This is a genomic window from Marinobacter mobilis (assembly GCF_900106945.1).
Taxonomy (GTDB): domain Bacteria; phylum Pseudomonadota; class Gammaproteobacteria; order Pseudomonadales; family Oleiphilaceae; genus Marinobacter; species Marinobacter mobilis.
Genome location: NZ_FNNE01000007.1, coordinates 57672 through 115342 on the forward strand (window position 1 = coordinate 57672; position 57671 = coordinate 115342).

General features: G+C 59.4%; 46 protein-coding genes and 1 pseudogene (2 of these 47 cut by a window edge). 30 read left to right on the top strand and 17 right to left on the bottom strand.

Annotation, left to right across the window (positions count from 1 at the left end):
* The 4 genes from BLV11_RS11840 to BLV11_RS11855 all read right to left on the bottom strand — a co-directional run.
* Positions 1 to 856, bottom strand: partial view of a DegV family protein gene (locus BLV11_RS11840; RefSeq protein WP_091814289.1) — the 5' portion only. Its footprint begins 95 nt before the window's first position; the window shows 856 of its 951 coding nt (coding positions 1-856); its start codon is at positions 854 to 856; its stop codon lies off the left edge, out of view.
* 151 nt (positions 857 to 1007) lie between these two features.
* On the bottom strand, positions 1008 to 1844 hold the full coding sequence (locus BLV11_RS11845) for a metal-dependent hydrolase (RefSeq protein ID WP_091814290.1): 837 nt from the start codon (positions 1842 to 1844) through the stop codon (positions 1008 to 1010).
* A gap of 219 nt (positions 1845 to 2063) precedes the next feature.
* On the bottom strand, positions 2064 to 3440 hold the full coding sequence (locus tag BLV11_RS11850) for a solute carrier family 23 protein (protein ID WP_091814293.1): 1377 nt from the start codon (positions 3438 to 3440) through the stop codon (positions 2064 to 2066).
* Between the two features lie 107 nt (positions 3441 to 3547).
* Positions 3548 to 5188 (bottom strand): acyl-CoA synthetase, encoded by a 1641-nt coding sequence (locus tag BLV11_RS11855; RefSeq protein ID WP_091814296.1) that lies wholly within the window; start codon positions 5186 to 5188, stop codon positions 3548 to 3550.
* A 158-nt stretch (positions 5189 to 5346) separates the two neighbouring features.
* Here BLV11_RS11855 and BLV11_RS11860 point away from each other — a divergent pair, with 158 nt between their 5' ends.
* Both BLV11_RS11860 and BLV11_RS11865 read left to right on the top strand, forming a co-directional pair.
* Positions 5347 to 7188: a PAS domain-containing sensor histidine kinase gene (locus BLV11_RS11860; protein ID WP_091814299.1), complete on the top strand. Its 1842-nt coding sequence runs from the start codon at positions 5347 to 5349 to the stop codon at positions 7186 to 7188.
* A gap of 9 nt (positions 7189 to 7197) precedes the next feature.
* Positions 7198 to 7851, top strand: a complete 654-nt coding sequence (locus tag BLV11_RS11865) for a response regulator transcription factor (RefSeq protein WP_091814302.1) — start codon at positions 7198 to 7200, stop codon at positions 7849 to 7851.
* Between the two features lie 3 nt (positions 7852 to 7854).
* On the opposite strand, the gene BLV11_RS11870 is transcribed toward BLV11_RS11865, so the two are convergent.
* Positions 7855 to 9285 (bottom strand): aminotransferase-like domain-containing protein, encoded by a 1431-nt coding sequence (locus BLV11_RS11870; RefSeq protein WP_091814304.1) that lies wholly within the window; start codon positions 9283 to 9285, stop codon positions 7855 to 7857.
* A gap of 213 nt (positions 9286 to 9498) precedes the next feature.
* On the opposite strand from BLV11_RS11870, the gene BLV11_RS11875 reads away from it, so the two are divergent.
* From BLV11_RS11875 to BLV11_RS11895, 5 genes are all read left to right on the top strand, one after another.
* Positions 9499 to 9816 carry a hypothetical protein gene (locus tag BLV11_RS11875; protein ID WP_091814307.1) on the top strand — a complete coding sequence of 106 codons (318 nt, stop codon included), beginning with the start codon at positions 9499 to 9501 and terminating at the stop codon, positions 9814 to 9816.
* 29 nt (positions 9817 to 9845) lie between these two features.
* Complete coding sequence (locus BLV11_RS11880; protein WP_091814310.1) at positions 9846 to 10655, top strand: PhzF family phenazine biosynthesis protein; 810 nt, start codon at positions 9846 to 9848, stop codon at positions 10653 to 10655.
* Positions 10656 to 10698: 43 nt separating this feature from the next.
* Positions 10699 to 11892 carry a BaiN/RdsA family NAD(P)/FAD-dependent oxidoreductase gene (locus BLV11_RS11885; RefSeq protein ID WP_091814313.1) on the top strand — a complete coding sequence of 398 codons (1194 nt, stop codon included), beginning with the start codon at positions 10699 to 10701 and terminating at the stop codon, positions 11890 to 11892.
* A 98-nt stretch (positions 11893 to 11990) separates the two neighbouring features.
* Positions 11991 to 13274, top strand: coding sequence for an MgtC/SapB family protein (locus BLV11_RS11890; RefSeq protein ID WP_091814316.1), 1284 nt, complete (start codon positions 11991 to 11993; stop codon positions 13272 to 13274).
* 277 nt (positions 13275 to 13551) lie between these two features.
* Positions 13552 to 14394: a DUF6160 family protein gene (locus BLV11_RS11895; protein WP_091814319.1), complete on the top strand. Its 843-nt coding sequence runs from the start codon at positions 13552 to 13554 to the stop codon at positions 14392 to 14394.
* An 11-nt stretch (positions 14395 to 14405) separates the two neighbouring features.
* Here the strand turns inward: BLV11_RS11895 and alkB are convergent, their stop codons facing one another.
* On the bottom strand, positions 14406 to 15050 hold the full coding sequence (gene alkB / locus BLV11_RS11900) for a DNA oxidative demethylase AlkB (protein ID WP_091814322.1): 645 nt from the start codon (positions 15048 to 15050) through the stop codon (positions 14406 to 14408).
* Between the two features lie 151 nt (positions 15051 to 15201).
* Between alkB and BLV11_RS11905 the strand changes: the two genes are divergently transcribed.
* From BLV11_RS11905 to BLV11_RS11915, 3 genes are read left to right on the top strand one after another with little or no spacing between them, the layout of a single operon-like run.
* Positions 15202 to 18072 (top strand): HD domain-containing phosphohydrolase, encoded by a 2871-nt coding sequence (locus BLV11_RS11905; RefSeq protein WP_245726013.1) that lies wholly within the window; start codon positions 15202 to 15204, stop codon positions 18070 to 18072.
* Between the two features lie 60 nt (positions 18073 to 18132).
* Entirely contained in the window at positions 18133 to 18915 is a 783-nt protein-coding gene (gene djlA, locus BLV11_RS11910) for a co-chaperone DjlA (RefSeq protein ID WP_091814325.1), read from the top strand.
* A gap of 24 nt (positions 18916 to 18939) precedes the next feature.
* Entirely contained in the window at positions 18940 to 20355 is a 1416-nt protein-coding gene (locus tag BLV11_RS11915; RefSeq protein ID WP_091814329.1) for an amidase, read from the top strand.
* A gap of 6 nt (positions 20356 to 20361) precedes the next feature.
* On the opposite strand, the gene BLV11_RS11920 is transcribed toward BLV11_RS11915, so the two are convergent.
* On the bottom strand, positions 20362 to 22209 hold the full coding sequence (locus BLV11_RS11920) for a sensor domain-containing diguanylate cyclase (protein WP_091814864.1): 1848 nt from the start codon (positions 22207 to 22209) through the stop codon (positions 20362 to 20364).
* A gap of 419 nt (positions 22210 to 22628) precedes the next feature.
* Between BLV11_RS11920 and BLV11_RS11925 the strand changes: the two genes are divergently transcribed.
* On the top strand, positions 22629 to 24494 hold the full coding sequence (locus BLV11_RS11925; RefSeq protein WP_091814332.1) for a sensor domain-containing phosphodiesterase: 1866 nt from the start codon (positions 22629 to 22631) through the stop codon (positions 24492 to 24494).
* 38 nt (positions 24495 to 24532) lie between these two features.
* Here BLV11_RS11925 and BLV11_RS11930 read toward each other — a convergent pair.
* Positions 24533 to 25294 (bottom strand): annotated as a pseudogene (locus BLV11_RS11930) (pseudouridine synthase).
* Between the two features lie 223 nt (positions 25295 to 25517).
* On the opposite strand from BLV11_RS11930, the gene BLV11_RS11935 reads away from it, so the two are divergent.
* From BLV11_RS11935 to BLV11_RS11970, 9 genes are all read left to right on the top strand, one after another.
* Positions 25518 to 26291 (top strand): ABC transporter ATP-binding protein, encoded by a 774-nt coding sequence (locus BLV11_RS11935; protein WP_091814335.1) that lies wholly within the window; start codon positions 25518 to 25520, stop codon positions 26289 to 26291.
* Positions 26281 to 27237, top strand: coding sequence for an iron-siderophore ABC transporter substrate-binding protein (locus tag BLV11_RS11940; protein ID WP_245726014.1), 957 nt, complete (start codon positions 26281 to 26283; stop codon positions 27235 to 27237). The genes BLV11_RS11935 and BLV11_RS11940 overlap by 11 nt, the downstream gene beginning before the upstream one ends.
* On the top strand, positions 27227 to 29236 hold the full coding sequence (fhuB, locus tag BLV11_RS11945) for a Fe(3+)-hydroxamate ABC transporter permease FhuB (RefSeq protein WP_091814338.1): 2010 nt from the start codon (positions 27227 to 27229) through the stop codon (positions 29234 to 29236). Before BLV11_RS11940 ends, fhuB begins: the two co-directional genes overlap by 11 nt.
* The gene (locus BLV11_RS11950; RefSeq protein ID WP_091814341.1) at positions 29223 to 29972 is read left to right on the top strand and encodes a (2Fe-2S)-binding protein; all 750 of its coding nucleotides are present in this window, start codon (positions 29223 to 29225) and stop codon (positions 29970 to 29972) included. Before fhuB ends, BLV11_RS11950 begins: the two co-directional genes overlap by 14 nt.
* Positions 29973 to 30070: 98 nt before the next feature.
* On the top strand, positions 30071 to 31174 hold the full coding sequence (locus BLV11_RS18675) for a methyl-accepting chemotaxis protein (protein ID WP_245726015.1): 1104 nt from the start codon (positions 30071 to 30073) through the stop codon (positions 31172 to 31174).
* Between the two features lie 7 nt (positions 31175 to 31181).
* Positions 31182 to 31628 carry a methyl-accepting chemotaxis protein gene (locus BLV11_RS18530; RefSeq protein WP_245726025.1) on the top strand — a complete coding sequence of 149 codons (447 nt, stop codon included), beginning with the start codon at positions 31182 to 31184 and terminating at the stop codon, positions 31626 to 31628.
* Between the two features lie 201 nt (positions 31629 to 31829).
* Positions 31830 to 33548 carry a neutral/alkaline non-lysosomal ceramidase N-terminal domain-containing protein gene (locus tag BLV11_RS11960; RefSeq protein ID WP_091814345.1) on the top strand — a complete coding sequence of 573 codons (1719 nt, stop codon included), beginning with the start codon at positions 31830 to 31832 and terminating at the stop codon, positions 33546 to 33548.
* Between the two features lie 326 nt (positions 33549 to 33874).
* On the top strand, positions 33875 to 35611 hold the full coding sequence (ilvG, locus tag BLV11_RS11965) for an acetolactate synthase 2 catalytic subunit (RefSeq protein WP_091814348.1): 1737 nt from the start codon (positions 33875 to 33877) through the stop codon (positions 35609 to 35611).
* Complete coding sequence (locus BLV11_RS11970; protein ID WP_217634568.1) at positions 35608 to 35877, top strand: ACT domain-containing protein; 270 nt, start codon at positions 35608 to 35610, stop codon at positions 35875 to 35877. Before ilvG ends, BLV11_RS11970 begins: the two co-directional genes overlap by 4 nt.
* Before the next feature lie 48 nt (positions 35878 to 35925).
* Here BLV11_RS11970 and BLV11_RS11975 read toward each other — a convergent pair whose 3' ends face one another.
* From BLV11_RS11975 to BLV11_RS12000, 6 genes are all read right to left on the bottom strand, one after another.
* A complete protein-coding gene (locus tag BLV11_RS11975; RefSeq protein ID WP_091814351.1) occupies positions 35926 to 38058 on the bottom strand; it encodes a TonB-dependent siderophore receptor in 2133 nt (710 codons plus the stop codon).
* Positions 38059 to 38238: 180 nt separating this feature from the next.
* Positions 38239 to 39132, bottom strand: a complete 894-nt coding sequence (mmsB, locus tag BLV11_RS11980) for a 3-hydroxyisobutyrate dehydrogenase (RefSeq protein ID WP_091814354.1) — start codon at positions 39130 to 39132, stop codon at positions 38239 to 38241.
* Between the two features lie 58 nt (positions 39133 to 39190).
* Complete coding sequence (locus tag BLV11_RS11985; RefSeq protein ID WP_091814357.1) at positions 39191 to 40270, bottom strand: enoyl-CoA hydratase/isomerase family protein; 1080 nt, start codon at positions 40268 to 40270, stop codon at positions 39191 to 39193.
* A gap of 30 nt (positions 40271 to 40300) precedes the next feature.
* Positions 40301 to 41080: an enoyl-CoA hydratase gene (locus BLV11_RS11990; protein ID WP_091814360.1), complete on the bottom strand. Its 780-nt coding sequence runs from the start codon at positions 41078 to 41080 to the stop codon at positions 40301 to 40303.
* 41 nt (positions 41081 to 41121) lie between these two features.
* Positions 41122 to 42288, bottom strand: coding sequence for an acyl-CoA dehydrogenase family protein (locus BLV11_RS11995; protein WP_091814363.1), 1167 nt, complete (start codon positions 42286 to 42288; stop codon positions 41122 to 41124).
* A gap of 24 nt (positions 42289 to 42312) precedes the next feature.
* Positions 42313 to 43803, bottom strand: coding sequence for a CoA-acylating methylmalonate-semialdehyde dehydrogenase (locus tag BLV11_RS12000; protein WP_091814366.1), 1491 nt, complete (start codon positions 43801 to 43803; stop codon positions 42313 to 42315).
* A 171-nt stretch (positions 43804 to 43974) separates the two neighbouring features.
* Here BLV11_RS12000 and BLV11_RS12005 point away from each other — a divergent pair, with 171 nt between their 5' ends.
* Positions 43975 to 44850, top strand: coding sequence for an AraC family transcriptional regulator (locus BLV11_RS12005; RefSeq protein ID WP_091814369.1), 876 nt, complete (start codon positions 43975 to 43977; stop codon positions 44848 to 44850).
* A 607-nt stretch (positions 44851 to 45457) separates the two neighbouring features.
* Here the strand turns inward: BLV11_RS12005 and BLV11_RS12010 are convergent.
* On the bottom strand, positions 45458 to 45847 hold the full coding sequence (locus BLV11_RS12010) for a DUF4345 domain-containing protein (RefSeq protein ID WP_175528346.1): 390 nt from the start codon (positions 45845 to 45847) through the stop codon (positions 45458 to 45460).
* A gap of 8 nt (positions 45848 to 45855) precedes the next feature.
* Complete coding sequence (locus tag BLV11_RS12015; protein WP_139173235.1) at positions 45856 to 46137, bottom strand: hypothetical protein; 282 nt, start codon at positions 46135 to 46137, stop codon at positions 45856 to 45858.
* 189 nt (positions 46138 to 46326) lie between these two features.
* Between BLV11_RS12015 and BLV11_RS12020 the strand changes: the two genes are divergently transcribed.
* The 9 genes from BLV11_RS12020 to BLV11_RS12060 all read left to right on the top strand — a co-directional run bounded on the left by BLV11_RS12020 (position 46327) and on the right by BLV11_RS12060 (position 55739).
* Complete coding sequence (locus BLV11_RS12020; protein ID WP_091814378.1) at positions 46327 to 46749, top strand: SRPBCC family protein; 423 nt, start codon at positions 46327 to 46329, stop codon at positions 46747 to 46749.
* Positions 46750 to 46968: 219 nt separating this feature from the next.
* Positions 46969 to 47769, top strand: coding sequence for an oxygen-binding di-iron domain-containing protein (locus tag BLV11_RS12025; protein WP_091814382.1), 801 nt, complete (start codon positions 46969 to 46971; stop codon positions 47767 to 47769).
* 223 nt (positions 47770 to 47992) lie between these two features.
* A complete protein-coding gene (locus BLV11_RS12030) occupies positions 47993 to 48301 on the top strand; it encodes a hypothetical protein (protein WP_091814385.1) in 309 nt (102 codons plus the stop codon).
* Positions 48302 to 48532: 231 nt separating this feature from the next.
* The gene (locus tag BLV11_RS12035; protein ID WP_091814388.1) at positions 48533 to 49603 is read left to right on the top strand and encodes an efflux RND transporter periplasmic adaptor subunit; all 1071 of its coding nucleotides are present in this window, start codon (positions 48533 to 48535) and stop codon (positions 49601 to 49603) included.
* A gap of 6 nt (positions 49604 to 49609) precedes the next feature.
* Complete coding sequence (locus tag BLV11_RS12040) at positions 49610 to 52747, top strand: efflux RND transporter permease subunit (protein WP_091814392.1); 3138 nt, start codon at positions 49610 to 49612, stop codon at positions 52745 to 52747.
* A gap of 30 nt (positions 52748 to 52777) precedes the next feature.
* A complete protein-coding gene (locus tag BLV11_RS12045) occupies positions 52778 to 53419 on the top strand; it encodes a hypothetical protein (protein ID WP_091814395.1) in 642 nt (213 codons plus the stop codon).
* 134 nt (positions 53420 to 53553) lie between these two features.
* The gene (locus BLV11_RS12050) at positions 53554 to 54270 is read left to right on the top strand and encodes a YebC/PmpR family DNA-binding transcriptional regulator (RefSeq protein WP_091814398.1); all 717 of its coding nucleotides are present in this window, start codon (positions 53554 to 53556) and stop codon (positions 54268 to 54270) included.
* A 150-nt stretch (positions 54271 to 54420) separates the two neighbouring features.
* Positions 54421 to 54996: an NnrU family protein gene (locus BLV11_RS12055; protein WP_091814401.1), complete on the top strand. Its 576-nt coding sequence runs from the start codon at positions 54421 to 54423 to the stop codon at positions 54994 to 54996.
* A 14-nt stretch (positions 54997 to 55010) separates the two neighbouring features.
* A complete protein-coding gene (locus BLV11_RS12060; RefSeq protein WP_091814403.1) occupies positions 55011 to 55739 on the top strand; it encodes a glutamine amidotransferase in 729 nt (242 codons plus the stop codon).
* A 61-nt stretch (positions 55740 to 55800) separates the two neighbouring features.
* On the opposite strand, the gene BLV11_RS12065 is transcribed toward BLV11_RS12060, so the two are convergent.
* On the bottom strand, positions 55801 to 57671 hold the 3' portion of the coding sequence (locus BLV11_RS12065) for a metallophosphoesterase family protein (RefSeq protein ID WP_217634569.1). Its footprint extends 343 nt past the window's final position; 1871 of the gene's 2214 nt are visible here — the last part of the coding sequence; its start codon lies off the right edge, out of view; it ends in the stop codon at positions 55801 to 55803.

Here is a 57671-nt window from a genome sequence, read left to right on the forward strand (position 1 = left end):
ACAACAGCAACTCAACCCCGTGCTGTTCACAGGCGTCTCGCAGCCGGTTGAGGCCGGGCAACTCTTCGATCTCGGTCCAGCTCATGCCGCAGGACAGACTGACGTAGGGTGTCAGCAGGCCAGCCTGAATGCGCCCGATGGCATAGTTCATGACCTTTTCAACCGCTACATCGAAGCTGCGGGTTTTGGCAACCGGCTGGCCTTCAGATCCCTGACCAAAGATCACCGGGGTGATGTTCAGGGCCTTACCGAGGAAAGCCACCAAAGCCGATACACTGTTGTCACCTCGACGGCGGGCCCGTTCGCGGATGTAGTGCAGATCTCTGGGAATTACGCAGGTGTAGATATTGCCGGTAAAACGTTCTATTTCATTGCGAAGGGCGTTCTTGGACAGTTTCTTCGCGATCAGTGTCAGGGTGTGAGCCGCGAGTAACCCCTGCCCCGCAAAAATCTGCTTGCTGTCCACCACCCGCATGGAAAAGTTCCCGGGTACGCCAGCGGCACTGCGGACGCTGCGATAATTGGCCATGACGGTATTCATGGCCTGGGTGGCATGATCGAAGATCAAACTCCTGGAACGGGTAACGGTTTCACAGATTGCTACGTCAAACTCGGTTACTATCTTTTCCATGAACAGGTCATGGATCTGGCTGGCAGAAAAGGCTTCAGTCTCGGCGTGGTGGCCTTTTTGCAGCAGACCGCTCTGGTAAAACTCCTGGGTACGAACCGGGTCGTGCTCGTCAATGTAGGTTTGTTGATCAATTCGGGCGGTTACCGGTAATACAAAGAGATCGTGCTCGCGGCGGAATTCGTAAGGTAAGTCACAGGCTGAGTCTACAATCAGACCAACTCGCATCGGGTGCCTCCGGGATGATGACCCTTGGGGTCGCTATTATTATCATTGTTATGCCGGTTGCCAGTTCTACCATAACCAGTTCACAAAATCAGCATTTCGCCCTTCCTCGCTTCATCGCATCCCAGAACAGTGTTCCCCTGTCAGATACGGCTCAACGGGCCGTCGGTGAATTCATTTCCAGGTCCTTCAGGCTACGCTCCAGCAATGGCCGGTTATCCTGTTGCCAGGGCTGAAACCCTTTGCGCAGGTAGGCCATAAAGTCCGGCAGGCAATGCCGCAGCACCCCGGGACGGCCCCAGAGGAAATTCAGCCCGCCAAGCCAGGTGCGCAGGCTCCAGAGTTTGCCATCGGCCTTGAGCAGACTGCAGGTATTGAGAAACGTAAAGCGGAAGAAATGGAATGTGACAAACAGGAACACAACACGCCGCAGCCGTTCATTACCGATGCAATGACGATAGACATCGAAGGCCACGGATTTGTGTTCGGTTTCCTCGATGGCATGCCAGCGCCATAACTGCTGCATTTTCGGGGTTGCGCCGGCCATCCACTCGGGGTGGCTGAGAATCGCATTGGCCAGCACCGCGGTGTAGTGTTCCGCGCCACAGGTTCCAGCCAGCTGCCGGCTGGCGGGCAAGCGGTTGACCCACTCCATATGCTTCATGAAGCGCCGGTCGATGGCGTCGATGTCGTAGCCTCGAGCCTTCAGCCCTTCGTTGTAGGCCCGGTGTTCGCGGCTATGCAGCGCTTCCTGGCCGATAAAACCCCGGATTTCCTGAGTCAGTTTGGGGTCATCAATCCGATCCCGATACTTGCGCACGGCGTTGATGAACTGCTGCTCGCCTTCGGGAAACTGCAGGGAAAGCGCATTGAAAAAAGCCGTCCGGAATGCATCGTTACCGTGCCAGTCGGTTTTCAGGTCCTGGGAGACATCAAAATCAAGATGACGGGGAGCCACCGAGACTCCTGACGGCGTTGTGCTGATAGCCATACCTGCCTCCTGTTGCTTGTTGTTCTGCTGTTGTACAGGTCGCCCTAGAAATGCGCGTGCAGAACTTCAAGTTAAAACAGCGGCTTTCGTTTGTACATCATTTAACCAGCCTCGCCAGCAATTTGGCCTGCCGGGCAAAGCGGACGGGTCAGGTCATCATGTGGACAAAAAAAGGGGGAGCCGGGCCAGGCCCGGACTCCCCCAAAACACACAAGGGGATCAGTGTTCTTCAGCGGCCCGTATACCGGGAGCTTCCGGGTCCGGAGTAAAGCCCAGCACCTTGCTGCGCTCGATCAACAGGTATAGCACCGCGCCGGTAGCCAGCCCCCAGCCAGCACCATACACCGCAAGGACAACCCCCATGGTGCCGGCAATACCGCGCTCGGTGTTATTCTCAAGCTGCTCCAGCCCCACCATCAGACAGATGTAGCCGGTCAGCAGCAGAGTCAGCGACAGCGCAATCGGCAGTACTGGCTGGAAAAAGCTCACCAGCGGCAGGATGAACAGGGCAATGAAACCCGTGATCCAGAAGGTACCGCCGCCGCTGTAGATGGAGTCCATGGCATTGCGGCCGTACTTGTAACGCTCCGCCATGGTGGCCGTCACCGCCGTCCAGATCGGACCGGCAAGTCCGGGGTACGGTGCGAAGAAGGCATGCATGCCGTTACGGATCGCGGTTACCAGGTGAACCCGGTCAATACTGCTATCGATGTCTTCATCCTTACGCAGGTGATCGACACGATCCATCAGTGACTTGCCCACGATGATATCGCCGAAAGCAATGATGTAGGCGATGACTGCCGTAGGAACCGCCAGCAGGAACACGTCGGCCGAGGGGAAGCCCACAGTGAACGGCAGGTAATTCCAGAGCTCACCAAAGGCCGGCTGGGTAATGCCCCACTGGACGTCAGGCACGTTGTACTCACCGGTGGCAAAGCCCACCAGAATAGCCACCACCATTCCCGGAACCATGCCGTAGTTGGCGATTTTGCGCGCAATTGGGTTGCTTTCCACAAAGCCCTTGAAGGACAGGGAGAACATCAGATACAGACACACCAGCCCTCCCAGGATCAGAGAGATCGGGGTTTCTGCCAGACGTCCGCCAGCCTCGATCTCACCCATCAGGGCCGCGATACCGGCGCCAATGATGATGCCCCCTTTCATGGAGCGGGGAATCCATTGCACCAGTTTGTTACCCATGCCCGTCAGGCCCAGCACCAGGAAGATCAGGAACACCAGGAACTGGAGCGCAAACAACGCCTGAATCGACTCGGGGCCGGGCTCGAAGTCACTCAGGAACAGCAGCACCACCGGAATGCCCGGCGTGATCCAACCCGGCACCAGGGGCACCCCGAGCAGCGCAGGCAACATAAAGCCGATACCACACACCACCACGTATGCCAGAGCGACGTCGTATGGCACGCCCAGGTATTTCTCCAGCAGCGGAATCATCGCCAGACTGACCACAAACATGATCAGGGCCTGCACCATTTCGGCGACTTCCCAGCGGTAGTGAACAAACGGCAACCGAACCTTGAACGGGCCGGCGGCCCAATACGGCTGTTCAGCGCCGTTTTTACGATGGAACATTTGCATAACAGAACCTCCTGGCACTGCCGCTAGGGCACGCCCGATGTTGTTTTTGTGTTGATTGGGGGTACAGCAGAGAGACGGGCCAGGTCAGTCCCTGACCCGTCCGGGATTCAGCCCGAGGCGTTGTCCAGATCCCGCGCCTGGTCACGCAGGACAAACTTCTGGATCTTGCCTGTGGATGTTTTCGGCAACGCCGTGAATACGACAGTCTTCGGCACCTTGAAGCGGGCCAGACGTTCACGACAGAAGTTGATCAGATCCTCTTCGGTCACATTGCCGGCTTCGGGCTTGAGGGTAATGAACGCACAGGGCGTCTCGCCCCACTTCTCGTCCGGGCGGGCAACCACAGCCGCCTCCAGCACAGCGGGGTGCCGATAGAGGGCATCTTCCACCTCGATGGTGGAGATATTCTCACCGCCGGAAATGATGATGTCCTTGAGACGGTCCTTGATTTCCATGTAGCCGTCTTCATGCCACACCGCAAGATCACCGGTGTGGAACCAGCCACCCCGGAAGGCTTCTTCAGTGGCGCTCGGATTCTTCAGGTAGCCTTTCATCACGGTGTTACCGCGGAGGAAAATCTCACCGATGGTCTTGCCATCTTTGGGTACCGGATCCATGGTGTTGGGGTCACCCACCATCATGCCTGCCAGGGTCGGATAACGAACACCCTGACGGGCCTTGATGACCGCGCGCTCATCCAGCGAGAGCTCGTCCCACTTTGACTTCCAGGCGCACACTGTCACCGGGCCGTAAACTTCGGTCAGGCCGTACACATGAGTGATGCGAATGCCCATCTCCTCAATCGCCCCGATAACCTGCGCAGGGGGAGCCGCACCGGCGGTCATCGCGCTGACCACGTGGTCGATACCACCCTTGGCCGCTTCGGGCACATTCAACAGCGCGTTCAGTACAATCGGGGCACCGCACATGTGGGTGACCTGATGCTCACGGATCAACCGCAGGATCCGTTCCGGGTCTACCCGACGCAAGCAAACATGGGTACCTGCCAGGGCAGTCACCGCCCAGGGGTAACACCAGCCATTGCAATGGAACATAGGCAGGGTCCACAGGTACACCGGGTGCTGGCCCATGGACCAGACCGCCTGGTTGCCCATGGCGTTAAGGAAGGCGCCACGGTGGTGATAAACCACGCCTTTCGGATTGCCGGTAGTGCCAGAGGTGTAGTTGAGGGAAATCGCATCCCATTCATCCGCCGGTAGCTGCCACTCGAAATCAGGGTCACCTTCCTGCAGGAACGCCTCGTAATCCAGATCGCTGACCGCGCTGCCTTCGCCGTACTCCGGATCGTCCACATCAATCACCAGCGGCTGGTGTTCCAGGTGCTTGACGGCTTCCCGGACGACGTCACCAAACTCCCGGTCAGCGATGACTGCCTTGGCCTCGCCATGCTCGAGCATGAAGGCGATGGCCTCAGCGTCCAGACGCACGTTCAGGGTGTTGAGTACCGCTCCGATCATGGGTACACCAAAGTGGCATTCCACCATCGCCGGAATGTTAGGCAACATGACCGCCACCGTGTCGCCTTTGCCGATGCCACGGCCTGCCAGCGCCGATCCCAGACGCCGGCAACGGTCGTAGGTTTCACTCCAGCTGTAACGGATCGCGCCGTGAATTACCGACGGATAGTCCGGGTATACGCTGGCGGTACGGGCAATGAAGTCCACCGGGGACAGCACACTGTGGTTGGCATGGACCTGCTCGAGGCCGGTATCAAAAATCGCGGTCATGGGGGGTCACCTTTTTCGAACACTTTTGTTCTTGTGGTATTTCCAGAGCACTTACGAATACAGCTATACTCCTTGAGGCCATCAATAGTATTTACAAGAAATACATATAGCAATAAACCCATAGTATTATAGTATATTTACTATATAGAGATTCGCTCATGCCCCTGGTGCCCGAGACCACCGACCCACTGCTCTTGCCCAACGATCCGGAAGCCTGCCTGCTTGCCGACGCCAACGGCGCCATTCTGGCCTGCAACCAGACCGCTCAGCGCTGGCTGGAAGACGCCGGACTGAGCAGTCCGGAAGCCCTGTTGCCGGCTAACCAGCGCGCGCTGGTCCAGGCCTGCCAGAGCCAGGACCGGACCATCTCCGGCGTTGAGAGCAGAGTTGGCGAGCGTGCGATTTCGTGGACACTCATTCCCCGTACCCAGCCGCAGGGCGTGGTCATTCGCGGGCGGGATGCCAGCAGCACCCTGTCTGAACTGGCCGAGGCGACTCGTTCCAACCGGCTGTACCGGTTAATTATAGAGAACACCACCGACCTCATTTCCCGCCACGCCCCTGACGGCCATTTCGTCGACGCCTCACCCGCCTCCTGGCGCCTTCTGGGCTACTGGCCGGAGGAGCTCCGCGGCAAGGGACTGGACGAGGTGCTGGTTCCGGAAACCATGGAAAAGCAGCTCGAGCAGGCCCGCACCAGCCTGAGGGATTCCGGCTATGCCACCCTGACCCTGCAGCTTCGCCACCGGGATGGCCGCCTGCGCTGGTTTGAAATCGCCAGCCGGGCCATTCGTGAGACTTACACCGGAGCGGTTATCGAAGTAATCAGCGTATCCCGGGACATTACCGCCCGGGTCGATTCGGAAGAGAACAACCGGCGCCTGGCCCAGGTGGTGGAAGCCAATACAGACCTGGTGTTGTTTGCCAGCCGCCATGGCGAGATCAGCTATATGAACCCTGCCGCCAGACGGGCGTTGGGTATTGGCAACGCCAGCCCGTTGCCACCCGTTTCCGCGATCTTCGAGGGGGACGAATTTGCGCGACTGCTCTCCATCGGCCTGCCCCAGGCGGACCAACAGGGCGTCTGGGAAACCGAAACCCGGCTGCGGGCGCTGAGCCAGGACAACACCTTGCCCGTGTCCCTGGTACTGCTGTCGCACCAGGCCGCTCAGGGCACCACCTATTATTCACTGGTGGCCCGTGACATGACCGAACGGGAACTGCGGGAAAGTGAGCAGCGCCGCCACCAGGAAGAACTGGCCCATACCGCGCGCCTGGCCACCCTGGGGGAGCTCGCCTCGGGCATCGCCCATGAGATGAACCAGCCGCTGGCGACCATCGTCAACTACGCCAATGCCAGTAAACGCTATCTAGGCCAGCTCGATGAAAACCCGGACGCCATCACCCGGGTTCAGGACGGACTGCAACGGATTACCCAGCACGCCGATCACGCCGCGGAAGTGATTAAGCGGCTACGGGCCTTCCTGCGCAAAGGCAAGAAACGCAGCGCCTGTGTTGCTCTCAACGACACCATCGATAGCGCCGTGCGGCTGTGCCAGTGGGAAGCGGCCAAACACCACATCAACATTGAGCTGACTCTGGCGGACTCCAACCCCACCCTCACCGCCGACCCGGTGCTGCTGCAACAGGTGCTGATCAACCTGATCCGCAACGCGATTGACGCCAATCGGGAGCGCCATCAGGATGCGCCCTCCCGGATCACCCTGACCACCCGCTGCTCCGGTTGCAATGAGGTACGGATTGAGGTGGAGGACCAAGGCCCCGGCCTGGACGACGAAGGCCTGCGGCAGATGTTCACGCCATTTTTTACCCGCAAATCCGAGGGGCTGGGGCTGGGGCTCTCCATGAGCCGCTCAATTGTCGAAAGCTTCGGCGGATATCTTGATGCCGAACGCAGCCCCGCAGGTGGGCTGCGGCTGATATGCCGGTTCCCATCCAAAGGCGCCCTCGGCGCCGCCAACGCGACTCACAACCTGTAAGAGAATGCCATGACCAAAGCGGACGAAGCGATTGTCTATGTTGTCGATGATGATACCGGCATGCTGGACTCCACCCAGTGGCTGCTGGAATCGGTGGGCCTGCGCGTAAAAGGCTACGCGGATGGCCGCCAGTTCCTCGATGCCATCCCCGAGTCGGCCACCGGTTGTGTCGTTCTGGACGTGCGCATGCCTGGCCTGGGCGGGCTGAATGTGCAGGAGGAATTGCAGAAGCGGCAACTGGGTCTGCCGGTGATCTTTGTTTCCGGCCATGCCGATGTGCCGATTGCGGTCAGGGCATTCAAGTCCGGCGCCTTCGACTTTATCGAAAAACCGTTCAATGAACAGCTACTGCTGGACAGCATCCAGCAGGCCCTGCAAGACAGCCGCCGCCCGGCCACCACCGGCAGCCGTTCACCGGACGCCGAAGCCCGGATCGCCACCCTGACGCCGCGGGAGCGGGATGTGTTCCTGCCACTGGCACAGGGTTACGCCAGCCGCGAAATCGCCGAACAGCTCGGGGTGAGCGTGAAGACCATCGATCTGTACCGCTCCCGGGTGATGAAACGCCTGGGGGTCGACCGCCTTCCCGATGTTACCGGGCTGGCCATCGCCGCCGGCCTGCTCGACCCGCTGGACCTGCGGGCCGGCCAGGCATCCACCTGAACCTCACCCGGCGGAGGACGACTCCGCCACCACTTGGCTGGCAATGGCCCCGAGACGATGGATTGCGGTCTCGATGCGCTCGTTCCAGGGGTTGGCACAGTTCAGTCGCAGGCAGTTTTCGTACTTATCGGCAATGGTCGAAAACATCCGCCCCGGTGCCACGTTGATACCTTCTTCCCGGGCCAGCTGATACACCCGGGTGCCCGATGCATTGCCCGGCAGCTGTACCCACAGCACAAAGCCACCCTGGGGTTTGCTGACTGCGGTACCCTCTGGGAACGAGCGCCCCACCGCAGCCCGCATCCGCTCCGTGGCGTCCCGGTACAGTGGCCGCGCTGTACGCAGATAACGGTCGTAGCCGCCCTGTTCGAGAAAGCGCGCCACCGCCAGTTGTGGCAGGCTGGCCGTGGCCAGGTTGCTGAAGTATTTCTGCTGACGGGCCTCGGTCCGGTAGCGGCCCGGCACCATCCAGCCCAACCGCAGCCCCGGTGAAAGCGTCTTGGAGAACGAGCTGCAATAAATCACATTGCCGGTGCGGTCAAACGTCTTGGCCGGTCTGGGCCGTTCACCATCGTGGTAAAGATCACCATAGATGTCATCTTCAATCAGCGGCACCCCGGCGGCGTCGAGCCGCTCGACCAGCAGGCGCTTGCCCTCATCGCTGGGGCGGGCGCCGAGTGGATTACTGTGGTTGCTCACCACCACGCAGGCCTTGACCGGCCACTGTTCCAGAGCCAGCTCCAGCCCTTCCAGGCTGATGCCGTCGGTGGGATGGGAAGGAATCTCAATCACTCTCAGGCCCACTACGTCCAGCGCCTGCAGAATCCCCGGAAACGAGGGCGACTCCACTGCCACAATATCGCCGGGTTCAGTGACCGCCCGCAGCGCCAGCATGATGGCTTCCTGGGCACCATTAGTTGCCACAATGTCGTCCGGCGACACCATGCAGCCGAGACTGGTCATGCGCTGGGCAATCTGACGCCGGAACGCCGATTTGCCGGGAAACGCATAGTCCAGTGTGTCGAGACCGTGCCGGGCCGCCCAGAGCAAGGCCTGCTGCATCTGCCGCACCGGCAGGAAATCGGGATGAGGAATCGCCGCCGACAACGGCACCATGCGATTGCCTTCGTCATTACAGAGCTCCAGCGCCATTTCCCGGGCACTGACCACCGCCACCGGCTCGGCACTGGCCACATGCATCGAGGGTTCCGGCATGTCCAGCCTCGGCAAGCGGACAAAGTAGCCACTGCGCTCCCGCGCCTGCAGATAGCCACGCCCTTCGAGGGTCTGGTGGGCCTGCAGAATGGTCGACACGCTGACCCCGAACTGCTTGCTCAGCACCCGCACGCCGGGCAACCGCTCGCCTTCACGGTAGACCCCTTCGAGAATCAGGGTCTGTAACTGGTCTGCAACGCGATTGTAGAGAATACCCATGAGTCTCTCCTTTGGGTGAGACGATCCGTGTTGGTAGGACCATCCTGCCAGAGATGCGTTTGACGGGAGCAGTACAGATACCCGTAAAACCTTGCAGTACAGACCCATCGATTCAGAAACTGTACCGGTTCAAATAAGGATAACTGATTCTGTTACGCTGGGGCCAAACGCAGTCACAATAATCGGGCAATCCACGGAAAAGGAGCTCGACCGATGACCAGCTTTGAACCCAGACTATCGCCCCCTGATCTGCCAGCGCCCAGCGCAGACCGCAAAGATGTTTTGGGCGTCAGCCGCGGTGCCTTGTCAGGTGCCGCGTTCGCTGCTGCCAATGGCTGCGTTGAGCAAGACCTGCAACAGCTCCATACTCTGGGGTTCCAGGTTAGCCAACCCGGCCCGCGGCACTGGGTACTGACGCCATCGGGAGCGCCAACCGTGATTCACCTGTATGGCGCAACTGAGTTGGCCCGGTTCGTTGAAACCAGGGCACAGCAGTACACGACGCTGTATTCAGCCAGACACTCAGTCTGACACGAGCACTCATACAACGCGGAGACATCATGGCTACCTTTCCAATCTATCAGGTCGACGCCTTCAGCAGCCGGCCCTTCGGCGGTAACCCCGCCGCTGTCATGCCTCTTGAACAGTGGCTGCCCGACGAGCGGTTACAGAACATCGCGTTGGAAAACCACCTGTCCGAGACGGCGTTCATCGTTGCGGAACGGGCAGGCAGCAGCGCCGATTTCCATATCCGCTGGTTTACCCCCGGGGCCGAAGTTCCCCTGTGCGGCCACGCCACCCTCGCCTCCGCCTGGGTGCTGTTCAACCGGCTGGGATTTGATGCAGATACCGTGACCTTCCGCTCCCAGAGCGGCTCCCTGGGTGTCACTCGCCGGGATGATGGCTGGCTGGAACTGGATTTCCCCAATCTAAGCTATGAGCCAACACCAACACCGCCACTGTTGCGTGACGCCCTGGAAGGTTGCGGGGACAGCGTCTTTTTTGTCCCCAACGACACCAACTACCTGGTGGTCCTGGACGACGAAGCCGCGGTGCGCAACGCCAGCCCGGATATGACCCTGCTCAGGCAGCTCGGCAATCAGGGCGTGATGATCACCGCCCCGGGGGAAAGCTGCGATTTTGTCAGCCGCTACTTCGCACCAGGGGTCGGTATCGACGAAGATCCGGTCACCGGCTCCATCCACAGTGTACTGGTACCCTACTGGGCTGAGCGTCTGGACAAAACCCGGCTGTCGGCACAGCAACTGTCGGCGCGGGGCGGTGTCCTGAACTGTGAACTTGTGGGCGACCGGGTGCGCATTGCCGGCCAGGCGGCGTTTTACATGGAAGGCACCGTACACCTCGATTGAGGCTGGTATACTGCCCGCCGGATCACACAAGCGGCGGGCAGGCATGACGGCAATCTCCAGTAACCACTACGACGTAATCATTATCGGTGCCGGTGCCGCCGGGCTGATGTGCGCTGCCACCGCGGGCTACCGGGGCCGCAAGGTGCTGGTGCTGGATCATGCCAACAAGCCCGGCAAGAAAATCCTGATGTCCGGTGGTGGCCGCTGCAACTTCACCAACCTCAACAGCACCCCGGCCAATTTCCTGTCGGACAACCCCCACTTCTGCATTTCCGCCCTGAAACGCTATACCCCGCACCACTTTCTGGAGCTGGTGGAACGTCATGGTGTGGAGCATGTGGAAAAAGCGGCGGGCCAGCTGTTCTGTGCCGACAGCAGCAAGGACATCCTTCAGATTCTGCTCACCGAATGCGACTGGTCCGGTGCCGAAATCCGCATGGAAACCGAGATCCGCGGGATCAGCGAGGCCAACAACGGTTACCGTTTAACCACCAGTGTCGGGACGTTTGCCTGCGAATCCCTCGTGGTCGCCTGTGGCGGTCTGTCCATTCCCACCATGGGCGCCACGGGCTTTGGCTACGACATCGCCCGCCAGTTCGGGCTGAAGGTCCTGCCCACGCGCGCGGGCCTGGTACCCTTCACCTTGCAGCCCGCCCTCAAAGAGCAACTGGCCCCCCTGTCCGGCGTCAGCTGCCCGGTGGAAGTGAGCTGTAACGGCATGAGCTTCCGTGAGCCGATGCTGGTCACCCACCGGGGGCTCAGCGGCCCGGCCATGCTGCAGATTTCCAGCTTCTGGCAGCCAGGTGACGAGCTTTCGATCGACCTCTTGCCTGGCGAATCCGCCAGCGAAAACTTGCAAACACTGCGCAAGGATGCTCCACAAAGCACTGTCGCCAAATACCTCAACCAGCACCTGCCCAAACGCTTTGCCCAGGCCCTCAACGACCTGAACCACTGGCAGGGGCCCCTGCAGGGCTACAAAAACACTGATATCGAGCAGGTCGCAGACGCCCTCAACCGCTGGCACATCAAGCCCTCCGGCACCGAGGGCTACCGCACCGCCGAAGTCACCCTTGGCGGCGTCGACACCCACCAACTGTCGTCCAAAACCATGGCCGTCAACGACCGCTCCAACCTGTATTTCATCGGTGAAGTGGTGGACGTCACCGGCCATCTCGGCGGGCACAACTTCCAATGGGCGTGGGCGTCGGGGGTGGCAGCGGGGAGTGACGCGTGAATACCTCATTGCCATGCCCGCAAGTCTTTGCCTATGCTAGAAAAAAGCAGCTCTGTCACTAGAGCCACGATCCGTCCCGGATACTGACAGGAATACCCATGGATGAAGTCGCCAACCAGTTCGTTGTCCAACACAGCACAACCCTGAAGCTTGCCGTGGCGTTGCTGCTGGGTGCCCTGATCGGGTTGCAGCGGGGCTGGTCGGCACGGGAACGCAAGTCTGGTGAGCGGATCGCCGGTATTCGCACTTACGCTCTGGCGGGGTTGCTGGGCGGGATCGCGGCGCTGCTGGAGGAAACCCTGACGATCTGGGCTTTTCCCGTCATTCTTCTCAGCCTGGTCGCGGTTACGCTGGTGTCCTACCACCAGCATCTGAAGGATTCCCACGACTTAAGCATCACAGGCATCCTGGGGCTGATCCTTACTTTCTGCTTCGGTGCCGTAGCGGTGGCCGTCGATCCGGTACCGGCTGCGGCGGCGGCCGTGGTAACCGCGATCATTCTGGACAACAAGAACGAGATCCATGGCTGGGTGCAGAAACTGCAGGCTCGGGAGCTGGATGCCGGCCTGAAGTTGTTGCTGATTTCGGTGGTCATGCTGCCGCTGCTGCCAAACACCAATATGGGGCCGGGAGGCGTTCTCAACCCCTATGAGATCTGGTGGATGGTGGTGCTGATCGCCATGGTGTCGTTTGTCGGCTATTCCGCCATGCGGGTCGCCGGCACCGAGAAGGGCATTATGTTCACCAGCCTGTTCGCCGGGCTGTCGTCCTCAACCGCCCTGACCCTGCACTTTTCCCGGCTGTCTCGGGAGGCCCCGGGCCTCAGCCCCCAGCTGGCATCCGGCATCCTGATCGCGTGCGGCACTATGTTCCCGCGCATCCTGGTGTTCTGCGCCCTGATCAACCGCGCGTTACTGCCCGAATTGATGTGGCCGGTGGTGACCATGACCCTGGTACTCTATCTCCCTGCCCTGGCCATCTGGTACATGAACCGGGACAGCCTGGCGGTGGAACAGCCCCAACTGAACCAGAACCCTCTTGAACTCAATGCCGCGCTGGTCTTTGGTGTACTGCTGACGGCCATCCTGTTCTTTGGTGAGCTGCTGAAGACCTGGCTCGGCGACCTTGGCATCTACGCCCTCGCGGCCACCTCAGGCATTGCCGATGTTGATGCCATCACCCTGTCCCTGACCCGGATGTCGAACGGCTCCATTGACATGGAAACCGCCGTTCTGGGTATTGTCATCGCCGCCACGGTGAACAACATGATGAAAAGCATCTTCGCGGCGACAATCGGCACCAGAGGCCTGGGATGGCGGGTTGCGGTACCGATGGTCCTGTCCTCCCTCGCCGGCCTTGCGGTGTTCTGGCTACTGGCCTGACACACCGTCGGGAACTGCACCGATCAGCCTCTTGTTGTCTCACCTCATTATTGTATTCCTGACAAAATAACGATCAGTTCACGAACAGGCGACATGCAGCTGCAATGGGCACAAGAACCGTGACGCTGATCATCTTTTGGCTTACAGGAAGTTAATACGATGCAAAATCGTACAACCCGATTTTGTTCCAGCCCTAAAAACAAAAAGCAAACTAAAGCGTCATAACAAGAAGAGCCAAAGCTCCATTCAATAACGGATAAAACAAAAGGGACATGTAATGACAGGCCTGAAAACAAGGATTTACCCGCTGGTGGTCACATCAGCACTGTGTCTGCCGCTGGCAGCCCAAGCGCAGTTCCAGTCGCTGTCTGACGAATCACTGAGCAGTGTCACTGGCCAGAGCGGTATTACCATCGAACTCAGCGCAGACCTCTCCATCGGTGAGCTACGCTATCAGGATGAAGGTAGCCTCGCCATTCGCAACATCCGCGTGGGTGGTGCCAACAAGAGCTCCTACTTCGATTCCAACAGCTGGGGCCCCGGCACCCAGTCCGGCACTCAGCTCGACAACCTCAAGCTCAACATCGATGTGATGGCCGATGGTGACCTGGTGGTGTTCGCCCAGCCAACTGTCGGTAATGCGGTGGACTTCGCCATCAGCACCGACGAATGGGTGTTGCAGAAGTCGATCGGCGGGGACGGTACCCGGCTCTTGAACTATCTCGACATGACGGGTCTGGCTTTGGACCTGCGGATGAAAGTGGACAATGACACCGGGCACCTGCTGATTGAGAGCACCTTTGGCATTGACGATCTGGATACCGAGATCGATTTCCTGGGCATCGGCATCCAGGATATGAAAGTGGCAGGGATGAGCTATTTTGAATCCCTCGGTAACTGGGGTTACGTCGGTATCAATGACATTGGAGCCAAGCTCGCCGTCGATATTCACACCGTGGATACGGCCGCTTACAGCAATGTGCTGGGCATTGACATTGTCCGTTTTGAAACCGACATCGACATGCCAATCATCACCCTCGGCAGCGGACCCTCCATTGGCCGGGTCACCCTCAACGATCTGCAACTCAACAACACCTCACTGGTGGTGTACGGTCACTGACCTTTCGCCGGTCAACCTGCCCGGCGAAAGGTCAGGTTGTACCGGCAACCGCCCGCTTGCGGATGGTAACCGGGCTTGAGCGGTAACACCCCGTGGTAGCGAAGGCGGGACGGCCCGCCCCAGACCACCACGTCGCCATGGCTCAGGATCACCTTCTCTGGCGTATCAGCTCGGCGCAGTCCGCCGAACTGGAACGTCACCGTCAGGCCCAGTGACACGGAGACAATGGGCTGGCTGAAGTCCTGTTCGTTGCGGTCCTGATGAAGAGACATGCGGGCTCCGGGCTGGTAACGGTTCACCAGACAGGCGTCAGCTGCAAAACCGGAAAACCCCGCCTGCGCGGCGGCTCGTTGCGCGAACTCTGACCACTGAGACGGCAGCACCGGCCAGGGTTCCCCGGTTAGCGGGTCGTCGGGCTGATAACGATATCCGCTGCGATCGCTTACCCAACCTAACGGCCCACAGTTGGTCATGGCCGCTGACATGGCGAAGCCTCCCGGGGTTTCCATGTGCCGGAACGGCGCCCGGGACGCGATTCGATCGATTGCAGCGAGCAACGCAGAGGCCTCCGCCAGCGCAAAACGCGGCAGCACCATAGCCCCGGGCGCAAGGCAAACGGGCTGAACATCATCACTTCCGAATAAATCCGCGGTCATCAATCCTGTCCGGCAGAAAAAAATCGCTGTGGTCACAAAAAGTGAGCAATACCAGCTATTTTAAAGTGAGTGGCGCTGAATCAGCCAGACGCTGTCGCCAACGGCCCCTGCAAAGCCGCCATTGATGAATCCACCCGGCAAGGAAAACGATTTGAACGACCAACGTCGGCAAAGCGCACAGATTTCACTGGCCCTGCTCATCGCCACCACCATAACCCTGGGTATGCTTGTGCTGGCCATGGTACTCATTACCCAGAGTTTCCGCGGGCTTGAAGTGGCGAAACTGAGCGCAGCCCGCGATACAGCGCAGCAGCTGGCCACCGCGATCAACGACCGCCTTGAAGCGATCACCAGGCCTCAGGCGATCGCCCTGCGGATACTCGCCGATGATCCGATGCAGTACTCCACTGATCTGGACGACCGGTTGGAGCGACTGCCGGTGTACGCCAGCATCCTGGAGGAAAACCCCTTGGTCACCTCCATCTACTCCGGCTTTGCCAACGGCGAATTTTTCCTGCTGCGCCGGCTTCGCGATTCAGACAGTCATTTTTTTCCGGATATCCCGGCAGGCTCACGTTACCTGCTGCGAACCATCACCTGGTTGCCACCAGGCATCATGGCCGTGGAGCTTCATTTCTACGATGACACATTGCAGCGCCTGCAGCGCCGGCCATTGCGGGATTACGATTATGATCCCCGCAGTCGCAACTGGTTTCGGCTGGCCATGGAGTCCGGAGAAACCATCCTGACCCCGCCCTATGTGTTTTTCTCGACACCGGAGGTCGGACTGACCCTGGCCCGGCGTTCGATGAACGGCACCATCGTGAACGGTATCGACGTCACCGTAACCGACCTGAGTCACAAGCTTGCGGAGCTTCGGCTCACCCCCGGCACCCAACTGGCAGTGGTCAATGACAACAATGAGCTGATCGCCTATAGCAATCCGGATGACCTCATCAGCAACGTGACGGATCCAAAGGCGCTGTCGAACCTGACCCTGCTCCGCGACCCAACCCTGTCGCTCATCGGGCATCTCTCGGACAAAGCCGACGTCATCTCGTTTGAAAGCCTGGGCCAAACTTATTACGGCTTATCGGTTGGGCTCAATGCCCTGAGCACTGACAACCTTCGGATCGTCATTGCCATTCCTGCCGATGAGCTGCTCGCCGATGCCTGGGCATCGCTGGCACTGCAGACCCGTATTGCGGTGGGTATTGCGGTTCTGCTGCTGATGCTTGGCTGGTTCCTCGGTAATCAGGTCGGAAAGCCGCTGGAAAACCTCACCGACCGGGTCGGTGCCCTGTCACGCTTCCGCTTTGACACCTCCGTCAAGGTTAAGTCCCGCATCCGCGAAGCCTCCAAACTGGGCGCGGCGCTGGATGACATGGCCCGAACCATACGCAGCTTCCAGAACATCGCCCTGACCCTGAACCGGGGCAAAAACCTGGATGAGCTGCTGAAAGATGTGCTGGCCCACATCATTCACATCGTAGGTGAGCGGCGGGGGGCGATCTATCTCTACGCCCGCAATGCCGAGCAGCTGAACATTGCCGTCAATGAAGGCCTGGACATCGCCAACCGAATTGAACACATCGCTCGCAATACCGACGACAACGACATCATCCACCAACTCCGCTCCGAAGTACCCGGTCACCCGATCTTTGCAATCCTGCGCAATCGTCAGAAAGACCTGGTGGGTGTGCTGGTCATTGAAATGGAGTCCGGAGACCAGGCGCACCTCAACGACGATCTGATCGTCTTCGTGGATGAAATCGCCGGGTCAGCCGCCGTTGCCATCGAAACCCGGGAACTGATCGAAAACCAGCAGGCGCTTCTGGATGGCATCATTCGCCTGGTAGCGAACGCCATCGACACCAAATCTCCATACACCAGTGGTCACTGTGAGCGGGTACCAAAGCTGGCGCAGATGCTGGTGGATGCCGCTTCAGCAAGCCAGGAACCGGCCTTCCAGGATTTCCACATGAGCGAGGACGAAGCCTATGAGTTCCACCTCGCCAGCTGGCTGCACGATTGCGGCAAGATCACCAGCCCTGAGTATGTCGTGGACAAGTCCACCAAGCTGGAAACGATCTACAACCGGATTCACGAGATCCGTACCCGCTTTGAGGTGCTGCACCGAGACGCCGAAATCCGCTACCTCAAAGACCGGATCAACGGCGTCGACAGCGACGAAGCCCGTAGCCGCAGGGATCAGCGCCAGCAGGAGCTGCAACAGCAGTTCGACGAGGTTGCCAGGGCGAATATTGGCGGCGAGTTCATGTCGGAGAATCACATCGCGCACATCCGGGTGATCGGCGAGCAGACCTGGCAGCGTCACTTCGACGACCGTCTGGGCTTGTCTCGGGACGAACTGCACCTGCTGGACAACATCCCTGCCACCTCACTGCCGGCGGAGGAGAAACTGCTGGACGACAAACCCCAGCACCTGGAGCACTGGGGCGACCGGATTCCACCGGTGACCCGTGGCGACCCCCGAAACAAATGGGGCTTCGATATGGACCTGCCCACCTACGCCTACAATCGCGGCGAGGTTTACAACCTGACCATCCAGCGGGGGACGCTGACCGCGGAAGAGCGCTTCAAGATCAACGAACACATCGTGCAGACCATTTGTATGCTCGACGCCCTGCCCCTGCCCGACAGACTGGCCAATGTACCAAGGCTGGCCGGCACCCACCATGAACGTATGGATGGCAAGGGCTATCCCTGCGGACTGCGCGCCAAGGATATGGGCGTGCCGGAAAAAGTGATGGCGGTGGCTGATATTTTCGAGGCCCTGACCGCGACCGACCGCCCCTACAAGGACGGTAAGACATTGACCGAGGCGCTGGGCATCATGGTCCGGATGGTAGCGGAACGGCACATCGACGGTGACGTATTCCGGCTATTCGTGCTGTCCGGGGTCTACCAGCAGTATGCCGAAACCTTTCTGGCGCCGTCACAGATCGACAAGGTGGACGAGGACGCCCTGCTTGAACCGCTTTACCAGATGTCGCGGTAACGGCACCCTTGACCCGGTATACTCAGGCAGCTATCTGTCTGAAACAATAAGGAACATACCATGTTTTTCCCGATGATCATCGGCGGCCTGCTCGGCTACCAGCTGGCACGATTTCCCGGACTGCTGGTTGGCGCCCTTGCCGGTGTCCTGATCACCCAATACTTGCGCAACCGCCTGCGAGCCCGTCTGACCGACCTTCAGTCTGCGTTTATAGAACCGATGTTTTCGGTGATGGGCGCTCTGTGCAAGGCCGATGGCGTAGTCACCCGTGACGAAATCCAGGTGGCCGAGACGTTCTTTGCGCGCTTCCGCCTGTCTGAGCAACAACAGGCCATGGCAAAAGCCGCCTTTAACCGCGGCAAATCTGCCGACTTCGACCTCGACGCTGAAGTGGCACGCTTTCTCCGTATCAGTAATGGCCAGCACCTGCTGCTGCAGCTGTTCCTGCAGGTGCAGGTATCGGCCGTCGCTGCTGACGGGGTTGTGCACCCCCAGGAACACGCCATGCTGGTGCGTGTAGCCCGGGGCCTTGGGTTACCCGAGGCACAGGTGGAACAGCTCGAAGCCATGTTACGTGGCGCCCACGGCAGCGGCCATGCCGGCACCTCACGCGCATCCTCTGGTCAACAGCTCGACGACGCATACAAGGTACTGGGAGTATCGCCATCCGTCAGTGATGCCGAACTGAAGAAGGCCTACCGCAAACTGATGAGTGAAAACCATCCTGACAAACTGGCGGGACGCGGTATGCCGGAGAGCATGCGGGAACTGGCAGAAGAGAAAACCCGGGAAATCACCCATGCCTATGACATTGTCACCGAAGCCCGAAAACAGGCCTCCTGATGAGCCATCCACGGAGACTGCACAATGACCGTAATTGAGACGCCGAAAGCCATCCATGCATTCACAGATGATGCCCTCGGTGATTACGACGCCACCGCACTGGCCAATGCCCTGAAAGCCCGCAAGGTCGGCCGCCAGGAGGTACTGCAGGCCTGCCAGCAACGCGCCGAACGGATGGCGCCGCACCTGAATGCCGTGGTGTCCCTGGCTACGCCGGTACAACCGGTAAGCCTGACCAATGACGGAGCCTTCGCCGGGGTGCCCACCTACATCAAGGACAACACCGATGTTGGCGGCTACCCGACCGGTCACGGCAGCGCCGCCCTGAGCCCTTCGCCCTGCCGCAAACACAGCCCCTTTACCCGCCAGTATCTCGATCAGGGGATGGTGTGTATGGGCAAGAGTACGCTGCCCGAGTTCGGATTCAATGCCACCACCGAACCTGCCCACAGCGACCCCACCCGTAACCCCTGGAACCTGGCTTACTCCTCAGGAGCGTCGTCGGGAGGTTCGGCAGCACTGGTGGCTGCCGGGGTGGTCCCGATTGCCCACGCCAACGATGGCGGTGGTTCCATTCGCATTCCGGCCGCCTGTTGCGGGCTGGTCGGTCTCAAGCCCAGCCGCGGACGCCTGGTAGATAACCCCGCCGCCCGATCATTACCGATCAATATCGTCGGTGAAGGCGTGGTCACCCGCAGTGTCCGCGATACCGCCAATTTCTACACGGAAGCAGAAAAACACTTCCGCAACCGCAAACTGCCCCCAATTGGCAAGGTTATAGGGCCTGGCACCAAACGGTTGCGTATTGGCGTGGTGGTGGATTCCATCAACGGTCAGCCGAGTGATGCCGCCACTCGCGCCACCGTGGAGCATACCGCTTCCCTGCTGGCAGATCTCGGTCACCGTCTGGAGCCCATGCCGGTGCCCATTGGGGACCGTTTTCCGGAGGATTTTGCATTGTACTGGGGGTTCCTGGCTTCACTGGTCCGCGGTACCGGGCGCTGGGTGGTGGACAACAGCTTTAACCACCAGCAACTCGACGGGCTGACGCTGGGGCTGCACCGGATGTTTCTGGCCAACCTGCAACGACTGCCCGCGGCCCTGTGGCGACTGCGCCAGAGTATCGGCCAGTACGAGCGCGCCATGGCCAGCTATGACGCTGTGTTGATGCCGGTGGTCAGCCACACCACCCCTGAACTGGGTCACCTGAGCCCGGATCAGCCATTCGACACGCTCTTTGAACGGCTGAACCGCTACGTCGGCTTCACCCCTCTGGCCAATGTGACCGGCGCACCCGCGATCGCCCTGCCGATGGGGATGACCACGGACCATCTGCCCGTTGCGGTTCAACTAATGGCCGCGACCGGTCAGGACCGAACCCTGCTGGAGCTTGCCTTCGCCCTGGAGGAAGCCGCGCCGTTCCGGACATTAGCCGGGTAGACCGTTTCAGGACTCCTGTTCACTGGTTGCTGCATGGGGCTGATAACCGACCACCCGGTTACGCCCCTGGCCCTTGGCCTGATACAGCGCCGTGTCCGCTCGCTCAAACAGCTCCTTGGTCTGGTCCGCATGCTCCGGAATCTGCGTGGCAACACCGACGCTGACGGTCAGACTGATCACTTCCTCGGAGATGCGGAATTCCATCCGTTCGATTTCCTGACGGATTTTCTCCGCCACCCGCATCGCGCCGCCATCCGGCGTGTCCGGAAGCACAACCACAAACTCTTCGCCACCGAACCTGGCCGCCAGATCCTGGGGGCGGGTCACCACCTGGCGGATCATGTCGGCGACCATCTGCAGGCAGTCGTCTCCCACCAGATGACCGTAGGAATCGTTGAACTGCTTGAAGTGATCGATATCTACCAGCAATAGCGACAGCGGCTGGCCAAAGCGATAGGCTCGGACACACGCGGACTGGAAGCTGGCATCGAAATGTGCCCGGTTCTTCAACCCGGTCAGCGCATCGGTGGCGCTGAGTTCCAACAACTGGGTATTCAGCTTCTCGAGGTCCCGGGTTCGCTCCAGTACCCGTTCTTCCAACCGGGCATTGGCCTCCCGCTGGACCTCCAGGGATTTTTCCTGGGCCGCACGTACTTTGCGTTCTTCCGTCAACAGCCGCCGCTGCGCCAGAAACGAGAGTTGCTTTTCCCTGTTCAACCGGTTCGCCAGAGCCATCGACAAGAGGATGACCCCCAGCGCCGAGCCGATCTGGGTGGCGTTCTCGGTGATCAGGTTTCGAGGCAGCACCGTGAATTTACTCAGCGCCAGCACAATACCGCCAAACAGCATCAACACCCAGGCGACCGTATAGTAGCGGGCGGCCGGATCTTTCAGTACCCAGCGGTAGACACTCAGCGCCAGCAGCACCAGGCAGCCAACGGTCGCCAGGGCGATGGTGGGCATGATCATCAGCTGGTATGGCAACACCAGCCCGGCTATGGCCATAATCAGGGCCAGCGCCACGCCGAATATCACCATTGCGCTGAGTTTCGGGTGATTGCTGGGAAGCACGCTGAGGAAGCGCATACTGAAAATGCCCCCGAACACCACCACCAGATTCAGGAACACCACAATGGACTGATCGTTCCACCAGGTTGCCTCTGGCCAGAGGTACTGGAACGACAGGCCTGTCAGGCTGCCGAGGAACAGGGGCATGGCGGTGATGTAGCCAACGTAGTAGAGAAAACTCCTCTCGCCCATAGCCAGATACACAAACAGGTTGTACAGGATCATCACCAGGATGATGCCAAAATAGATACCCTCAAACAGATTCGCAGACTGGTCGCTGATGTGGAAAGCCGCCTGATCCCAGAGTGTCAGCGGCACCTGTATGGAACTGGTGGAGGCCACTCTCAGATAGACGGTAACCGGTGCCCCGGCCTTCAGCTCTAAGGGAATCACGAAATTCCGGTGCAGTATCGGCCGTTCATAGAACGGCTGCTTGTCGCCCAACTGAAGTGTCTGCACCAGTTCACCGGAGGTCTGTACGTAGACCTCAACGTGATCCAGCACCGGGTAGGCAAGCTCCAGTAGCACCGATGCCGTGCTGCTGGCCTGAGGGTTGATGACAAAGCGGAACCAGTAGGCCCCGGTGCTGTAACCAAAGCTGAGATTGCCGGCAGGGTTCGGTGTCCATGACGAAGGCGGCAGCTGCGCGAGCTGCTCGTAACTCAGTCCGGTCTCCGGCTCTCTGAGGTAGTCAACATAGGGGGCGACATCCACCCGCTGACTGTGAACCTGCCACAACAGTGGAGCGGACTGGGCACTGATCGCCGACAGCAGGGCAACCAACATGAAAAGCAGTCTCTGAATATAGCTCACGCTTACTTAACCTGAATTGTTCTTTTTTTGGGCTACCAGGGGAGTATGAAGCATGTTGCGGCAACACGCTGCCATGGGAGACAAAAATCTGAACGCCGAAACAAAAAGCAACATATGACACTTTCTGACATTTCAGATCGCCCTCCCGACCGGCTGCGCTTACAGCACCTGCCATACAGGAGAAGAGGTTACGCGTCAGCCTTCCCTGCACCCGACACTCTGGAACAAAAGTACCAGTCTGATCAAACGCTTCAGCAACCGGGACAATACCTCAGCCCGGTAAGTGGACAGTTTTTTATGTCGTTGCCATTATGAACAAGGACCGGGTTTGTCAGCCCGGCCCGGGACGGCGTATGGGCAGGTCCCGATACTATGGAGCTTTCGTTAACTACATGACTGATAGCCACCTGTTTACCAGCTTCCACGAAAAACTGATGAAGCTCAGTCATAGTCCCGAGTTCATCAACGAGCCTCGGGAACTGAAGTTGGCTGCACTGACCACTCTGTGTGCCAAGGCTCTCGGAATCGAGCGGGTCAGCGTATGGATCCTGAGTCATGGCGCCGATCGCATGACCTGCGAATACCTGCATGACAAACACCGGGATCCGTCCGGACAGGACAGCAGCAACCATTCCCCCCTCGTTCTGTACCGCAACGACCACCCGAACTATTTTGACTCGTTAAGCCTTGCCCGGGTCATCGACGCCACCGATGCCCGCAACGACTCGCGTACAAGCTCTTTTACCGAAAACTACCTCACCCCACTTGGTATCCATTCCATGCTGGACGCGCCTATTTACGACGGCGCCCGCCCCAGTGGCGTGCTTTGTCTGGAGACGCTATCCAAGAGAGTCTGGACGATACCGGAACTGTCGTTTGTGGTGGCCATCGCCGATACCGTCAGCCTGATCAATACCCATGAGGCCTGGCTGGAATCCAAACGCAAGCTGGATTACCTGACCCACTTCGACAGTCTGACCGGATTGGCTAACCTGTATTCACTGCGCGAGCGGCTGGGCTACCGGATCAGCCAGGCAGCGCGCATGAACAACGGAGAATTCCTGTTGCTGTGGATCGACCTTGACCGGCTCAAGGTGATTAATGACGGCCTTGGGCCCGATGTTGGCGATCAGGTAATCGCCGAGACCGGCCGCCGGCTGGCCAACATACCTATCGCCCAGTCAGACCTGCTTGCCAGAATCGGTGGTGATGAGTTTGCCCTGCTGATCGACGATCAGGGCGGCAGACAGCGGCTGGACGAACTGATCGGGAAGATCCAGGCACAGACCTGCCTGCCCATCAGCATCAACGGCCAGCAACTGTGTGTCACAGCCAGCATCGGTATCTGCCGCTTTCCTGACGACGGCCATGATGCCGAAACCCTGTTGCGCAGTGCAGAAGCCGCCATGTACTACGCAAAAAAGCACGGCCAGGGGCAAAGTTACCGTTTCAACACCTCCATCCAGACGACGGCCCGCTCGCTGTTCGCCCTTGAGCGGGAGCTGCGGGATGCCATTCATCAGGATCAGCTGAGCGTCTACTACCAGCCGATCTTCAGCACTGCCGACAAGTCGCTCGACAGTGCCGAAGCGCTGGTTCGCTGGCAGCACCCGAAACGGGGCATGCTACCGCCCATTGAGTTTCTTGAGATCGCCCGCGGAGCCGGGCTGATGTATGAGCTGGGGGAATGTGTCCTGCGCCAGGTTTGTCGCGACGTCCAGCAAGCCCGCCAGCGCGGTATCGAGCTGCCGCATATTACCGTTAACCTGGCATCGGAACAGGTGCTCAATCCGGAACTTCCAGATTTCATTGCGAGAACCTGCGCCGCGTTTTTCATTCCCCCCAGTGCGCTGCACTTTGAGGTGACTGAGGACGCGATTCAGGGTGACTCCCGCTCGCTGCGCAAAACCCTGCAAAGAATTGTTGCGAACGGATCGGAGTTAGCGATTGATGACTTCGGTACCGGTTACTCCTCATTGTCCCGCCTGAAGACCCTGCCCTTTGCCAAGCTGAAGATCGATCGCTCGTTCATTCGCGACATTCCCAACGACGAGGACGACTGCGCCATTACCCGCTCGATTATTGGTTTGGCCAAAGGCCTGGGACTGTCGCTGGTGGCCGAAGGGGTGGAATCCCGTGCACATGAGGAATGGCTCGAACGCCATGGCTGTCAGTTTCTTCAGGGCTACCGCTACAGCAAGCCAGTGCCCTTCGAGACCCTGATTCAGGAGTTTATTGCCATACCGGCAGCGCACTGAATCCAGCGACACCGGGTGACCCGATGCCGGTAGGCGCCTCAGCGCACATCCAGCCCCTGCAACACCGAATCAGGAAATATCGCCAACACCTGCAGGAAACTCGCCTCAAGAGGCGCTTCAATGGTGATGTCCTGGCCGGTCTGGGGGTGGCGGAAGCGTATGGCGGTGGCCGCCAGCATCAAGCGCCCCTGACCAAATCGCTCGGCGAAATAGCGATTGTGCCTGCCCCGGCCATGGTTCGCGTCACCGATAATAGGGTGGCTGATGTGCTTCATGTGACGTCGTAACTGGTGTTTCCGCCCAGTCTTAGGGAAGAGTTCGACCAGCGCATACCGGCTGGTGGGGTAAGTCTCAATGGCCACATCGAGCTGCGTAGTGGCGAGGGTCCGGTACTCCGTCAGTGCTTCCCTTACCGGCTGCCCCAGCCCCCGCAGACGACGATCTTCAGGCTCGTCCCGTAATGGGTGATCGACCCTCCCCGATTCCGCTGGCCAGCCACGCACCACCGCCAGGTAACGTTTGCTGACCTACCCCGCCATCATTTCCAGTCCCAGTTCACGGGCAACCTCCCGGTCCCGGGCGAAGACCAGCACGCCGGATGTCGGCCGGTCCAGACGGTGCACCGGAAAGACATGACGGCCACCATTGAGTGCCCGCGCGTACTGCAGGGCAAACTCGGTTTCATGGCGGTCAATGGGGCTGCGGTGCACCAGCAAACCGGCCGGTTTATGGACCACGAGCAGAGCCCGATCCTCATAAAGCAGGGTCAGGGGATTATCGAAGGCAGTATTTGCAGACATGGTGGGGCATTCGTCAATTGGATTGGACGGCCAGGCATTCTACGCCGACGACTGAACATACCCCAACCCTTACCTTCACTGACGGAACTCCCACCAATTCAAACCCATTTCATTATTGATAATCGTTCGTATTAATATTAAGATCCATGATCTCCGTGAGCATCAGGTCGCTCCGGCAACCTTATCAGAACCTACACCTACGGCCAGCCTGTCAGGAATCTCCATGTCGGCATTCTTCCAGATTCGCAATCTCCAGGTTTCAGCCGGAGATACGGTTATCCTCAAGGGGCTCAACCTCGACCTCCACGACGGTGAAGTTACCGCTCTTCTGGGCCACAACGGCTCCGGAAAATCGACCCTGCTTAAGGCGCTCGCACGCCAGTTAAAACCGCGGGGCGGCGGTCTCACCCTGCGCGGCGAAGCTTTCGACAGCATCCGCCAGCGGGATTTCGCCCGCGAGGTCGGGTACATGCCGCAGTACCCACCCGCCACCGACGGGCTCACTGTGCGGGAGCTGGTTGCGCTTGGCCGCTATCCCTGGAAAGGTCCACTGGGTCGTTACCGTGACGAAGACCAGCAATTGATAGACCAGGCCATTGAGGACACCGGGCTGCGCCAGTTCAGTCACCGTAGCGTCGACACCTTGTCCGGCGGAGAGCGCCAGCGTGCCTGGATCGCCTTGTTGCTGGCCCAGCAAACCCGCTGCCTGCTGCTGGACGAGCCCATCTCCGCCCTCGACGTTGTGCACCAGGTCGACACCCTGCGCCTGATCCGCTCGCTGGCGAAGAAGCGCGGTCTGACGGTGGTGATGGTGCTTCATGATGTTGATCTGGCGGCACGATTCTGCGATCGCCTGATTGCGCTGAAAAACGGCAGCCTGGCCGCCGACGGTTCACCGCAACAGACCATGAACACCCGCACGCTGGAGTCCATCTATGGCATCGCTATGGGGGTACTGGAAAGAGCGCCCGGGCACTGGGTATCTTATGTCCACTGACCAACGCCGGATACCGCTCCGGGCTATCCGCACCCACCTTCTGTATCTTCTGTCCGCGCTGATGTTCGTCAGCCCCTGGGCCCGGGCTGGCAGCTGGCAGCACGAGCGGGGCACGCTCACTCTGGATACCATTCCCGAACGCGTGGTCTCCCTCAATTGGGCGGCAACGGAAGCTCTGTTGCTGTTGGGGGTCACCCCCGTTGGTATGGCCGACCGCGACTACTATCCGGTCTGGGTCCAGGAGCCACCGTTGCCCGAGGGCATTGCCAACGTTGGCGCCCGCAGTGCTCCCAGCCTCGAAGCCATCAGCGAACTGCAACCGGATCTGATCGTGACCAGTGGGCAGCTGGCACCGGCTTACGAACAGATCAGCGCCATGGCGCCGACCTACGTCATCAGTGTGTACGACAAAGACGTCAATCCAGCCGAGCAAGCACGGAACATGTTGCTGACCCTGGGTGAGATGCTCGGCCGGGAAGCCCGGGCACACGAAGTCATCAACCGTATCAATGCCGAGATTGCAGCCAACCGCGCCCGCCTGAAAGCCGCGGGTCTGACGGACCGGCCGTTATCGGTGGTCAGTTTCATGGATGACCGCCACGTACGCATCAACACCAGCAATGGCCTGCTCCAGGCCGGCCTTGAAGGCCTCGGCCTGAGCAACGCCTGGCCTCAGCCTGGCAACTTCTGGGGTTTTTCTATGGTGGGGCTTGAAAGTCTGGCGCCGCTTACCGACGCCCGTCTGGTGGTAATTTCCCCAACGCTGCCCGGGCTTCGGGAGCAACTGCAGCAAAGCCCGTTCTGGCGTCATCTGCCAGCCGTGGCGAACAACGAGGTCTTCCAGATTGACCCGGTCTGGACGTTTGGCGGAGTCAACGCCGTTCGCCGCTTCAGTGAACTGCTGACCCAGGCACTGCTGGCAGGCGGGAGTGACAATGTCCGCTGAGCTCACCACCCGTTCTCTGCGCCTGCCTGCCAACACCGCGCTGATCTGGACGTTGGGACTGTTTGCCATCACCTGGCCGTGGGTCGGGAAACTGCCACTGCCAACACTGCTGGCCGCCATCGTCACCCCGGATACCGACCACTTCGACCAGATCATGATCCATTACGCCTGGGCCCCCAGACTGGCCATGGCCATCCTGATTGGTGCTGGCCTGGGACTCGCCGGAGCGGTACTACAGCAAATTCTGCGCAACCCGCTGGCCTCGCCGACGACGCTGGGGGTGGAATCCGGCGCCCAGCTGGCGATCGCAGCCTCCTCCCTTTACTTCCCGAGCCTGCTGGCGCCCAGCCCAGACATCACCGCCGTCAGCGGTGGCGTGTTGGGGACCGGCCTGGTGATTGCCCTGACCTGGCGCCTCGGATTTTCCCCGGTTACCGTGATTCTTGCCGGTATGGTGGTAAGTTTTGTCCTCGGCGCCGTCAACTACGCCTTGCTGTTGTTGAACGGGGAATTCCTCGGCCACCTGTTCATCTGGGGCGCAGGATCCCTGGTGCAGAACGATTGGTCGCAGTTTCAAACGCTCTGGCCCCGGGTTGTTGGCCTCGCGTTGGCAATGGTTCTTCTGATGCGGCCGCTGCAGCTGCTGCAGCTCGGCGCTGGCTCTGCACGCGCGTTGGGTGCCCGGGTAATAGCCTTACGCCTGCTGGCGCTGGCCCTGGTGATTCTGATGACTGCCTGTGTCGTGAGCCGGGTGGGCGTCGTCGCCTTCATCGGCCTGGCGGCACCGGCGCTGGCACGAATGCTCGGGGCCCGCACCCTTCAGCAGCATTTGTTCTGGAGTACCCTGCTGGGGGCTGGCCTGCTGTTACTCGCTGACGCCTTCGCGCAACTGGCCACCCAGTGGATTGGCGGCTCCCTGATACCCACCGGAACAACAACCGCACTGATTGGCGGCCCCATGCTGCTGCTGGCGCTGCGGGGAATGCACAACAACCACCACAGCCCCACTCACAGCTCCGAACCCGCCACACTGGCGCTCAAGCGACGCTCCCTCTGGTTTCCCGCAACCATCACCCTGACGTTACTGGCGGCTGTTGTGGTGCTCTCATTGTCCTGGTCCCCGAGCCTCCAGGGCTGGCAGTGGAAGTCTCTGTCCGCCTGGCCGGAACTTTGGAATTGGCGGGGCCCCAGGCTGATAGCCTCGGTCACCGCCGGTATGATTCTTGGGGTTGCCGGCACGTTGATCCAGCGCCTGACGGGCAATGTCATGGCAAGCCCGGAACTGCTGGGAATCAGTGGAGGCGCCGCTCTCGCCATGGTCGCCCTGAGCCTGTCCGGAATGAGCGTGGGGAGGTCCGGGCAACTGGTTGCCGGCGCGATCGGCGCCGGGCTCGTGCTTACCTTACTGTTCCTGATCTCCCGCCGTCACCGCTTTTCCGGCCACCAGCTGCTGCTGGGAGGCGTTGCCATCTATGTATTCATGGACGCCGGCATACGATTGGTGCTGTCCAGTGGCGATACCGAGTCCATGAAGCTGCTGAACTGGCTCTCAGGCTCAACCTGGCTGGTGACAGCGTCTGAAGCTTGGGCCCTGGTGGTAATGGCGGCGGTTCTGATCGCGGCCGCGTTATTGTGCTCCCGGTTGCTGACCATCCTGCCACTGGGCGAAGGGTCGGCGCAGGCCCTTGGTGTGCAGGTTCCCGTCGCCCGAGTCACGCTTCTTCTGCTGGCCGCACTGCTGACCGCGGCCGCCACCATCGTGATCGGCCCACTCAGTTTCGTCGGGTTGATGGCCCCGCACATGGCGCGAATGCTCGGCCAGCAAAGCGTGGTTCGCCAGCTGCTGCTTGCGGCCCTGGTAGGCGCAACACTGCTGGCTGCGGCGGACTACCTGTCGCGGGTCATTCTGTTCCCCAATCAGTTACCCGCCGGCATTCTCGCCGCCGTGATCGGTGGGTTCTATTTTTTCTGGGGGCTGAGCCGGCATGCTCAACGCTGACAGCGCTGCCCTGGACCACTATCCGGGCTTACTGGCACAGACCGGCAAGTCCGCAGTTGACCTGTGGGCGACCCTGCCCCCGAGGCAACCGGAACCCGTCGGCACCACCCTGTCCCTGGCCAGCATCCTTGCCAATCCGGGCGACTTTTCGCGGCAACTTGAAGTGGCCGCCGCCCACCGGCAAACCGAGCCACGAGTGCTGGCATCGGTGATTCACCAGAACCTTGCCCTGGAAGTCCTCGGCCCGCTCACCATGCAACTGTTTCTCAAAGGTACGACCCGGTTGCCAGACCCGCAAGAGCTGCGATTTGATGCCTTCGGAGACCACGGGCGCTGGCGCGATCAGGGAACCGGCGCCGAGGTCTCGGTCGCAACCTACATTGAGCAGGTCGCGGATCGGGTTAATGCCTGGTATCCGGTGTTCCGTCAGCAACTGGGCGTCAGTGCCGGGGCTTACTGGAGCAGCACCGGGCTGGGACTCTGTGCGCCCTATACCGCACTGCACGACAGCGCGCCACCAGAGCGTCTGTGCGACCTCGCCAGTGCCTGGCTGACCCGATTCAACTGCGACGCGAAGCGCTTTATTGACTGGATTCCGTTCCGTATCGGCAGCAACGATTGTGCGATTCCACAACGGAGGGGCTGCTGCCAGAAGTACCGCCTGGCGGAGGGCCGCTATTGCGGCACCTGCGGCATCTACCGCAAGCAGCGGATCATCGCCACCACCGCAATCTGAAACAAAATTACTACATACTCCCTATCTCCAGTTCCTGCATATACTGTTACTGTAGCCCGCCATCCCGGACTTCCTCCAACGCCCACAAAGACTGAGCTATGAACTGGTATAACCGAAGCATTCTCAACCGAGTTCTTACCATCATCGTCGCGGTGAACCTCGTATTCGCGGTTATCGCAGCGTTCTATATCGCCAATTCAATGCAGTCCAGAGATCGCTACGACCACCTGACCGGGGTGGAAATGGTCGCGGCACTGGAAACCCAGGATCTGCTCATTAGCTTCAAGACCCAGGTGCAGGAATGGAAGAACGTGCTGATCCGTGGCGCCGATGCCGAGCAGCTCGACAAATACTGGAGCCGGTTCCAGCAACGTGAAACGGATATCCAGTCTGGCCTGGACGCCCTGATTCCCCGTATCGGCAATGAGCAGGCCGCAGATCTGTTACGCAAATTCCAGCGGGCTCATCAGACCATGGGCAGCGCCTATCGCCAGGGATACCAGACATTCGTGGATGCCGGCATGGACACTAATGCCGGCGACCGGGCAGTAGCCGGCATTGACCGGGAGCCGGCCAAGTTGATCGACGAGGCCGTGCAGGCCATTCGCAGCGAAGCTCTGGCCCATAGCGAGTCACTCAGCGAACAGGTCGCCGCATCCTCATTCCGGATGGGCTCGATCCTGCTGGTCGCTATCATCGCCGGCACCGTCGCCTGCCTGCTGGTGCTGATGCGAGCAATTATTCGCCCCACCCAGACCATTATTGGCCAGTTGCAGAATCTGGGTAACGGCGATCTGTCTGACCCGGTGACTCTGGTCCGGGAAGATGAGCTCGGCCAGCTCGCCGACGCCGCCCGCCGGCTCCATGAGTTCCTCGCTGGCACCAGCACTCAGATGACGGCGACGGCTCATCAGCTGAAGGAAACCCGCGACATTATCTCGGTCAACGCCAACCAGGTATCCGCCGAGTCAGAACAGGCCCACCTGCGCATCGACCAGATTGCCACCGCGATGAACGAAATGTCAGCCACGGCTCAGGATGTGGCCAGCCATGCCGTGTCCGTAGCCAGCCAGGTGCAGGAAACCTCTGACCAGACCCGAGACGCTGATGGCCAGATCAACAACGCCATGGACAGCATGAACCGTCTGGCAGAGCAGATTCGGACGTCCTCGGAGACGGTCAACCAACCTGCTCGCGCTTAATGCCGCCATCGAAGCGGCCCGTGCCGGTGAAGCCGGTCGCGGCTTTGCGGTAGTCGCCGACGAGGTCCGTAATCTGGCGGCCAAGACTCAGGAGGCGACGGTAGAAATCGACCGGATTATCGATGCCATTGCCTCCGGCTCCCGGGATGCCACCGAATACATGCAGGCCAGCGAAATTGTCACTCAGGAAACCACCGAGGCTGTAGCCGCCGTTCGTGAAAGCCTGAGCGATATCAACCAGCGGATGAGCAGCGTCAACGATGCCACCACCCAGGTCGCAACCGCTGCGGAAGAACAAACCAGTGTCAGCGAGGACATCAGCCGCAACGTCACCGAAGTGGCGGAGATTTCCGAAAACATGAGCCGGGCTGCCGGGGAAAACCTGCGCACCCTGCCCGAGCTTGAACGTATGGCCAGCGAAGCCGAGGCCATTGCAGCCCGCTTCCACCGATGACCCCCGACGGTACTGCAGACTCTGCAGTACCGTGCGTTTCCACACCACCTGGCGCCGACAATGTTCGCCTCTACCGGCGCCTTATTCCCCCGCTACTGTCTCGCCGGGCCATTCCCCGCCAGCCCCATGACACCAGACACCACTTTGGCTAGCATGGCAATAGGTGACTATATATCACGTTATAACTGACGAGGATGCCTCATGTATCAAGCCGGCTGGAGCAAACGCCAGTTGCCCCTCAAGCCCCAGGGTTATGCCATGCACGGCTATGGCCAGTGGCATCACCGGGCCCACGCTACCCGACTGCCACTGATGTGCCGAGCGATTGTTCTCCATGACAGCCACCAGCAACACCTGATGTTCTGTTGTCTTGACCTTGGCTATATCACCCATGCCATCAGGGAGGGTATCTGTGAGCGCCTCGGCGCATCGCTCGGCAGGGACTTTAACGCCGAGCAATTGGTCCTCACCTGCACCCACACCCATTCCGGACCCGGCGGATGCAGCCAGGACGGTCTCTATAATCTGGTCACCCCGGGCTATGTACCGGAATACGTGGAAGCCATTGTCGATACTGCCTCGCAGACCATCCTCGACGCCTGGGCATCCACGGAGCCCACCGATGTCTCGCTGTCCGTTGTTCGCTTCGACAATGACACCCCGGTGGCCTGGAATCGTTCCCTGATCGCCTACAACCAAAATCCGGAAGTAACGCCGCTGGATAACCACCACACTCACCTGGCGCTGGACCGCTCCATGCCCGTCCTGGCTTTCAGGCGCCAAGGCCAGACCCAGGCGCTGGTATCGCTGTTTGGAGTCCATGCCACCTGCGTTGGCAGCGGTCAAAAGGCCTTTGACGGCGACAACAAGGGCTATGCCGCCCGCCATGCGGAACAGCAGCTGGAAGCGGATGGCAGCCGCAATCCGGTGGCGATTTTTGCCCAGGGGACCGCGGGCGATGTTTCGCCTCATTACCATGGCCCCGGTCAGAAACGCCGACGCAAGGCCATCCATGGCGAAGCCGAGTATCAGTACGCCTGCCGCAATGGCGAGTTCCAGAGTACTCTGGCACTCAGCGCCCTCGAGGCAGTGGGTACCGCGATTGCACCGCACCGGCTGGAAGCCCTGCTCAGCTACCTTCACCTGCCAGGTCGCAAGGCGGACCCGGCGTATGCCGATGGAAACGGCGAGGCCTACACCAGCGAGCCCTGCCATGGCGTCCCGTTCTTTACCGGCACGCCGGTCGACGGCCCAGGCATGCCCGGGATACTGGCGGGGCCCGCAGCCTGGCGGGCGCGAAGGTTACGACGTAAACGCCTGATTAACGTCAATGATCCCGGCTACCGGGACTATCAGCGTCTCTACCTGGCACAGGGCGCCAAGGACATACTGCTGGAGGCAGGCCGCAAGCAGGTGCTGGGCTATCCGCTGGCGCGCTTGCCTTTGCCGGATTTTGCCGATCCGCTGGTTGCAGAGATGAAACGCCAGGCCCGCCTCGGCGCCCTCAACCAAAGCGATCTGGTACCCTCCGTGCTGCCCTTGCAGATTGTGACGATTGGCCAGATGGCGCTGGTCTGCTGCCCGGGTGAATTCACGACCGTTGCCGGCCAGCGGGTACGGGACACCGTGGTGGCCCAGCTGACCGGATCGGGCATTGAGCAGGTTCTGCTCATGAGCTACTGCAACGACTACATGGGCTATGTCACAACCCGGGAAGAATACCAGCAGCAATGCTACGAAGGAGGTCACACGCTATATGGCCAGTGGACTCTGGCGGTGTTCCAGACCGGCTTCGCCGAACTGGCCAGACAACTGAGGCTGCCGCTGGAACAACGCAGTTACGACCGCGATACGCGTCCTCAGCCGGCACCGCCAACGGAGCTTACCCTGCGCTGCAATATCAAGCCGCCCGGGGCCTGAACCGCGATCCACGGTCCCGCTGATTCCAATCAAAAAATGATATTTAGAAAAAAAGGCTTGAAATCAGGTAAATGCGTAGGTTAGATTTTATCCACTTGTTATCGAACTCAATCGTGTGAAGAACAGCAAAGAATGAACTTCAACGCCGTCATCGTCCTAGTCAAGCTTGTCCTGGTGGTCGTGGTACCAACCGGGGGCTTTTACGTGGACGAGCGGATGAGATAGCGACAACATCCAGAACGAACACCAAAGCCCCCGGCACCGCAAGGTACCGGGGGCTTTTTTTTGTGGCCAGAACATCAGCAAAGCATCAAGGAAACATGACCATGAACGGCGCTCAGCACATACTTCAGGCGTTTAACCGCCACCAGATCGAAACGGTTTTCGGCTACCCGGGCGGCTGCATCATGCCGCTGTATGACGCCCTGGTGGATGCGGAGAACGTCGAGCACGTGCTGTGCCGTCATGAACAGGGCTGCGCCCTTGCCGCCGATGGCTTTGCCCGGGCCAGCGGCCGCCTTGGGGTTTGTATCGCCACTTCAGGCCCCGGCGCCACCAACCTGATCACCGGCGTTGCCAACGCACACCGGGATTCCGTTCCGATGCTGGTTATCACCGGGCAGGTCCCTTCCGCCCTGATCGGCACTGATGCCTTCCAGGAAACCGATGTTCTCGGCATGGCGCTGGGAATCGTCAAGCACAGCTATCTGGTGACTGATGCCGCGGAGCTGCCCGCCATCATGGAAGAGGCCATCGCCCTCGCCCAGAGCGGGCGCCCAGGCCCGGTATGGGTCGACATTCCCAAGGACATTCTGTTGACGGACGTTAGTCCTGCAGCCATTACCCCGGCACCAACGGCCACAACTGCTCCCGCAGACATCAGCGACGCCCTGGCCCTGCTCAGCAAAGCCCAGCGCCCCCTGCTCTACAGTGGTGGAGGGGTCAGCCTGGCCGGTGCCGAAGAGAGTTTCCGCAATTTTGCCGGTCAATCCGGTATCCCCGGCGTGGTCACGTTAAAGGGTATTGGCAACCACGATCGCCAGGATCCGTTTTACCTTGGCATGTTGGGAATGCACGGCTCCCGCGCTGCCAATCTCGCGGTGGAGGCCTGTGATTTGCTGTTGGTGATCGGTGCCCGTCTTGACGACCGCGCCACCGGCAAGCTGGACGGATTCGCGCCCAATGCCCGGGTGATCCACATCGACGCTGATGCCGCCGAATTCCATAAGCTGCGCAAAGCCGACATCGCCATGGGGGGCGACCTGAGCCGCCTGATGGCTCAGTTTGCCACGGCCATCAACGCCGCACCGCTGGCCATTGACGACTGGCAACAGCAGTGCAGGAACTGGTGCGCCACCAAAGGCTTTCAGGCCGCCGATAATGACGAACCCGAAGCGCCGATCAGTGGGCCTTCCTTTGTTCGCCAACTGTCCCGTATTACCTCGGACGACACCGTAATCGCCTGTGATGTTGGCCAGCACCAGATGTGGGTAGCCCAGCACTACCGTTTCAACCATCCCCGCCACCATCTCACCAGCGGCGGTCTGGGCACCATGGGCTTTGGGATGCCGGCCGCCATCGGCGCCCAGTTCGCCTGCCCAGGCAAGACCGTGATCAATGTCAGCGGTGACGGCTCATTCATGATGAATGCCCAGGAGCTGGCCACCATCCGTCGCTACCGCCTGCCGGTCAAACTGATCGTTATGGATAACCAGTGTCTGGGCATGGTGCGCCAGCAGCAGGAGTTGTTCTATGACAACCGGGAAAGCCAGATCAACCTGGACGACAACCCGGATTTCGTTGCCATGGCCCGGGCCTTCGATATCCCGGCCATCAGCATCCAGCGCAGTGACCAGATTCGTCGCGGTATCGAGACTATCCTCGCGTACGACGGTCCGATGTTGCTGCACGTTGCCATCGCCCGCGAAGACAACGTGTGGCCTATCGTCAAACCCGGCGGCAGTAACCGCGACATGCTCGATGAAAGCAGCCAGCGAACGCCGGGAATACGGCAACCGAACGGTGAAAACCCATCCACCAACGCCAAGGAGACAGCGGCATGAACACGCCCCATCAGCACCACATCCACTGTGAAATGAACCCGGAACCCGCCGCCATCGAACGGCTCTGCCAGGTCATTCGGGTACGGGGATTTCAGGTAACGGCGATGACCGCTGAGCTTCGAGGCAGTCGCTGGGAAATGACGTTTACCGTGGAAGGAACGCGGGCGGTGGCGATGCTGCAGTCACAGCTGGAAAAACTGCACACGGTAACGCAGGTGCGAACGGACGCAGAAACCGAGGCGGAACCGGCTCGGCGTCTGGCCTGAGCCGGGAGAGACGGTGGCCCGGAAAGGCCACCTCCCGGCATCAGCAGATCAGTAGGTCCACTTGACGGTCAGGTCCGCACTGACCGGCTCGCCGTAGTAGCTCTGACTTCCCCCCCAGTAAAGGCTGGCCAGGTACTTCTCATCGGTCACGTTATAGAGGTTGAGCGTGGTGCTCCAGTTGTCGGTGAACTCGTAGTTGGCCATCAGATCAACCAGGGCGTAGCTGTCCTGTTTCACCTCTGCATTGCCAACAGCGGCGCTGATTTCAGACTGCCAACGCACCAGTGCCCCCACCTTCAAACCGTAAAACGCGGGTACGTCGTAGGTGCCCTTCGCGCGTACCAGGTGTTCCGGGACAAACGTCCGGGCGGCGTTGTTGTCGGCGTCTTCGATGTCCACGTAGGTGTAACCCGCAGTCAACTGGATCCGGTCGCCGATGGCGCCGGTCGCTTCCAGTTCGATACCGTCGCTGGTGATGCCATCGGCCCCCTGGTAATAGTCTTCACCATTGGCATCCTTACCGGCCAGTTCCGCCAGGTTATCCTGTTCCGTATGGAACAGCGCCACCGTGGTCTGCAGTTGGCGGTCGAGAAGCTCGCTCTTGAGCCCCAGCTCGTAGTTGACCCCGTCAATCGGGTCCAGGCGGTCCCCAGCAACATCCGTCTCTGTCTGGGGAGAGAAAATCTCGGTGTAACTGACGTAGACCGTATGCTGGTCATTGAGATCATAAAGCACACCGGCGTAAGGAGTTTCAACGGCATCGTAACTGGTGTCCTTACTGTTGCCATAGTTGGTGCCATGACTGTCCAGCCAGGTCATCCGCAGCCCCGTTATGGCACTCAAGCGGTCCGTGAGAGACCAGCGGGCGGCCGCATAGCTACTGATGTACTTATCGGTCCAGTCGCTACCATTTACAGCGGCATCAAACGCAGGCTCAGGGTAATGGCCTGTCCATTGCTCCAACGGTGGCAGCGGGGTGCCAATACCCTGGCCATAGTAGGAGATGTCATCCAGCTCAGAGTACGACCAGTTCCCGCCAACGACCAATTCGTGGGTGCGTCCCGCCAGGGAGAAAGGACCGGAGGCATACAGGTCGGCAATCCACTGCTCTTTCTCCAGGGTGTACAAACTCGGGTAGGCTGCCAGACCCAGTCCCGTGTTCCGGTCAGGCGTTCCGTACTGATAGAACAGTTTGGAATCGCTATCGATCTCAAGCCGGGTCACGCTCAGCTGGGCCTGCCAACCACCGGCCAGCTCCTGGGACAACGTCAGGAAGGAGTTGTGGTAGCGGCTGTTCCAGTACGCCCAGTCGGCAGAGGTGCTGGTGGAACGGGGGTAATCAGTTTGCGTGCCGTCGCTGTATAGCAGTGGCAAAGAACCCCACATCGGGCTGTCGGCGTCGGATGTCTGGGTGAAATGCCCCAGCGTCAGTAGCGTGGTATCGGTCACGTCTGCCTCGATCACGCCGTACAGCATCTGGCGGGTGGTTTCATAACGATCCAGGTAACTTTCACTTCCTTCACCACCAACCACCAGTCGGCCACGAACATGACCGGACTCAGACAGGGCGCCAGACAGATCACCGACCAGTCGACCGTAGTCGTGGGAGCCGCCCGTGGCGGTAATGGACGCCTGGGTGCGCGCGGTCGGCCGCTTGCGAATGAAGTTGACCGTTGCGGAGGGATTGCCCACCCCGGACATCAGGCCATTGGCACCACGAAGGACCTCCACCCGGTCAAAGAAAGCGGTGTCGATCTTGCCCAACACATTACCGTACACCATGGGCAGGCCAACACCATCGTATTGGAAGTTGGTGATATCAAAGCCGCGGGCGGTGTAGTAGGTGCGGTCCGTTTCTGCCCGTTCCACGGTTACGCCAGTGGTGCTATCCAGCACTGAGTTAATGTCGTCCTGACCAAAGTCATCCATCTGCTGCCGTGTCGCCACAGATACCGCTTGTGGCGTTTCCCGCGGCGCCAGATCCAGCTTGGTGGCCGTGCGGGTCGATCCTACCGTGTAGCTCCCGGTGGACTCGGAGGAAGGTTCACTTAGCTGGCCACTGACGTCAATTGCATCCAGAGAAATCACCTCTTCGGCCATCGACAATACCGGCAAGGTGACAAGAACAATCGCGCTCGCCAGACGGCTGCGGCGGAATACAGGGATCAGACGGTGGGACATAACAAACGGCGCTCCAGCTTGAATGAACAATCAATTTCGGCGCCAATCGTAATGATAACGGTTTTTATTTGCAAATGGGGATTACAATTAATTTAACCAACTGCCCCACCACGGAACGGTCACCGCAGGTTGTGGTCACCCTTCCGGGCCCCATCAACCTGCGGTAAAACAGGGAATGTGTTACTGACTGTCTTCGAGGAACAAGCGCTGGATACTGGAAAAATCCAGGGTGCCGTTACCCTTTACGGCATGGAGAGAGAAGAGGTTACGGGCCAACGCCCCCATGGGAATCGCCGCCTGGTTCTTGATGGCATTATCGAATGCCAGCCCCAGATCCTTGTTCATCAGGTTAACCAGGAAGCCCCCTTCATAATCCCGGGAAGCCGGCACTCCGTCCATAACCCCCGGCCAGGGGTTGTAGACATTCAGCGCCCAGTTGCCACCGGAACTCTGTTTCATGATCTCCGACAAGACCGCCGGATCCAGTCCGTTCTTTACCCCCAGCGCCAATGCCTCGCAGGTTCCGGACATCAGGATCGCCAACAGCATGTTGTTACAGATCTTCGCGACCTGTCCCGCACCATGGTCACCGGCATGGAAGATGTTCTTGCCCATACCGTCGAGGATCGGCCGGGCCCGTTCAAAGCCGGCATCATCACCCCCACATATGAAGGTAAGGGTTCCGGCCTTCGCCCCACCAACCCCGCCAGAGACTGGCGCATCGAGGAAGGTAATACCCTTTTCGGCCGCCACTGCAGCCACCTTGCGGGCCGTTTCCGGAGCGATGGTGGAAGAATCAATCACCAGAGTTTGCCGGGACAGGCTGTTCATCAAGCCGTCCTCCCCAAGGTAAACCGCCTCCACATGCTGCCCGGCCGGCAACATGGTAATCACACACTCCTTGTCAGCGGCTGCAACCTGGGCCGACGCTGCCGCGGCCGCACCCGCCTCAACCGCGTGATCCAGCGCCGCCTGCGACAGATCGAACACCGTCACTTCGTGACCCGCCTTCACCAGGTTGGCCGCCATCGGCCCGCCCATGTTTCCTAAGCCAATAAATCCTATCTTTGCCATGTTCCGATCTCCTTGTTCTTGTTTCGGTACATCCGGCGGGGGCCGACACCTCTTCCACTCAGTGGAAGAAATCGTCAATCCACGCCGGATCAATATCGTTCAGCGACGAGTAGCGCCAGCGGGGTTGCTGATCCTTATCGATCAGCAACGCGCGGATACCCTCAGCGAATTCGCCCTTGCTCAGGCATTTCAGGGACAGACCCAGCTCCAGCTCAAATACCTCAGACAGGCTCATCGTCCGCGCCAGCGTCAGATGCCGCCAGAACAGCATCTGCGCCGTGGGTGAGGCTCCGGCCAGGGCCCGGACGGCTTTCTGCAACCATTCGCTGTCGCCATCGACGCCTTTCAGCTGTACCACGAGCTGGTCCAGGCTATCGGCGTCCGTAAGCCGGTTAATGGCATCAAAATTGTCTCGCACCGGGGAGTCCGGCCTGGACACTGCCGAATCCTGTTCAAACTGGCGCAACACCCGGTTGAGCACCACCGATGCGTCGGCTTGTTGCCAGTCCGCGTTCTGCAAGGCGGCAACCACCTCGGCCTTGCGTTCATGCCCGATGAAACGGTCCGCCAGGCCCAGGAAGATGGCATCTGCGGCGTTCATCCGGGCACCGGTCAGACCGAGGAACAGGCCGGTGCGACCGGGCATGCGGTTGAGGAACCAGCCCGCACCCACATCCGGATACAATCCGATACTGACCTCAGGCATGGCGATCATTGAACGCTCGGTGACCACCCGATGACTTGCCCCGACCATAATGCCGAGCCCGCCGCCCATGACAATGCCATGGCCCCAGCACACCACCGGCTTGCCAAAGCTGTGGATCAGCTGGTCAAGTTCGTATTCCTCGGTGAAGAAGGCCTGCCCCAGCCCCGCCCTCTGACCGGCCGGTTGCGGCTCGATCATGTCGCGGTAGAGCGCAACGATGTCACCACCCGCACAGAACGCCTTGTCGCCCTCCGCGTCCAGCCACACTGCCAGCACCTTGTCGTCCTGCTGCCACTGACGCAGCTTTGGCGTCAGCAGGCGGATCATGTCCAGGGACAGCGCATTCAGCGATTTTGGGGCGTTAAGCCGGGCGACCGCTACACGGCCACCGGTGACCGCCCATTCCTCAAATACAACGGCGTTATTACTCATAGAACGTTCCAATCAACGGTGTTTCCACCCTCATCGATTTTTCCAGTCGGGTGCCCGCTTTTCGAGGAAGGCATTCACCCCTTCGCGCTGGTCTTCCGTAGAGAACAGTTCAACAAACAGCTCTCGCTCCATTCGCCAGCCGTCCCGATGGCTACGGCCATCACGGGCACTCATAACCAGCTGCTTACAACGGGCAATGGAAGACGGACTTTGCTGACAGGCCATTTCGGCCAGTTCCAGGGCCTTGGCAAACGACTCGCCCTTGCCCACCACCTCTTCCACCAGACCAATCTGCTGCGCCCGCTCCGCGGTAATCCGTTCACCACACAGAATCATCCGCTTGGCCCAGCCTTCACCCACCAGCCAGGGCAGATTCTGGGTGCCGCCCGCACAGGGCAGGAGCCCTACCCGGGCTTCTGGCAGCGCCATCTGAGCCTGAGCTTCTGCCACCCGGATATCACAGGCCAGAGCGCACTCCAGTCCCCCACCCATGGCGTAGCCGTTGACGGCAGCGATGGAGACCCCGCGGAAGTTACTGAGAGCGTCGAAGGCATTCCCGAACGCCTGTGCCATCACGGCCGCACGGCCGATGTCCCCATCAGCAAACGCGTTCAGGTCGGCACCGGCGGAGAAGAATTTCTCACCCTGCCCGGTGATCACCAGGGCATAGATGTCCTTGTCGTCGTTGAGCTGGTTCACCGTATCCGCCAGCGCGCCAAGGGACTCTTCTGTCCAGGTATTGGCCGGCGGGTTATTGATGGTGATGGTGGCAATGTGACCGCGCTTTTCCAGGTCGATCAATGCGCTCATGGTGGTTTCCTTCTGTCGTTATTCGTTGGTCTCAGGTCGGGCTACTGGATGGCTTCCGCCACCCCCGGCTCCAGCAGGCGCCGGGCAACAATCAGCCGCATGATTTCGTTGGTACCTTCAAGGATCTGGTGCACCCGCAAGTCGCGCACGTAGCGCTCCAATGGGTATTCGCGGATATAACCATAGCCTCCGTGGAGTTGCAGCGCCTCGTTACAGACGTCAAAACAGGCATCGGTGGCAAAGCGTTTGGCCATGGCACAATGGAGCGTGGCCTCAACGTCACCGGTGTCCAGTTTGAACGCTGCCAGACGCACCATTTGCCTTGCCGCAACCAGATTCGTGGCCATATCCGCCAGACGAAATTGCAGGGCCTGGAACTCCGCCAGCGGCTTGCCGAATTGGCTGCGCTCGTGGAGGTAATTGCGGGCTCGCAGCAACGCCGCCTGGGCACCGCCCAGGGAGCAGGTCGCGATGTTCAGGCGACCACCATCAAGCCCCTTCATGGCAAACCTGAAGCCTTCGCCCTCCTCGCCCAAGCGATTGGCCGCGGGCACTCGTACATCCTCGAAGGTAACCTGACGGGTTGGCTGGCTATGCCAGCCCATTTTTTCTTCGTTCTTGCCGTAGTGGATACCCGCGCAATCAGCCGGCACCACGAACGCGGAAATGCCCTTGGCGCCACTGTCCGGTGCTCCGGTGCGGGCCATGACCACCAGCACCTGGGTGCCTCCGGCGCCGGAGATGAACACCTTGCTGCCGTTGAGTACGTAATCATCTCCGTCACGAACCGCCCTGGTGCGCAGGTTGGCGGCATCAGACCCTGCACCCGGCTCAGTCAGACAATACGAGCCTAACCACTCACCACTGGCCATGCGTGGAGCAAACTCGTCCCGCACCGGGCCAACGGCAAAGTTGGCCACCATCCAGGTGGCCATGTTGTGGATGGTAATGAAGGCCGCCGTAGACGGGCAGGCCGCCGCCAGCTCCTCAACGATCACCGAGGTGTCGAGCCGGGACAGCCCCATACCGCCCTGAGCTTCGGGAGTGTAGATTCCGCAAAAGCCCATGGCGCCCGCAGCGCGGATCACGTCAACCGGGAAGATATGCTCGTCATCCCAGAGTGCAGCGTGAGGAGCCATTTCATGTTCAGCAAATGCCCTCGCCGCTTCACGGAACGCCAGCTGGTCTTCGGTCAGGTTGAAATCCATGCACATACCCTCTGCTTGTCGTGCTTAGCGCAGGTTGATGGAGAAGTTGGCGTCCACATCCATCTCACTGTGGAACCAGCGGGCGGTGATGGTCTTGGTTTCGGTATAGAAACGCACCGCCTGCTTGCCATAGGCATGCTGGTCACCGTAGAACGAGCCTTTCCAGCCAGTGAAGGAGAAGAACGGCAGGGGTACCGGAATGGGGATGTTGATACCCACCTGGCCCACATCAATCTCGTGCTGATATCGACGGGCACTGCCGCCGCAGTTGGTGAAGATCGAGGTGCCGTTGCCATAAGGGCTGTTGTTGACCAGTTCGATGGCATCCGCCAGGGAATCCACTTCCATGCAGGACAGTACCGGCCCGAAGATCTCTTCGTTATACACATCCATGTCCGTGGTCACCCCCGCGAACAGGGTCGGCCCCACCCAGTTGCCGTCGGGCAGACCATCCACCATACAGCCACGGCCATCCAGCAACAGTTTCGCGCCCTGAGCCTCACCGGTGGCAATCAGCGATTCCACCCGGTCCTTGGCCTGACGGCTGATCAGCGGGCCATAGGCTGCGGCTCCGTCGTTCCAGGCACCCGGCCTGACCTTCGCCAGCGCCTCTTTCAGTTCTGCAATCCACTCCTGGGACTTGCCAACAAACACCGCCACCGAGATAGCCATACAGCGCTGACCGGCAGCGCCCACAGAAGCACCCACCAGAGCATTGATCACCTGCTGTTTGTCGGCATCCGGCATGATCACCATGTGGTTTTTGGCACCGGCAAAGCTCTGTACCCGCTTCATGTTACGGGTGCCGGTTTCATAGATATAACGGCCAACCGGCACCGAGCCCACAAAGGACACCGCCTTGATCACCGGGTCCGTCAGCAGGGTATCAACCTGAGCCTTGGCGCCATGAACGACCTGCAGCACACCCTTCGGCGCACCGGCCTGCTCGAACAGTTCCGCCAGCCGGGTCGGGGTCAGCGGGTCCTGCTCGGATGGTTTGAGAATAAAGGTGTTACCACAGGCGATCGCCATCGGGAACATCCACAACGGAATCATTGCCGGGAAGTTGAACGGGGTAATACCGGCACAGACACCCAATGGCTGGGTATAGGAGTAGGTATCCACTTCCCGGGCGACGTTTTCCACGGTCTCGCCCATCATCAGCGAAGGAATGTTGGCCGCGTGCTCCACCACTTCAATGCCACGCCATACATCGCCTTTGGCATCCTCAAAGGTCTTGCCTGTTTCCTGGGACAGGATTTCGGCAATCTCGTCGTGGTGCTCTTTCAGCAAGGCCTGGTAACGCATCATTACCCGTGCCCGCTCGGATACCGGTGTTTCTTTCCAGCTCTTGAAGGTTTCGGCAGCATGGCTGATCGCACGCTGCATTTCCGCGTCGGTGGCACAGGGAACACGGGCAATCACTTCGTTGGTGGCCGGGTTGGTGACGTCGATCCACTGATCAGTCTGGCTCTCGACAAACTCACCGGCGATATAGAGGGGTACTGTTTTCATGGCAGCTTCCTGTCGTTGACAACGGTTGTTTTTGTAATTGGCATCGCCCAGGACGATACCGCAGATTGGAGCATGGTTTGATGCTAGCAAAGGAACCGGCCTGGCGTGATTGACTAAATTTCGGCCTTGATGGACTATCTTTAGATCAACAGTAATAGCAAACGGTATTCCATGACCCAGACCTCTCAGTGGCCGGTGCCTGCAGACAGTATCCGCTACGTGCTACCCGCCCCCGCGATCAAAGCGCTGTCCGAACATCCCTTGACGAAGGAATTGTACCCACTGGCTTTTGGCCACTACCGCAACGCCCTGGGACATCACATGCACCGGGAGCACCACCGAGACAATCTTTTGATCTACTGCACCGAAGGGCGGGCGTTTCTCAATGTCGAGGGGGTTCCTTGCACCGCGGAGGCTGGCGACCTGGTTTTGCTGCCCGCCGGGGTGTCCCACCGATACACCGCCGACCCGGACAACCCCTGGACGATCCACTGGGTACATTACACCGGTCCCCTGGCAGAAGAGTTCCACCACTATATGGGCTTTAGCGATGCGATCCGGGTGCTGCACCTTGGCCAGCAGCCACGGGTGCTGGTCGATTTCAATGGTCTGCTTTCCGTGCAACAGACCGGGTTCCGCAGCAAGGGGCTGATCCATGCCGCCAACCGGTTGCGTCAGTTGCTGACCGCCATCCCGCTGACGCTGGATGCCACCAGCATGGCACAGCAGCCGGACCTGGATATCATTCATAATTTCATGCGGGAACATCTGGAAGAACGCATTACGCTGGACCAGCTGGCCGACCTCGTGGGACTCTCTCCCCCACACTTTGCCACCCGTTACCGGGCCCAGACCGGCACCACCCCGATCCAGCATTTTCTTCACCTGAAAGTGGAGCGGGCCTGTCAGTTGCTGGACACAAGTAACCGCAGTTTTGCCCAGATCAGTGCCAGCCTGGGGTATGACGACGCGTACTATTTTTCGCGCCTGTTCAAAAAAGTGATGGGGCAGTCGCCAAGCCACTATCGGCACACCAACCGGCACTGACAGTCACCCCCGACCTGTCACGCCCTGGTCATTTCCACACCGCTCCCCGCCAGCACTAGTGCAACAAGGGCTGCAACGGACTCTCCTGGCGTTGCACACACAGTTATCCACCGATTTTGTGGACAATTCACAGCACACAGCCGCTTGAACCGGGCTGGCCTGTGGAAGACTTCCAACGGCGACACCTGAGCTGACCCAAAAACCACCAATCTGGTCAGATATAAACCGGACAGATCATTAATTCGTCACCCCTGTGACATACTGATCAATTAAAGAACTGATTCCCCCAGCCCTTGTGCGACAACACCTGAGACCACCTCTCCTGCCATTGCACACACAGTTATCCACCGTTTTTGTGGACAATCCACAACTCAGCACCCGCTCTTCACCCACAGGCTGTGGAAGACTTTCAGCAGGCCCGATAAAACGGTGAATAAACCATCAGGTTGATCAGTTAAAAAGCGCTTCGTTCATCAAACAGTCATCGCCGATACAGACTGATCATTTATAAACCGCACTCGCCTAGCCCTTGTGGCGCATGGCCTGAAGCAGGCTATCCGGTCATTGCTAACACAGTTATCCACGGAAACTGTGGACAACCCGCTCACTAACCCGAGGATCTGGCCCGCATCAAGGCCCATAACGCGATCAGTGCCATGGCGACTTCAAACGCCAGATACCAGTACATGACCGCATTCGGAGCCCCGTCAACGACAATGCCATAGAGCCGTCCCCCTGCCATGCCCGCCATCAACAGCACGACCCCGGCCAGCCCCTGACGGACCACGCCCCGGTTTGAAGCCAGTAAAAAAAGTAGCCCCCCAACGGCAACCGACAGCCCGCCATAGGTTGCACGCATATCAATCAGTGCCGACACAGCCGTTGGCGCGGAGCCGGTTACCAGCCGGGACATCGCTTCAGGGAGGAAAACAAAGCCGAGACCATACGCCAGGAACAACACCGCATTGAGCCTGACAATCACCAACTCCGTAGCCATAGAACGCCTCATTTACGATAGCCCCGCGACTTCATTACGTTCATCACATCGTCCAGCACCGCAGTCAGCTCATCCGCGCTGACGTTGATGCCTGCAGGGGCATATACCCGATCCTTGCCGGTGCAGAAAAACCCGGCGGCGCTGGTCTTAAGCTCTTCCTTTAAGGTCCGGGCATGCTGGGATCGTGTCCCGACGAGCGGATTCGCGCGGTGCTTACCGACACCCTTTTCGGTCAGTGTCCGGACGCCATCCTGTCTCCCCCAGCTTTCAAACAGGCTTTTCAGTGCCACCACAGGCTCTCCAATCGTTGGCTTGCTCTTATAACACCATAGACCCCAGCGCCCGGTTTTCCAGAGACAGATCATCTGACTGAACGGCCAGCAGGGCCAATAATCGGTCAGGCCACACCCTGGACTTTCGCCCCAGAAGACAACCGGCTACTCTGTCAGTGGCCTTCCAACAACGAACGAGACGAGATCATGTATACCATCGAAATTGATGAAACCTTTGACGTGCCCCGCAGTAAGGTCTTCGCCCTGTTTGCCGAGCACGAACGTTTTGGCAAGTTGCTGGGCGCGCCGGTGAAACGCATCAAGGACAGTGACCAGGCCGACCCCAATGGTCTGGGTTCCGTGCGCAAGATTGGCTTTGGCCCTATTGGCCTGGAGGAAACTGTCATTGGTTTCGAGCCGGATTCGCTGATCGAATACACCATTACCAGCATCAGCCCGCTGAAAAACCACATGGGCCGTATCCGCTTTGATGAGCCCTCCAAGGGCCAGACCCGGGTGAACTACGTCATCACCTTTGACGATGTCATTCCGTTTACCGGCAAGCTGGTTCAGTCGGCACTGGAACAGGGTATCCGCAAGGGCATCAAGCGCATCCCCAGAATGGCCTGAGGCGTTACCCCCCCTCCCGCCCCTCCAAGGAACGACCGCTCGCGGTCGTTCCTTTATTTCTACGGTTACAGACTGTTACCGGATATGGCTGCCTTTCTTGATTTGGGGCAAAAGTCCTCCCCGTCGCTTTCCCTACCCTGACGCCTCCCATCGGCCCCCTGTCACGGCCGCAGTTATCGGGAGCACTGAAGCGCTCCCCAAGCAAGTCTGGAGACACCCATGGCGTCAGAGCCCATCGTGCTGTTTGATAACGGCCACCATAAATGTTTGATGTTCGATTCCCTGGTTACGGGCGAAGGCGTGCAGTCCAACCAGTTTCTGCTGGTAGATGGCAAGCACGAGGCACTGATCGATCCTGGCGGTGACCTCACCTACACCCCGTTATCGGTCGCCGCCTCCCGTTATATGAGCATCCAGGATCTGGACTACGTCTTTGCTTCCCACCAGGATCCGGACATTATTGGCGCCATTGACCGCTGGCTGTTGCACACCAAGGCTCAGATCGTGACGTCCCGGTTGTGGTCACGATTCCTGCCACACCTGGCCTCCGGCTATGTGGTCAATCAGCTCAACGTCAATGTCTTCGAGCGCATCACCGGAATTCCCGACAGTGGTGCCAACGTTCGCTTTGGCGAGAGCTACATCCAGTGCCTGCCGGCCCATTTCATGCATTCGGTGGGTAACCTTCAGTTCTACGATCCGGTGTCCAGAATTCTGTTTTCCGGAGACCTGGGCGCGTCCATGGCCGCCCGGGACGAACACCTCCCCGTGGCTGATTTCGACGCCCACATTCCTCACATGATCGGCTTCCACAAGCGCTATATCTGTTCAAGAAAGGTTTGCGAATTGTGGGCAGACATGGTCCGCAGCCTGGATGTGGCAATGATTGTTCCCCAGCACGGCAAGCGCTTTGAGGGCAAAGAGATGATCAACCGTTTCCTCGACTGGGTGTCCTCAGTGGAGTGTGGTGTTGACCTGATGACCCGGGAGCACTACCAGCCGCCCGGCGACTTTGTTTGAGTTATAAGTACAAACCACATTGTTATTATGGGCCATCACGCACTTTGCCTCTGTTCAATCCGAATATTTATTGTGTACAGTTGTTCACATCAATGACAAGTGAGGCCAGGACGGCCCTTTAAACCAGAAAACGAGCAATGGGGTATCGTTTGGGAACCAGAGTACAGCCAGACCATCCGGCTTGAGGTTCCCTGAAATTGCAAATGAAAAGGAGGCTTTAATTATGGCCATCAGTTCAAACCGTATCATTGGTCTGACCCAGGAACTGCAGATTGAGCAGGCCTGCCACGTAAACGAGCTGCACATCGGCTGGCACAACGAGTTCGCCGCCCAACAGCAGCAAAAGGACCCATCCGGCCACTATTTCAGGGCGCCGGTAGTGACCTGGAGCCGGGACGGTGTCACGTACCAGTACGTACCGACCCTGCAGTTTGTGGAGACCAATAAGGGCTTTGAAGTCGACGCCGATCGACTCGTTGCCGATATCAAACGGCAATTGCTCATTCGCGGCACCCAGTCAGTCGCCGCTTGAGTTGAGCAGTAACCGGGGAGGGTTCGCCCCCCCGGTTTTCGCTGTTGTTCTCCCACCCTCCCCCTTCGCACAAACCACTCTCCGCGCCCCCCTATCCGACAACATCAGTCTCCAAAGGCTTGATCCAGATCGAGTAAAGACTTTTTTCGCGTACATTCTCCTTTCTTTCACCGCAGGGCCTTCCTACTATTAGGTCAGTCCAATCCCTATCTGAAAGAAGGTTCTACCCTTATGAACAACAAGCTATGGATGGCCGTGGCGGGTTCCGCGCTGACGCTGCTGAGTGCCTGCAGTGAACCACCACAACCTGAAGCCAGAACCGTCGTGCAACCCGTCAAGGTCATAACGGTTGGCGGCGAAGAAGCCCTTCTCGCCCGTGAGTTCCCCGCAACTGTCAGGGCCGCTCAGCGCGTCACCATGGCATTCCAGGTTCCCGGGCGGCTGGTGGAATTCCCCGTACGGGAAGGCCAGCAGGTCACCGAGGGGCAACAACTGGGCCTGCTGGACGACTCGGACTATCAGAGCAACCTTAATGCCGCCCAGGCGGATCTCTCCCGTACCGAAGCAAATTACAACCGCGCCAAGGAGCTGATTGAGAAAAACTACGTTTCGCAGGCGGAATACGACGCCATCGAAGCCAACTACAATATCGCCGTATCCAACGTCTCCAAGGCCCGGAAAGCCCTTAATGACACCCGCATGCTGGCTCCGTTCGATGGGGTGGTGGCTCGCACATTCGTCCAGAACTTTGAGGAAGTTCAGGCCAAGGAGCCGGTTCTCAGCCTGCAGAACAACAATGAACTGGAGGTGGTGGTCAGCGTTCCTGAGAGCCTTGTGGTAAGACGTAACGAGGGTGTCGAGATCCAGTTGGAAGGCACCTTCGAAGGCATCCCGGGCAAGACATTTGCCCTCGCCCTGAAGGAGTTCTCCACCGTTGCCAGCGAGGATACCCAGACTTTCGAGTATGTGCTGACCATTGAAGAAACCGCCGGCTATAACCTGCTGCCCGGTATGACCGCCACCGTTAAGGTGCAACAACTGGCCAGCGAAAACCTGGCACAAGGCCCCGTTGTCGTGCCCCTCTCTGCATTGGCATCAACCGAAGAAAACCAGGCCAGCGTCTGGCTCGTGAAGAGCGGTAATCGTGTCAGTCAGCAACCAGTGGTTACCGGCGAGTTGATCGGAAACAGCAGTATCACAGTGCTTTCCGGTCTGAGCGAGGGTGATCAACTGGTCACCGCCGGGGTGTCCAGACTGTCGGAAGGTCTGGAAGTAAAGCCCATCGACAAGGTGGAGTTCTGAGCCAACATGAACATCGCCGAGTGGAGTATCAAGAACCGGATCATCACCTGGGCGGTCGCCCTGGTGCTTATCTTCGTGGGCTACTACTCATTCAACAACCTGAGTCGCCTGGAAGACCCCGAATTTACCATCAAGGAAGCCAAAGTTGTGACCCCCTACCCCGGCGCCACCGCCGCGGAAGTCGAACAGGAGGTCAGCGACCTGATTGAAAGGGCGGCCCAGAAGATGGGCCAGCTGTTCTATGTCGAATCCCATTCCTACCGTGACCGCTCGATTGTATCAGTCAAGATTCTCGACCAGTACGACAAGGAATCCCTCCCCCAGGTATGGGACGAGCTGCGGCGCAAGATCAATGACATCCAGGCCCAGCTGCCCCCGGGTGCGGGCCCCTCGACCGTTATCGACGACTTCGGCGATGTCTACGGGGTCTACCTGGCGATCACTGGCGACGGCTACAGCGCAGAAGAACTCTACGAATACGCCAAGTTTCTGAAACGGGAGCTGCTGCAGGTCGAAGACGTCAAGAGTATTGCGCTTTACGGTGAACCGGAAGAAGTCATTTACGTTGAGCTGCGGCGGGAAAAAACCGCCGCCCTCGGCATTTCGCCCCGGGACATTGCCCGGGCCCTGGGTGACAGAAATACCGTTACTTATGGCGGCTATGCACGTGCCGGCGACAACCGCCTCGCCATCCAGGTGTCCGGCGGCTTGACCTCTGTAGATCAATTCTCCTCACTGCTGATTACCAGCGCCAGCAACCCCGGCCAGCACATCCTGCTCGGCGACGTTGCCACCATCACCCGGGGACTGCGGGAAACGCCCTCCAACCTGCTCCGCTTTGACGGAGAACCCGCCATCGGGCTGGCAATTGCCACGCGCAGTGGCGGCAACGTCGTCACCATGGGCGAAGGTCTGTACACCAAAATGGAGCAACTGCGGTCCCAGATCCCGCTGGGCATGGAACTGAATGTGGTGTCCATGCAGCCCGATGCGGTTACCGAAGCCATTCGTGGCTTTACCGTCAGCCTGCTGCAGGCGGTCGCCATCGTGGTCCTGGTCCTGCTGGTTTTCATGGGACTGCGCAGTGGTCTGATCATTGGCGCGGTACTGGTCATTACCATCATGGGCACGTTCATCTTCATGGACGTGATGGACATCACCCTCGAGCGGATTTCCCTGGGCGCCCTGATCATCGCTCTGGGTATGCTGGTGGATAATGCCATTGTGGTCACCGATGGCATCCGCATGAAAATGCAGCAGGGTATCGACTCCATCACCGCGTCCCGGGACGTGGTCAGCCAGACCGCGCTGCCGCTGCTCGGTGCAACCGCGATTGCCGTAACCGCGTTCGCCGCCATAGGAACATCCCAGGACTCCACCGGTGAGTACACCCGATCGCTGTTCTCCGTTATCCTGATTTCACTGAGCCTGAGCTGGTTTACCGCAGTAACCATCACTCCCCTGCTTTGCCACGAGTTTCTCAAGCCGGCAGCCAGTAGCAATACCGACGCCTATGACTCGGGGTTCTACCACACATACCGCAGCCTGCTGGAAAAAGCGATCCGTTACCGCTGGCTCAGCCTTGTCGTGACCACCGTGGTCTTCCTGTCGGCGCTGTTTGGATTCGGCTGGGTGAAAAACAGCTTCTTCCCGGATTCCACCCGCCCACAGTTCTATGTCGACGTGTGGTACCCACAAGCGTCAGATACATCCACCACCCTGAACAACATTCAGGAAATTGAAGCCAAACTGGCCGACTACGAGCACGTTACCCACGTCACCACCCAGATTGGCGGCGGTTCACCCCGATTCCTGCTCACCTATACCCCGGAGCAGCCCGGCCTGAACTTTGCCCGCCTGCTGGTGGATGTGGATGACTACCGGATTCTCGGGGACATCACCCAACAGATCCAGAGTGACCTGGAAGTTCTGCAACCGGGCACCATCATCAACACCCGTCAGTTTGTCCTCGGGCCCGCCACCGGCGGCAAGATCCAGCTGCGGATTTCCGGCCCGGATCCAGACGAACTGCGGCGCCTGGCTGCCGCTGCCGCCGGTGTTATCAGCAGTCACCCGAACGTCAAGGGTTTCCGCGACGAGTGGGGGGAACGGGTGCAGATGATTGAGCCGGTAATGGCGGATGCCCAGGCCCAGAAACTGGGGCTCGACCGCGCCGACATCGCCAATGCCATGGCGTTTTCCGTCGATGGCGTTCGCGCCGGTACTTACCGCGAAGGCGACGAACTGATCCCCATCATTGCCAGGGCTCCGCTCAACGAGCGTCGCAGTCTGCAGAACTTTGACCAGGCGCCGATCTGGAGTCCGGTCGCCCAGCAGATGGTTCCCATGGGCCAGGCCGTGTCCCGATTCGACGTCGGCTTCGAGGATGCCCATATCTGGCGCCAGGATCGGGTAACCATGCTACGTCTGCACTTCGACCAGCGCACCGGCCTGTCATCAGAACTGCTGAACGACATCAAGGCCGACGTGGAAAAAGCCCTGAACGTCGACCTGACCACCTATCTCGGTCACCCTCCTGGCGCTGAGGTCGAACATACCGCCAGTACCATACCCATCCGTTACCGGGACCGTATTCCCATTGAAGGCATGCCCGGTTATTACTTCGCCTGGGGCGGCGAAAATGAGGACTCCGTCAAGGCCTCTGTCTCTATCGCGGCATCCGTACCGGTGTTTTTCGGGATGATGATTTTCACCGTACTGGCACTGTTCAATTCGGTCAGAAAAACCCTGGTGATCTGGCTGGTGGTTCCTCTGGCCATCGTCGGAGTAACGGCTGGTCTGCTGATGTTCAATCAGCCATTCGGATTTATGGCCCTGCTTGGTTTCATGAGTCTCGCTGGCATGCTGATCAAGAACGCCATCGTACTGGTCGATCAGATTGACGTAGAACTGGAGGCGGGACAGCCCCCGGTCAAGGCGGTGCTGGAGTCAGGAGTCAGTCGCCTGATCCCGGTGGCGATGGCGGCCCTGACGACCATCCTTGGCATGTTGCCACTGCTGGGCGATGCCTTTTTTGTCGCTATGGCGGTCACCATCATGTTCGGTCTGGGATTTGCGACGATTCTCACATTGATCGTTGTTCCAGTGCTATACGCTACCATCTTCCGGTTTCGCAGTGAGTAAACCTCGCACCAACTCAAGGAGTTAGAACACATGAATATCAAGCAGGGCTTTATCACTGCGGCCATGGTGGTACTGGGTGGATGCGCCACCACCACAACGGATCTGCTGTCTGTTGCTCTGGACAAGGAAAGCGAGGGCCATTTCGAGAAAGTCATGGTTATGGCCATCAGTGATAACGAACAGGTGCGCCTGACCGTTGAGCAGTCACTCTCTGCGAAAATTGCCGGCACCGGAACCGAGACCGTGAACGCGTCGGATTATGTGTCCGGCCATCTCGCCTCGATGGATAAGGATGAACTGCGCGGCAAGGCAGCAGAAGCCATTGCCGCCAACGGGGCCGATGCGGTTTTGGTCACCACGCTGATCGACAACAGCGTACGGGATGAATACACTCCGCCCCAGGTCAACCAGGTGGCGATTCCCGTGGTTGAACCCCGCTTCGGCAACTACGTCGGCATGCAGTACGATACCGTGATGATGCCGGGCTACTTCACCTCGCTGCAGGAGGTCTATATCCAGACCACCCTGTTCGATACCGCCACCGGCAAAGCGGTCTGGAAAGCCCAGTCAAAAACCATCAATCCGGTGTCCCTGGAAGACGGCGTGGAGAACTTCACCGGTGTCATGGTTCCGCGCCTGCAGCGCGACGGTATGCTCTCCGGCGGCAACTGAGCCTGCCGGAAACACAAATTTCCCCTGTCCCCGGAAACCATACTCCAGTAAAATTTGGCCCTTTCCTACGGGCCTGAGGTTTTCCGGGGCCGTTGTTTTCTTGAACGCTTCCAAAGAACAAGCAGGGCAGTGCAATGGGCAGAGCCTATCAAAACCGTAAAGAATCCATGGCCAAAACGGCCGCTGCAAAAACCAAGGTCTACAGCAAGTACGGCCGTGAGATCTATATGTGCGCCAAACAGGGCGGCATTGATCCCGACGGCAACCTGTCCCTTCGCGGACTGATTGACCGCGCGAAAAAAGATCAGGTCCCGGCCCACGTGATCGACAAGGCGCTCGAAAAAGCCAAGGGCGGTGCAGGCGAAGACTTCAACCCGGCCCGTTACGAAGGTTTTGGACCAGGCAACTGCATGGTTATCGTCGATTGCCTGACCGATAACCCGAACCGCACATTTGGCGATGTTCGCCTCTGTTTCACCAAGACCAAGTGCAAAATCGGCACCCAGGGCAGTGTCAGCCACATGTTTGACCACTGCGCCATCCTGGCCTTCAAGGGTGACGACGAAGAAGGTGCACTGGAAGCCCTGATGATGGCCGATGTCGACGTAACCGACATCGAGAACGAAGACGGCCTGATCACCGTATTCGCCCCCCACACCGAATACGCCAAAGCCAAGCAGGCCCTGACCGAAGCTTTCGAAGGCATCGAGTTTGAAGTGGACGATATCCAGTTCATCCCCCAGACCAGTACCCCGGTGGAAGGTGAGGATCTGGAAATGTTCGAGAAGTTTCTCGACATGCTGAACGATCTGGACGACGTCCAGAACGTTTACCACAACGCCGAGTACTGATTTTTTTCTGTCTCGGTAACCAGCCCGGCGGGGCATTCAGCCCCGCCCTGCACGCTGGGGAACAAACCGCAATATTCCGCAATTCACTTCCCCGTAGCCCGCTCATTCGTTAAGCTCCTGAAAACCATGAACCCTTAGGGAGCTGCTTTCGTGACCATTCTGATTATTGGGCTGGTGTTGTTTTTGGGCATTCATTCCCTGTCCATCGTGAACGAACCATTACGCAACCGCATGGCCCAATCCATGGGCGAGTGGCCATTCAAGGGACTCTACTCCGTCGTCTCCGCCGCCGGTCTGATTGCCATTATCTGGGGCTACGGTCTCGCCCGCCTGGATCCTGTCGCACTCTATAATCCGCCAACCGGCTTGCGCCATCTGGCAATGGCACTGCTGATCCCGGTATTCCCCCTGCTGCTCTCCGCCTATCTGCCGGGACGGATCAAAACCACCCTCAAGCACCCCATGCTGGTGGCAGTAAAACTTTGGGCCCTGGCGCACCTGCTGGCCAATGGCATGGCGCACGATGTCTTGCTGTTTGGCAGTTTCCTTGCCTGGGCCGTGGTCGACCGGATTTCCTTGAAACGACGTCAGCCAAGAGCCAATCCCGCGCTGCCCGCAACCGCTATGAATGACATTATTGCCGTGGTGGCTGGTCTGGCGTTGTATGCGGTCTTTGCCATGGAGCTCCACGCCAGACTCATAGGCGTCGCGCCCATCGCCCTGTAATCCGGCCCCCGATCATGACGCGTATTGCCATTCTCAAGACCGGCTCCACTTACCCGGCGCTCAGCGAGCGCTACGGCGACTTCGAAGACTGGTTTCAGGCAGCCCTGGCCGGCAACGATAGCAACAGGCTCGATATCCACACCATCCATGTGGCCGAAGGAGATGAGCCGGGGGATCCCGGGCAGTGGGACGGAGTCATCGTCACCGGCTCCCCCGCCATGGTGTCGGAACGTGCACCCTGGAGCGAAGTCACCGCACAGTGGCTGGCCATGGCGGTTAAGGCTGGACGACCGGTACTGGGCGTGTGCTACGGCCACCAGCTGTTGGCCCATGCCCTGGGCGGCAAGGTGGGCTACCACCCCGATGGCCGGGAATCCGGCACCTTCCTTGTTCGGCTTAACGGTAAGGCCGCCAGCGACCCTTTAATGAGCGGTTTGCCCGAGTGTTTTCCTGCCCAGCTGACGCACCTGCAGTCCGTGCTGGAGCTGCCGCCAGGCGCCACCTTGCTGGCCAGTTCGGACCACGAACCTCACCAGGCCTTTCGCTATGGCGATCACGTCTGGGGCGTTCAGTTCCACCCGGAGTTCAGTGCCGAAGTGATGCGGGCCTACCTGGAGGTACAGACACCCGCATTGCAGAAGGAAGGCCTGGATCCTCAGGCACTTATCAACGCAGTGACCGCCACCCCGGACGCGGGCTCACTGTTGCCACGATTTGCCGAGCGGGTCATGCAGCGTCCCTGATATCTGTGTACAAAAAACCAGGCCACCCTACGGGCGGCCTGGGTCAGTGTGAGCCCCGGGATCAGTAAAGCAGGTTCACCGTCACGTCGTCGAAATAGACGTCATTGTCAGTCCCTTGTTTCCGGGTTCCGCCGATATAGATCTTAACCGAGCGAACAGCCGCTGGCAGCAGCCCGTTCACCGTCACGGTCTCCCAGTTCTTAGCCGTTTTGGTGGTGTGGGGACCGGTACCGCTCCAGGCAATAGGCTGGCCGCTGGCATCGAGAAGTTCCACGACAAATGCGGTCTCGTCAACGCCATTCCAGGTGGTCAACTCGGCACCGGCCTCCAGGTAAACCTCTCCCGCATCGATGCGGGTTGCGTAAGCGGAAAGATCCACCAGCTGGTATGCGGTATCGGTACAGCAGTCGGCCGGCTGTCCATTGCCAAAGCCACGGCCCGTAAAGTAGCGCTCACCTTCCGCGGCAGCAAGGCCATTACTGACCCCCACCACGACATTGACCGCACCGCTGGAGACTGTCCAGCCGGTCAGGTCGCCCAATTCAGCACCACCATTCACCAGCAGGTTTTCGGTACGCGTGCCTTCCATAGTAAAACTCGTGACCGTACTCCAGGCTGACCAGTTCATACTCGCGTCACGTACCCGCGCGCGCCAGTAGAAGGTGGTTCCCGGCTTCAGGTCAAGCTGGGGACGAGCCTGCCCGGCATACTCATCGTAAACCGAGGTGTGGGTCGCCTGGGATGCGTAGCGTTTGTTCCAGCGATAGTGGGCATCAGCACCAGGACGCACAGACCGACTTGCAAGGTGCCCCGAAAGGTCAAGCTGGAAAATATCCGCCCCGAGCTGGGTATCAATGCCTTCGAAGCCCATGTAGAGATCACCGCCAACCAGTGAGGCTTCGTCGTAAAAGAGATTCTGACGACGGGTTTCATTACCCCATACATCGAACACCACCTCGTCGAACGTGTCTGTTTCGGAAATCTGCCACTGCACCTCATGGACCTGATCCGGAGCCGCGACCTGAATCGCCAACGCAACCGCGGTTGCAGGCAATTCGCCCGTTCCGGCCATGACCTGTGGAAGGTTATTATTCACTTCAGCGTCAAAGGTCACGGTATCAACAACCTCGAAATCGAGATCGCCGTCGTAGCCACCTTTTTTGCGCTCAAGCGTCACGGAGGCGTCAGCCCCAAACCTGTAGGTCAGCACGCTGTAACCGAATTCGCTGCGACTGACCTCAAAGGTGTCATAGTCACTGATCTGGCTGTTCTGGAAGTTGGCGTCATCCAGCGGCTCGATGTAACCAGAGGCACTGGCGGCGTTGAGCCACAGGTGCGACGTGTTCAGTGACTGGCCCCGTGAATAGGTATGGGTATGACCAAAGAAGTGACCGGTAACCGCGTCATTCCGCTCACTGTACTTCTCAAGCTCGGTGACCATCTCACAGGAGCCGATGCTTTCCCCCGCATTCCACATCTCTGACAGACAGCCATGATGGAACATCCCCATAACAAACTGCTTCTGCTGGAGCTCCGCATCCTTCAGGGTTTCCTTCAGCCACTGACGCTGAACCACCAGCGTATCGGCATTGAACTTGCCGTGAGCTCCGGAAATCGGGTAGCTGTCCAGCCCCACCAGGCGCAGGTCCAGGTAGTCCAGATAGTACCAGTGATCCTCGTAACCGACCGATCCGTTATCAGGCGGCGACAGGTAGGTGCGATAGAGCTGCAACTCGGCGTTGCTGTAGTAGTCATGGTTACCCGGTACCGTAATTAACGGAACATAAGGGGTGATGTCTGCCATGCGGCCAAACAGCTGGTTGCGCCAGTGGCCGCGGTTGCCCCCGGTCTGCACTACGTCCCCGGAGATGGTAATACCGGCGATATTCTCGGCGCAGGTCTCGGGCTGGCTGGCGTCACACTCATGAACCA

Bases quoted from the DNA above. Each gene is read 5' to 3' on its own strand.
- BLV11_RS11845 (WP_091814290.1), bottom strand. From the start codon at position 1,844: ATGGCTATCAGCACAACGCCGTCAGGAGTCTCGGTGGCTCCCCGTCAT.
- BLV11_RS11850 (WP_091814293.1), bottom strand. From the start codon at position 3,440: ATGCAAATGTTCCATCGTAAAAACGGCGCTGAACAGCCGTATTGGGCC.
- BLV11_RS11855 (WP_091814296.1), bottom strand. From the start codon at position 5,188: ATGACCGCGATTTTTGATACCGGCCTCGAGCAGGTCCATGCCAACCAC.
- BLV11_RS11860 (WP_091814299.1), top strand. From the start codon at position 5,347: ATGCCCCTGGTGCCCGAGACCACCGACCCACTGCTCTTGCCCAACGAT.
- BLV11_RS11865 (WP_091814302.1), top strand. From the start codon at position 7,198: ATGACCAAAGCGGACGAAGCGATTGTCTATGTTGTCGATGATGATACC.
- BLV11_RS11870 (WP_091814304.1), bottom strand. From the start codon at position 9,285: ATGGGTATTCTCTACAATCGCGTTGCAGACCAGTTACAGACCCTGATT.
- BLV11_RS11875 (WP_091814307.1), top strand. From the start codon at position 9,499: ATGACCAGCTTTGAACCCAGACTATCGCCCCCTGATCTGCCAGCGCCC.
- BLV11_RS11880 (WP_091814310.1), top strand. From the start codon at position 9,846: ATGGCTACCTTTCCAATCTATCAGGTCGACGCCTTCAGCAGCCGGCCC.
- BLV11_RS11885 (WP_091814313.1), top strand. From the start codon at position 10,699: ATGACGGCAATCTCCAGTAACCACTACGACGTAATCATTATCGGTGCC.
- BLV11_RS11890 (WP_091814316.1), top strand. From the start codon at position 11,991: ATGGATGAAGTCGCCAACCAGTTCGTTGTCCAACACAGCACAACCCTG.
- BLV11_RS11895 (WP_091814319.1), top strand. From the start codon at position 13,552: ATGACAGGCCTGAAAACAAGGATTTACCCGCTGGTGGTCACATCAGCA.
- alkB (WP_091814322.1), bottom strand. From the start codon at position 15,050: ATGACCGCGGATTTATTCGGAAGTGATGATGTTCAGCCCGTTTGCCTT.
- djlA (WP_091814325.1), top strand. From the start codon at position 18,133: ATGTTTTTCCCGATGATCATCGGCGGCCTGCTCGGCTACCAGCTGGCA.
- BLV11_RS11915 (WP_091814329.1), top strand. From the start codon at position 18,940: ATGACCGTAATTGAGACGCCGAAAGCCATCCATGCATTCACAGATGAT.
- BLV11_RS11920 (WP_091814864.1), bottom strand. From the start codon at position 22,209: ATGTTGGTTGCCCTGCTGTCGGCGATCAGTGCCCAGTCCGCTCCACTG.
- BLV11_RS11925 (WP_091814332.1), top strand. From the start codon at position 22,629: ATGACTGATAGCCACCTGTTTACCAGCTTCCACGAAAAACTGATGAAG.
- BLV11_RS11935 (WP_091814335.1), top strand. From the start codon at position 25,518: ATGTCGGCATTCTTCCAGATTCGCAATCTCCAGGTTTCAGCCGGAGAT.
- BLV11_RS11940 (WP_245726014.1), top strand. From the start codon at position 26,281: ATGTCCACTGACCAACGCCGGATACCGCTCCGGGCTATCCGCACCCAC.
- fhuB (WP_091814338.1), top strand. From the start codon at position 27,227: ATGTCCGCTGAGCTCACCACCCGTTCTCTGCGCCTGCCTGCCAACACC.
- BLV11_RS11950 (WP_091814341.1), top strand. From the start codon at position 29,223: ATGCTCAACGCTGACAGCGCTGCCCTGGACCACTATCCGGGCTTACTG.
- BLV11_RS18675 (WP_245726015.1), top strand. From the start codon at position 30,071: ATGAACTGGTATAACCGAAGCATTCTCAACCGAGTTCTTACCATCATC.
- BLV11_RS11960 (WP_091814345.1), top strand. From the start codon at position 31,830: ATGTATCAAGCCGGCTGGAGCAAACGCCAGTTGCCCCTCAAGCCCCAG.
- ilvG (WP_091814348.1), top strand. From the start codon at position 33,875: ATGAACGGCGCTCAGCACATACTTCAGGCGTTTAACCGCCACCAGATC.
- BLV11_RS11970 (WP_217634568.1), top strand. From the start codon at position 35,608: ATGAACACGCCCCATCAGCACCACATCCACTGTGAAATGAACCCGGAA.
- BLV11_RS11975 (WP_091814351.1), bottom strand. From the start codon at position 38,058: ATGTCCCACCGTCTGATCCCTGTATTCCGCCGCAGCCGTCTGGCGAGC.
- mmsB (WP_091814354.1), bottom strand. From the start codon at position 39,132: ATGGCAAAGATAGGATTTATTGGCTTAGGAAACATGGGCGGGCCGATG.
- BLV11_RS11985 (WP_091814357.1), bottom strand. From the start codon at position 40,270: ATGAGTAATAACGCCGTTGTATTTGAGGAATGGGCGGTCACCGGTGGC.
- BLV11_RS11990 (WP_091814360.1), bottom strand. From the start codon at position 41,080: ATGAGCGCATTGATCGACCTGGAAAAGCGCGGTCACATTGCCACCATC.
- BLV11_RS11995 (WP_091814363.1), bottom strand. From the start codon at position 42,288: ATGGATTTCAACCTGACCGAAGACCAGCTGGCGTTCCGTGAAGCGGCG.
- BLV11_RS12000 (WP_091814366.1), bottom strand. From the start codon at position 43,803: ATGAAAACAGTACCCCTCTATATCGCCGGTGAGTTTGTCGAGAGCCAG.
- BLV11_RS12005 (WP_091814369.1), top strand. From the start codon at position 43,975: ATGACCCAGACCTCTCAGTGGCCGGTGCCTGCAGACAGTATCCGCTAC.
- BLV11_RS12010 (WP_175528346.1), bottom strand. From the start codon at position 45,847: ATGGCTACGGAGTTGGTGATTGTCAGGCTCAATGCGGTGTTGTTCCTG.
- BLV11_RS12020 (WP_091814378.1), top strand. From the start codon at position 46,327: ATGTATACCATCGAAATTGATGAAACCTTTGACGTGCCCCGCAGTAAG.
- BLV11_RS12025 (WP_091814382.1), top strand. From the start codon at position 46,969: ATGGCGTCAGAGCCCATCGTGCTGTTTGATAACGGCCACCATAAATGT.
- BLV11_RS12030 (WP_091814385.1), top strand. From the start codon at position 47,993: ATGGCCATCAGTTCAAACCGTATCATTGGTCTGACCCAGGAACTGCAG.
- BLV11_RS12035 (WP_091814388.1), top strand. From the start codon at position 48,533: ATGAACAACAAGCTATGGATGGCCGTGGCGGGTTCCGCGCTGACGCTG.
- BLV11_RS12040 (WP_091814392.1), top strand. From the start codon at position 49,610: ATGAACATCGCCGAGTGGAGTATCAAGAACCGGATCATCACCTGGGCG.
- BLV11_RS12045 (WP_091814395.1), top strand. From the start codon at position 52,778: ATGAATATCAAGCAGGGCTTTATCACTGCGGCCATGGTGGTACTGGGT.
- BLV11_RS12050 (WP_091814398.1), top strand. From the start codon at position 53,554: ATGGGCAGAGCCTATCAAAACCGTAAAGAATCCATGGCCAAAACGGCC.
- BLV11_RS12060 (WP_091814403.1), top strand. From the start codon at position 55,011: ATGACGCGTATTGCCATTCTCAAGACCGGCTCCACTTACCCGGCGCTC.